This window comes from Rhodococcus sp. NPDC058505 (assembly GCF_042720095.1).
Classification (GTDB): Bacteria; Actinomycetota; Actinomycetes; order Mycobacteriales; family Mycobacteriaceae; genus Rhodococcus_G.
In genome coordinates this window covers 1-55990 of sequence record NZ_JBHXNB010000022.1, presented here as the reverse complement: position 1 = coordinate 55990, position 55990 = coordinate 1, and the positions used below count along the sequence as shown (strand labels likewise).

General features: G+C 71.0%; 58 protein-coding genes (1 of these 58 cut by a window edge). 19 read left to right on the top strand and 39 right to left on the bottom strand.

Translation table 11 applies throughout. The annotated features are described in order from the left end of the window. The 13 genes from murC to ACFWPA_RS16020 form a co-directional block, all read right to left on the bottom strand. Positions 1–1255 carry the 5' portion of a UDP-N-acetylmuramate--L-alanine ligase gene (gene murC / locus ACFWPA_RS16080; RefSeq protein ID WP_378507959.1) on the bottom strand. Its footprint begins 188 nt before the window's first position, so 1255 of the gene's 1443 nt are visible here — the first part of the coding sequence; its start codon is at positions 1253–1255; its stop codon lies off the left edge, out of view. Between the two features lie 50 nt (positions 1256–1305). After that, a complete protein-coding gene (murG, locus tag ACFWPA_RS16075; protein ID WP_378507960.1) occupies positions 1306–2460 on the bottom strand; it encodes an undecaprenyldiphospho-muramoylpentapeptide beta-N-acetylglucosaminyltransferase in 1155 nt (384 codons plus the stop codon). Between the two features lie 2 nt (positions 2461–2462). Beyond that, positions 2463–4133 (bottom strand): putative lipid II flippase FtsW, encoded by a 1671-nt coding sequence (gene ftsW / locus ACFWPA_RS16070; RefSeq protein WP_378507893.1) that lies wholly within the window; start codon positions 4131–4133, stop codon positions 2463–2465. Next, the gene (gene murD / locus ACFWPA_RS16065; protein ID WP_378507894.1) at positions 4120–5571 is read right to left on the bottom strand and encodes a UDP-N-acetylmuramoyl-L-alanine--D-glutamate ligase; all 1452 of its coding nucleotides are present in this window, start codon (positions 5569–5571) and stop codon (positions 4120–4122) included. Before murD ends, ftsW begins: the two co-directional genes overlap by 14 nt. A gap of 2 nt (positions 5572–5573) precedes the next feature. After that, a complete protein-coding gene (gene mraY, locus ACFWPA_RS16060; protein ID WP_378507895.1) occupies positions 5574–6653 on the bottom strand; it encodes a phospho-N-acetylmuramoyl-pentapeptide-transferase in 1080 nt (359 codons plus the stop codon). Next, positions 6650–8161 carry a UDP-N-acetylmuramoyl-tripeptide--D-alanyl-D-alanine ligase gene (gene murF / locus ACFWPA_RS16055; protein ID WP_378507896.1) on the bottom strand — a complete coding sequence of 504 codons (1512 nt, stop codon included), beginning with the start codon at positions 8159–8161 and terminating at the stop codon, positions 6650–6652. The genes mraY and murF overlap by 4 nt, the downstream gene beginning before the upstream one ends. After that, positions 8158–9762: a UDP-N-acetylmuramoyl-L-alanyl-D-glutamate--2,6-diaminopimelate ligase gene (locus ACFWPA_RS16050; RefSeq protein WP_378507961.1), complete on the bottom strand. Its 1605-nt coding sequence runs from the start codon at positions 9760–9762 to the stop codon at positions 8158–8160. The genes murF and ACFWPA_RS16050 overlap by 4 nt, the downstream gene beginning before the upstream one ends. Before the next feature lie 131 nt (positions 9763–9893). After that, complete coding sequence (locus ACFWPA_RS16045) at positions 9894–11681, bottom strand: peptidoglycan D,D-transpeptidase FtsI family protein (protein ID WP_378507962.1); 1788 nt, start codon at positions 11679–11681, stop codon at positions 9894–9896. Between the two features lie 125 nt (positions 11682–11806). Continuing rightward, entirely contained in the window at positions 11807–12544 is a 738-nt protein-coding gene (locus tag ACFWPA_RS16040) for a hypothetical protein (RefSeq protein ID WP_378507897.1), read from the bottom strand. 50 nt (positions 12545–12594) lie between these two features. Next, positions 12595–13623, bottom strand: a complete 1029-nt coding sequence (gene rsmH / locus ACFWPA_RS16035) for a 16S rRNA (cytosine(1402)-N(4))-methyltransferase RsmH (protein WP_378507898.1) — start codon at positions 13621–13623, stop codon at positions 12595–12597. A 193-nt stretch (positions 13624–13816) separates the two neighbouring features. Beyond that, positions 13817–14248, bottom strand: coding sequence for a division/cell wall cluster transcriptional repressor MraZ (gene mraZ, locus ACFWPA_RS16030; RefSeq protein ID WP_378507899.1), 432 nt, complete (start codon positions 14246–14248; stop codon positions 13817–13819). A 485-nt stretch (positions 14249–14733) separates the two neighbouring features. Next, complete coding sequence (locus ACFWPA_RS16025; protein ID WP_378507900.1) at positions 14734–15150, bottom strand: DUF3040 domain-containing protein; 417 nt, start codon at positions 15148–15150, stop codon at positions 14734–14736. A gap of 187 nt (positions 15151–15337) precedes the next feature. Continuing rightward, positions 15338–15739, bottom strand: coding sequence for an SAV_6107 family HEPN domain-containing protein (locus ACFWPA_RS16020; RefSeq protein WP_378507901.1), 402 nt, complete (start codon positions 15737–15739; stop codon positions 15338–15340). Positions 15740–15899: 160 nt separating this feature from the next. Here ACFWPA_RS16020 and ACFWPA_RS16015 point away from each other — a divergent pair, with 160 nt between their 5' ends. The 3 genes from ACFWPA_RS16015 (at position 15900) to ACFWPA_RS16005 (ending at position 18889) form a co-directional block, all read left to right on the top strand. After that, a complete protein-coding gene (locus ACFWPA_RS16015) occupies positions 15900–16490 on the top strand; it encodes a GNAT family N-acetyltransferase (RefSeq protein WP_378507902.1) in 591 nt (196 codons plus the stop codon). A 31-nt stretch (positions 16491–16521) separates the two neighbouring features. Further along, a complete protein-coding gene (locus tag ACFWPA_RS16010) occupies positions 16522–18099 on the top strand; it encodes a phytoene desaturase family protein (RefSeq protein ID WP_378507903.1) in 1578 nt (525 codons plus the stop codon). A 70-nt stretch (positions 18100–18169) separates the two neighbouring features. Further along, complete coding sequence (locus ACFWPA_RS16005; RefSeq protein ID WP_378507904.1) at positions 18170–18889, top strand: LppM family (lipo)protein; 720 nt, start codon at positions 18170–18172, stop codon at positions 18887–18889. A gap of 17 nt (positions 18890–18906) precedes the next feature. Here the strand turns inward: ACFWPA_RS16005 and ACFWPA_RS16000 are convergent, their stop codons facing one another. Both ACFWPA_RS16000 and ACFWPA_RS15995 read right to left on the bottom strand, forming a co-directional pair. Next, a complete protein-coding gene (locus tag ACFWPA_RS16000) occupies positions 18907–19326 on the bottom strand; it encodes a hypothetical protein (RefSeq protein WP_378507905.1) in 420 nt (139 codons plus the stop codon). An 11-nt stretch (positions 19327–19337) separates the two neighbouring features. Then, the gene (locus ACFWPA_RS15995) at positions 19338–19877 is read right to left on the bottom strand and encodes a hypothetical protein (protein ID WP_378507906.1); all 540 of its coding nucleotides are present in this window, start codon (positions 19875–19877) and stop codon (positions 19338–19340) included. A 150-nt stretch (positions 19878–20027) separates the two neighbouring features. Here ACFWPA_RS15995 and pip point away from each other — a divergent pair, with 150 nt between their 5' ends. Further along, complete coding sequence (pip, locus tag ACFWPA_RS15990; protein ID WP_378507963.1) at positions 20028–21023, top strand: prolyl aminopeptidase; 996 nt, start codon at positions 20028–20030, stop codon at positions 21021–21023. Here the strand turns inward: pip and ACFWPA_RS15985 are convergent. After that, positions 21016–21867, bottom strand: a complete 852-nt coding sequence (locus ACFWPA_RS15985; RefSeq protein ID WP_378507907.1) for an alpha/beta fold hydrolase — start codon at positions 21865–21867, stop codon at positions 21016–21018. The genes pip and ACFWPA_RS15985 overlap by 8 nt on opposite strands. Before the next feature lie 192 nt (positions 21868–22059). Continuing rightward, complete coding sequence (gene msrA, locus ACFWPA_RS15980) at positions 22060–22572, bottom strand: peptide-methionine (S)-S-oxide reductase MsrA (protein WP_378570934.1); 513 nt, start codon at positions 22570–22572, stop codon at positions 22060–22062. Between the two features lie 176 nt (positions 22573–22748). On the opposite strand from msrA, the gene ACFWPA_RS15975 reads away from it, so the two are divergent. Together ACFWPA_RS15975 and ACFWPA_RS15970 are read left to right on the top strand one after the other, a co-directional pair. Further along, positions 22749–23168, top strand: a complete 420-nt coding sequence (locus ACFWPA_RS15975) for a hypothetical protein (RefSeq protein ID WP_378507909.1) — start codon at positions 22749–22751, stop codon at positions 23166–23168. Positions 23169–23623: 455 nt separating this feature from the next. Continuing rightward, the gene (locus ACFWPA_RS15970) at positions 23624–24235 is read left to right on the top strand and encodes a TetR/AcrR family transcriptional regulator (RefSeq protein WP_378507910.1); all 612 of its coding nucleotides are present in this window, start codon (positions 23624–23626) and stop codon (positions 24233–24235) included. Positions 24236–24293: 58 nt separating this feature from the next. Here the strand turns inward: ACFWPA_RS15970 and ACFWPA_RS15965 are convergent, their stop codons facing one another. Beyond that, positions 24294–24575 (bottom strand): winged helix-turn-helix transcriptional regulator, encoded by a 282-nt coding sequence (locus tag ACFWPA_RS15965; RefSeq protein ID WP_378570932.1) that lies wholly within the window; start codon positions 24573–24575, stop codon positions 24294–24296. Positions 24576–24702: 127 nt separating this feature from the next. Between ACFWPA_RS15965 and ACFWPA_RS15960 the strand changes: the two genes are divergently transcribed. After that, positions 24703–25464 (top strand): SDR family oxidoreductase, encoded by a 762-nt coding sequence (locus ACFWPA_RS15960; RefSeq protein ID WP_378507912.1) that lies wholly within the window; start codon positions 24703–24705, stop codon positions 25462–25464. 66 nt (positions 25465–25530) lie between these two features. Here ACFWPA_RS15960 and ACFWPA_RS15955 read toward each other — a convergent pair whose 3' ends face one another. The 4 genes from ACFWPA_RS15955 to ACFWPA_RS15940 all read right to left on the bottom strand — a co-directional run bounded on the left by ACFWPA_RS15955 (position 25531) and on the right by ACFWPA_RS15940 (position 27480). Continuing rightward, complete coding sequence (locus tag ACFWPA_RS15955; RefSeq protein WP_378507913.1) at positions 25531–25848, bottom strand: hypothetical protein; 318 nt, start codon at positions 25846–25848, stop codon at positions 25531–25533. A gap of 50 nt (positions 25849–25898) precedes the next feature. Further along, the gene (locus ACFWPA_RS15950; protein WP_378570930.1) at positions 25899–26474 is read right to left on the bottom strand and encodes a DUF2716 domain-containing protein; all 576 of its coding nucleotides are present in this window, start codon (positions 26472–26474) and stop codon (positions 25899–25901) included. 87 nt (positions 26475–26561) lie between these two features. Beyond that, on the bottom strand, positions 26562–26786 hold the full coding sequence (locus tag ACFWPA_RS15945) for a cold-shock protein (RefSeq protein ID WP_378570928.1): 225 nt from the start codon (positions 26784–26786) through the stop codon (positions 26562–26564). 82 nt (positions 26787–26868) lie between these two features. After that, the gene (locus ACFWPA_RS15940; RefSeq protein WP_378570926.1) at positions 26869–27480 is read right to left on the bottom strand and encodes a TetR family transcriptional regulator; all 612 of its coding nucleotides are present in this window, start codon (positions 27478–27480) and stop codon (positions 26869–26871) included. A gap of 116 nt (positions 27481–27596) precedes the next feature. Here ACFWPA_RS15940 and ACFWPA_RS15935 point away from each other — a divergent pair, with 116 nt between their 5' ends. Both ACFWPA_RS15935 and ACFWPA_RS15930 read left to right on the top strand, forming a co-directional pair. After that, positions 27597–28478, top strand: a complete 882-nt coding sequence (locus ACFWPA_RS15935; protein WP_378507917.1) for an alpha/beta fold hydrolase — start codon at positions 27597–27599, stop codon at positions 28476–28478. A 147-nt stretch (positions 28479–28625) separates the two neighbouring features. Beyond that, the gene (locus tag ACFWPA_RS15930; RefSeq protein WP_378507918.1) at positions 28626–30071 is read left to right on the top strand and encodes a carotenoid oxygenase family protein; all 1446 of its coding nucleotides are present in this window, start codon (positions 28626–28628) and stop codon (positions 30069–30071) included. A gap of 35 nt (positions 30072–30106) precedes the next feature. Here ACFWPA_RS15930 and ACFWPA_RS15925 read toward each other — a convergent pair whose 3' ends face one another. The 3 genes from ACFWPA_RS15925 to ACFWPA_RS15915 all read right to left on the bottom strand — a co-directional run bounded on the left by ACFWPA_RS15925 (position 30107) and on the right by ACFWPA_RS15915 (position 32606). After that, positions 30107–30517 (bottom strand): hypothetical protein, encoded by a 411-nt coding sequence (locus ACFWPA_RS15925; protein ID WP_378507919.1) that lies wholly within the window; start codon positions 30515–30517, stop codon positions 30107–30109. 27 nt (positions 30518–30544) lie between these two features. Next, complete coding sequence (locus ACFWPA_RS15920; RefSeq protein WP_378507920.1) at positions 30545–31948, bottom strand: FAD-binding protein; 1404 nt, start codon at positions 31946–31948, stop codon at positions 30545–30547. Between the two features lie 79 nt (positions 31949–32027). Continuing rightward, positions 32028–32606, bottom strand: coding sequence for a TetR/AcrR family transcriptional regulator (locus ACFWPA_RS15915; RefSeq protein WP_378507921.1), 579 nt, complete (start codon positions 32604–32606; stop codon positions 32028–32030). A gap of 98 nt (positions 32607–32704) precedes the next feature. On the opposite strand from ACFWPA_RS15915, the gene zapE reads away from it, so the two are divergent. After that, positions 32705–33736, top strand: a complete 1032-nt coding sequence (gene zapE, locus ACFWPA_RS15910) for a cell division protein ZapE (protein WP_378507922.1) — start codon at positions 32705–32707, stop codon at positions 33734–33736. An 80-nt stretch (positions 33737–33816) separates the two neighbouring features. Here zapE and ACFWPA_RS15905 read toward each other — a convergent pair whose 3' ends face one another. Continuing rightward, positions 33817–34650: an alpha/beta fold hydrolase gene (locus ACFWPA_RS15905; RefSeq protein WP_378507923.1), complete on the bottom strand. Its 834-nt coding sequence runs from the start codon at positions 34648–34650 to the stop codon at positions 33817–33819. Between the two features lie 53 nt (positions 34651–34703). Between ACFWPA_RS15905 and ACFWPA_RS15900 the strand changes: the two genes are divergently transcribed. Next, positions 34704–35174 (top strand): MarR family winged helix-turn-helix transcriptional regulator, encoded by a 471-nt coding sequence (locus ACFWPA_RS15900; protein WP_378507924.1) that lies wholly within the window; start codon positions 34704–34706, stop codon positions 35172–35174. A gap of 12 nt (positions 35175–35186) precedes the next feature. Here the strand turns inward: ACFWPA_RS15900 and ACFWPA_RS15895 are convergent, their stop codons facing one another. Continuing rightward, complete coding sequence (locus ACFWPA_RS15895; RefSeq protein ID WP_378507925.1) at positions 35187–36164, bottom strand: methylenetetrahydrofolate reductase; 978 nt, start codon at positions 36162–36164, stop codon at positions 35187–35189. Between the two features lie 59 nt (positions 36165–36223). Here ACFWPA_RS15895 and ACFWPA_RS15890 point away from each other — a divergent pair, with 59 nt between their 5' ends. From ACFWPA_RS15890 to ACFWPA_RS15875, 4 genes are all read left to right on the top strand, one after another. Then, positions 36224–37312 (top strand): polyprenyl synthetase family protein, encoded by a 1089-nt coding sequence (locus ACFWPA_RS15890; RefSeq protein ID WP_378507926.1) that lies wholly within the window; start codon positions 36224–36226, stop codon positions 37310–37312. After that, positions 37312–38874 carry a phytoene desaturase family protein gene (gene crtI / locus ACFWPA_RS15885; protein WP_378570924.1) on the top strand — a complete coding sequence of 521 codons (1563 nt, stop codon included), beginning with the start codon at positions 37312–37314 and terminating at the stop codon, positions 38872–38874. The genes ACFWPA_RS15890 and crtI overlap by 1 nt, the downstream gene beginning before the upstream one ends. A gap of 142 nt (positions 38875–39016) precedes the next feature. Beyond that, positions 39017–40570, top strand: coding sequence for an alpha-(1->6)-mannopyranosyltransferase A (locus tag ACFWPA_RS15880; RefSeq protein ID WP_378507928.1), 1554 nt, complete (start codon positions 39017–39019; stop codon positions 40568–40570). An 11-nt stretch (positions 40571–40581) separates the two neighbouring features. Further along, complete coding sequence (locus ACFWPA_RS15875) at positions 40582–41490, top strand: phytoene/squalene synthase family protein (protein WP_378570941.1); 909 nt, start codon at positions 40582–40584, stop codon at positions 41488–41490. An 18-nt stretch (positions 41491–41508) separates the two neighbouring features. Here ACFWPA_RS15875 and ACFWPA_RS15870 read toward each other — a convergent pair whose 3' ends face one another. Both ACFWPA_RS15870 and ACFWPA_RS15865 read right to left on the bottom strand, forming a co-directional pair. Then, positions 41509–42396, bottom strand: a complete 888-nt coding sequence (locus tag ACFWPA_RS15870; RefSeq protein ID WP_378570919.1) for an SDR family oxidoreductase — start codon at positions 42394–42396, stop codon at positions 41509–41511. A 53-nt stretch (positions 42397–42449) separates the two neighbouring features. Then, positions 42450–42815 (bottom strand): Rv2175c family DNA-binding protein, encoded by a 366-nt coding sequence (locus tag ACFWPA_RS15865; protein WP_378570917.1) that lies wholly within the window; start codon positions 42813–42815, stop codon positions 42450–42452. A gap of 123 nt (positions 42816–42938) precedes the next feature. Here ACFWPA_RS15865 and pknB point away from each other — a divergent pair, with 123 nt between their 5' ends. After that, positions 42939–44951 carry a Stk1 family PASTA domain-containing Ser/Thr kinase gene (gene pknB / locus ACFWPA_RS15860; protein ID WP_378570915.1) on the top strand — a complete coding sequence of 671 codons (2013 nt, stop codon included), beginning with the start codon at positions 42939–42941 and terminating at the stop codon, positions 44949–44951. Between the two features lie 66 nt (positions 44952–45017). After that, positions 45018–45419, top strand: coding sequence for a hypothetical protein (locus ACFWPA_RS15855; protein ID WP_378570913.1), 402 nt, complete (start codon positions 45018–45020; stop codon positions 45417–45419). An 18-nt stretch (positions 45420–45437) separates the two neighbouring features. Here ACFWPA_RS15855 and ACFWPA_RS15850 read toward each other — a convergent pair whose 3' ends face one another. The 4 genes from ACFWPA_RS15850 to ACFWPA_RS15835 all read right to left on the bottom strand — a co-directional run bounded on the left by ACFWPA_RS15850 (position 45438) and on the right by ACFWPA_RS15835 (position 48290). Next, positions 45438–45800, bottom strand: a complete 363-nt coding sequence (locus tag ACFWPA_RS15850) for a VOC family protein (protein WP_378570911.1) — start codon at positions 45798–45800, stop codon at positions 45438–45440. After that, a complete protein-coding gene (locus tag ACFWPA_RS15845) occupies positions 45797–46195 on the bottom strand; it encodes a VOC family protein (protein WP_378570909.1) in 399 nt (132 codons plus the stop codon). The genes ACFWPA_RS15850 and ACFWPA_RS15845 overlap by 4 nt, the downstream gene beginning before the upstream one ends. A 139-nt stretch (positions 46196–46334) precedes the next feature. After that, entirely contained in the window at positions 46335–47720 is a 1386-nt protein-coding gene (locus ACFWPA_RS15840; RefSeq protein WP_378507934.1) for a class II 3-deoxy-7-phosphoheptulonate synthase, read from the bottom strand. Between the two features lie 81 nt (positions 47721–47801). Beyond that, complete coding sequence (locus ACFWPA_RS15835; RefSeq protein ID WP_378570907.1) at positions 47802–48290, bottom strand: polyadenylate-specific 3'-exoribonuclease AS; 489 nt, start codon at positions 48288–48290, stop codon at positions 47802–47804. 63 nt (positions 48291–48353) lie between these two features. Here ACFWPA_RS15835 and ACFWPA_RS15830 point away from each other — a divergent pair, with 63 nt between their 5' ends. Continuing rightward, complete coding sequence (locus ACFWPA_RS15830) at positions 48354–49658, top strand: glycosyltransferase 87 family protein (protein WP_378570905.1); 1305 nt, start codon at positions 48354–48356, stop codon at positions 49656–49658. Between the two features lie 15 nt (positions 49659–49673). Here ACFWPA_RS15830 and ACFWPA_RS15825 read toward each other — a convergent pair whose 3' ends face one another. The 6 genes from ACFWPA_RS15825 to ACFWPA_RS15800 form a co-directional block, all read right to left on the bottom strand. Continuing rightward, positions 49674–50375 carry a lysophospholipid acyltransferase family protein gene (locus tag ACFWPA_RS15825; RefSeq protein ID WP_378507937.1) on the bottom strand — a complete coding sequence of 234 codons (702 nt, stop codon included), beginning with the start codon at positions 50373–50375 and terminating at the stop codon, positions 49674–49676. A gap of 96 nt (positions 50376–50471) precedes the next feature. Then, positions 50472–51446 (bottom strand): ROK family protein, encoded by a 975-nt coding sequence (locus ACFWPA_RS15820; protein WP_378570903.1) that lies wholly within the window; start codon positions 51444–51446, stop codon positions 50472–50474. Continuing rightward, positions 51443–51823 (bottom strand): hypothetical protein, encoded by a 381-nt coding sequence (locus ACFWPA_RS15815; protein ID WP_378570901.1) that lies wholly within the window; start codon positions 51821–51823, stop codon positions 51443–51445. The genes ACFWPA_RS15820 and ACFWPA_RS15815 overlap by 4 nt, the downstream gene beginning before the upstream one ends. Next, complete coding sequence (locus ACFWPA_RS15810; RefSeq protein ID WP_378570899.1) at positions 51820–53064, bottom strand: ArsA family ATPase; 1245 nt, start codon at positions 53062–53064, stop codon at positions 51820–51822. Before ACFWPA_RS15810 ends, ACFWPA_RS15815 begins: the two co-directional genes overlap by 4 nt. Before the next feature lie 29 nt (positions 53065–53093). After that, the gene (locus ACFWPA_RS15805) at positions 53094–53531 is read right to left on the bottom strand and encodes an SRPBCC family protein (protein WP_378507941.1); all 438 of its coding nucleotides are present in this window, start codon (positions 53529–53531) and stop codon (positions 53094–53096) included. 34 nt (positions 53532–53565) lie between these two features. Beyond that, positions 53566–53958, bottom strand: a complete 393-nt coding sequence (locus ACFWPA_RS15800) for a polyketide cyclase / dehydrase and lipid transport (protein ID WP_378507942.1) — start codon at positions 53956–53958, stop codon at positions 53566–53568. Between the two features lie 116 nt (positions 53959–54074). Between ACFWPA_RS15800 and ACFWPA_RS15795 the strand changes: the two genes are divergently transcribed. Further along, complete coding sequence (locus ACFWPA_RS15795; protein ID WP_378570896.1) at positions 54075–55880, top strand: AMP-dependent synthetase/ligase; 1806 nt, start codon at positions 54075–54077, stop codon at positions 55878–55880. Positions 55881–55990 lie beyond the last annotated feature (110 nt).

The following is a 55990-nucleotide window of genomic DNA, read 5'->3' as shown; positions in this document are numbered from 1 at the left end:
GCACCGGCCGGGTCACCGCCTGCGCGACCAGCGCGCCGCTGACCCCGGGCAGCGGCTTCTCCCGCGCCCCGTACACGTCGAGCACGACCACCTCGTCGGCGAGGTCGAGGGCCTCGCCGAACTCCGTCGCGAACGCCGCGGTCCGCGAGTACAGGTGCGGCTGGAACACGACGTGGACCCGGCCACCCGACCCGCGCACCAGTTCGCGGGCCGCGCCGAGCACCGCCCGTACCTCGGTCGGGTGATGCGCGTAGTCGTCGAACACCCGGACACCGTTCTCCCGGCCGGTGTACTGGAAACGCCGGTGCACGCCGCCGAAGCCGCCGATGCCCTCGACGATCTCGTCGACGTCGGCCCCCGCCTCCCTCGCCGCGAGCAGCGCGCCGAGCGCGTTCAACGCCATGTGCCGCCCCGGAACGGACAGCCGCAGTTCCCGCGGCGCCGATTCCCCGGACAGCTGGATCCGGGCGACGCCGCCGACGTCCCGCGGCTCCCAGGTCAGCAGCCGCGCATCGACCGGGACCGTGCCCGCCGGGTCATCAGCGCCGTATCCGACGACCCGGATCGGCAGGCCGCGTGCGGCGACCCGCTCGGCGAGTGCCGCGGACCCGGGATCGTCCAGGCACGCCACCAGCACGCCGCCCGGCAGGATCCGGTCCGCGAAGTCGTCGAACACCTGGACGTACGCCTCGGCGGTGCCGAAGAAGTCGAGGTGATCGGCCTCCACGTTGGTCACGATCACCACGTTGGGGTCGTACTGCAGCAGCGACCCGTCGCTCTCGTCGGCCTCCGCGACGAACACGTCCCCGGAGCCGTGGTGCGCATTGGTGCCCGCCTCGTTCAGTTCGCCGCCCACCGCGAACGACGGGTCGGCACCGCAGTGCTGGAGGGCGACGACGAGCATCGACGTCGTCGACGTCTTGCCGTGGGTCCCGGCGACCAGCAGGGTCCGGTGGTCCGCCATCAGCGACGCCAGCACCTCGGGCCGCATGATCACCGGGATGTCCCGTTCCGCGGCGGCGACCAGTTCCGGGTTGTCCTTCGGGATCGCGGCATGGGTGGAGACCACGACGGTCGGGCCGCCGGGCAGCAGGTCGAGGGCGCTGGCGTCGTGCCCGATCCGCACCTCCGCCCCGCGGGCCCGCAGCGCAAGCACCGTCCGGCTCTCCTTGGCGTCCGACCCGGACACCTGACCGCCGCGGGCCAGCAGGATTCGGGCAATGCCGGACATGCCCGCGCCGCCGATCCCGACCATGTGCACCCGCTCGAGATGCGGGGGCAGAGCCACCGATCCACCGTTCGCGTTCACCGCTGACCACCCTTCGCGACGTCGAGAACCACCCGTGCGACCGTGTCCGCGGCGTCGCGGTGCCCGGCACCGGCGGCCGCCGCCCCCATAGCGGCGAGCCGGTCCCGGTCGCGCAGCAACGGCACGACCGTGTCGGCGACGAACGCGGGGGTCAGGTCGGCGTCGGCGACCAGCAGCCCGCCGCCCGCCGCGACAACCGGCCGCGCGTTGAGTTCCTGTTCCCCGTTGCCGTGCGGCAGCGGCACGTACACCGCGGGCAGTCCCACCGCGGAGATCTCGGCGACGGTCATCGCGCCGGAGCGGCACACGGTCGCGTCGGCGGCGGCGAGCGCGAGGTCCATCCGCGTCAGGTAGGGCACCGCGACGTACGGGGCGGCCGGGTTGTGCTGCGCGACGTCGAGGGTGTTCTTCGGTCCGTGCGCATGCAGCACCGAGATGCCCGCCGCGGCGAGCGCCTCGGCGGCCCCGGACACCGCGTCGTTGAGCGAACGCGCACCCTGCGATCCGCCGGTCACGAGCAGGACGGGCCCGTCGGCGGGCAACCCGAAGTGGGCGCGGGCCTGCGCCCGCAGCCCGGCCCGGTCGAGGCCGGTGATCGAGGAGCGGACCGGGATGCCGACGACCTGCGCGTCGCGGCCGATCCCGCTGTCCGGCACGGCGGCGAGGACCCGGGCCGCGACCCGGGCACCGATCTTGTTGGCGATGCCCGCGCTGGCGTTGGCCTCGTGCACGACGACCGGGATGGCGCGGCGCCTGCGGGTGAGTCCACCGCGGCGGGGCCGCGCAAACCCTCTGCCCGCGGCCAGGTAGGCGGGCAGCGCGACGTAGCCGCCGAAGCCGACGATCACGTCCGCGTTCACGGCGTCGAGCACCTCGCGGGTGCGGCGGACGGAGGCCCGGACCCGGCCGGGCAGCCGCAGCAGGTCCATCGTGGGCTTGCGCGGCAGCGGCACCGGCGGGATCAGTTCGAGGGGATATCCGCGGTCCGGGACCAGGGTGGTCTCGAGGCCGCGTTCGGTGCCGAGTGCGGTGACCGTCACCGTTGGGTCGAGTCGGCGCAGCGCGTCGGCGACCGCGAGGGCGGGCTCGATGTGCCCGGCGGTGCCACCCCCCGCGACGACGACGGACAGGCCGGACGATCTACCGCTCACACTCACCTACGAAATCCTCGTTCACCAAAGCCACGGTCATGACGGTCGTCGCGGCGCCCGGAGGACCGGTCCCGCCGCGGGTCCGATGCTAGTGCCTGCCGACGCCGCGGGTCCTGGCCCGGTCCCCGCATGCCCCGGCCTGCCTGCGGCTCCCCGCCGCGCTGCTGGTCCCGGCGGCGCTGGTCGTCCCGCCGGCGCTGGTCCTCGTGACGGCGCCGTTCCCGCTGCTGCGCGGCGCGGCGCTGCGCCTCCCGCTGCGCGGCCCGCTTCCGGTCCGCCTTCTCGGCGGCGGCGCGCTGCGCTGCCGCCACCTTCCCCGGCGAATACTGCTCCGGCTTCGGCAGCCGCAGCAGCCTGCCGAACCGGCCGTCGTTGCCTGCGTGCAGGGCCGCCACCGCCTCCGGCTCGTGTCGGGCCGCGTTCGCGACGATGCCGAACATCAGCAGCGTGATCGCCGTCGAGGTGCCGCCCGCCGACACCAGCGGAAGCTGCTGGCCGGTGACCGGCAGCAGGCCGATCACGTAGCCGATGTTGATCATCGCCTGCGCCAGGATCCACGTCGTCGCGGCCGCGGTGAGCAGCCGCAGGAACGGGTCGACCGACCGCATCGCGATCCGCAGCCCGGTGTACACGAACAGGGCGAACAGCCCGATCACCGCGGCGCACCCGATGAATCCGAGTTCCTCGCCGATGATCGCGAAGATGAAGTCGTTGTGCGCGTTCGGCAGGTAGTTCCACTTGGCGCGGGACTGGCCGAGTCCGCGGCCGAATAGTCCGCCGTCGGCGAGGGAGAACTTCGCCTGCCTGCTCTGATAGTTGGCGCCCTGCGGGTCGTCGCCGGGGTTGAGGAAGCCGAAGATGCGGGCGGCGCGATAGTCGGCGGAGAATGCCAGGATCACCGCGCCGACGCCGACTCCGAACACCACCCCGGCGAACAGCTTGAGCGGCAGGCCCGCGAACCACAGCAGGGCGCCGACCACGATCACGAACGTGACCGTCGTCGAGTAGTTCGGCTGCAGGATCACCAGCAGCGACGCCAGCAGCGCACCCGGCACCAGCGGGATCAGCAGTTCCTTCACCGGGGCACCGGGCCGGCGGGTGGCCAGCACGTGCGCGCCCCAGATCACCAGCGCGACCTTCGCCAGCTCGGACGGCTGGAACGACAACGTCCCCAGCGTGAACCAGCGGCGGGCACCACCCGACAACGTGCCAATGCCCGGGATGAGGACCAGGAACAGCATCACCAGCGACACCACGAAACCGGGCAGCGCGAGCGCCCGCAACAGGTGCACCGGAATCCGCAGCGCGACATAGAACAGCAGCGCGCCGAGCAGCGCGAAAATCAGCTGGGTGGTGAACATGCTGTACGCGGATCCGGTGTCGGCGTACGCCTCGACGCTCGACGCGGACAGCACCATCACCAGGCCGAGGACGGTGAGCAGGGTCGCGATCGTGACGACCAGGTGGAACGACGCGAGCGGCCGGGACAGCCAGGCCCCGAACCGGGCACGGACCGCCGTCACCGACTGCGCCGACCGCTCCATCGCGGTCCGGGGCCGGTCGGAACGGTGCCCGTCGGAACGTTGCCGGTCGGGACGCGCACGGTCGGACTGTGCCCGGTCGGGGGCGCGGCGGCCGCCGCGCGCGGGGCGGGCGCTCTCAGCCGTCGACATGGTCCCGGGTGCCGTCCGGGGCGTCGCCGAGCGACCGCACCGCCGCAGCGAAGCTCCGGCCGCGGTGCCCGTAGTCGGTGAACATGTCCAGCGATGCCGCGGCGGGCGCGAGCAGCACCGTGTCACCGGGCGTCGCCGCATCGGCGGCGACCCGGACCGCGCGGGCCATCACCGCATCGGGCGTGTCGGTGGCACTCACCCGTTCATCGTGCCCCGGTTCGATCCGCCGGATGGGGACCTGCGGCGCGTGTCGGGCGAGTGCGTCCGCGATATCGCCGGCATCACGGCCGAACAGGACCGCGGCGACCAGTCGATCCGCGACCTCGGCGACCAGGTCGTCGACGCGGGCACCCTTGAGCAGCCCGCCCGCGATCCACACCACCCGCGGATGCGCGAGCAGCGAGGTCCGGGCGGCGTGCGGGTTGGTGGCCTTCGAGTCGTCGATGTAGGTGACGCCGTCAACGTCCGCGACCCGCGCGGCGCGGTGCGGCCCCACCTGGTACGAGCGCAGCCCGTCCCGGACCGCGGCGGCCTCGACGCCGATCGACCGGGCCAGCGCCGCCGCGGCGAGCGCGTCCATCAGCCCGGCCGGGCCGGGCGGGGTGACGTCGTCGATGTCGGCGAGGAACTCGCCGGACCCGAACGCGCGGTCAACGAGGCGGCCGCCGTCGACGCCGAGCTCGTCGGGTCCGGGGACGCCGAGCCGGAACCCGACGGTGCGGGCGGCCGGGGCTCCCCCGGCCAGGGACGCCGCGACCGGATCGTCGAGTCCGACGACCGCGACGTCACCGGTCAGGGCCTGCGCCTTCGCGTCGATGTAGCCCCGCATCCCCCCGTGCCAGTCGAGGTGGTCCTCGGCGATGTTGAGGACGGCGCCTGCGGCGGGGTGCACGGACGGCGCCCAGAACAGCTGGAAACTCGACAGTTCCACCGCCAGCGCGTCGTGCCGCGGCCGCGCGCGCAGCGCGTCGGTGACGGGCAGCCCGATGTTGCCGCAGGCGACGGCCGCGATGCCCGCGGCCCGCAGGATCGACTCGAGCATCGAGGTGGTGGTGGTCTTGCCGTTGGTTCCGGTCACCACCAGCCACCGGCGGGGCGGACCGTAGATCTCGGCCCGGTCGATCCGCCACGCGAATTCGACGTCGCCCCAGATCGGGACCCCGGCGCCAGCCGCGGCGGCGAGCACCGGGGAATCGGCGCGCCAGCCGGGGCTGGTGATCACCTGCGCGAAGTCGGCGGCCGCGGCGACGGCCTCGTCGGGTGTGACGGTCGCGACCGCGTGTTCGGCCGCGGCTGCCGCGAGCGCGTCCGCGTTGCCGTCGGTGAGGGTGACCTCGGCGCCGAGATCGCGCAGGGGGGCGATCAGCGCGCGCCCGGAGATGCCCGCGCCGGTGACGAGGACCGGTGCGTCGCGCAGCCGCGACAACTCCACCTTCACCGTCAGTCCCCGACCACCGCGAGGTACTCGCTGTAGAACAGTGCGAGCCCGACCGCAGACGCGATCGCCGCGAGCAGCCAGAACCGGATGATCACGGTGGTCTCGGCCCAGCCACCGAGCTCGAAGTGGTGGTGGAACGGCGCCATCCGGAACACCCGGCGCCTGCTGGACCGGAACACCGCGACCTGGATCACCACCGACGCGGCCTCCGCGACGAACAGCGCGCCGACGACGACCATCAGCAGCTCGGTGCGGGTGACGATGGACAGGCCGGCGAGCAGGCCGCCGAGGGCGAGCGACCCGGTGTCGCCCATGAAGATCTTCGCCGGCGCCGCGTTCCACCACAGGAAGCCGATGCAGGCACCGGCGGCGGCCGCGCAGATCAGCGCCAGATCGAGGGGGTCGCGGACGTCGTAGCAGCCCTTGCCGGGGTTGGTGGCGCAGGCGTTGCGGTACTGCCAGAACGTGATCACCGTGTAGGCGCCGAGCACCATCGTCATCGACCCGGCGGCGAGGCCGTCCAGGCCGTCGGTCAGGTTCACCGCGTTCGACCAGGCGCTGACCAGCAGGTACACGAACAGGATGAACACGATCGAGCCCATCGACACGGTCGCGATGTCCCGCACGTAGGACAGCTGCGTGCTGCCCGGGGTGAGGCCGTCGTCGTTGCGGAACTGCAGCGCGAGGATCGCGAACAGCACGGCCGCGATCAGCTGACCGGCCAGCTTCGCGGTCTTGTTCAGGCCGAGGTTGCGTTGCTTGCGGATCTTGATGAAGTCGTCGAGGAAGCCGACGCCCGCGAGGACCGTGGTCAGCCCGAGCACCAGCAGCGCGGACGCGGTCGGCCCCTCGGCGTTGTACCCGATCCCGATCAGGTGCGACCCCCAGTAGCCGGCCCACAGGCCGATGATGATCGCGACGCCGCCCATCGTCGGGGTGCCGCGCTTGGCCTGGTGGCTGGCCGGCCCCTCGACCCGGATCTCCTGCCCGAAGCCCTGCCGGGAGAACATCTTGATCAGCACCGGGGTCAGCAGGATCGACACCGCCAACGCGATGCCGCCCGCGAAGAGAATCTGTCTCACCGGTCGTGCTCCTCGCTCGTCTCGTGAACATCAACCGCCGGATCGGCCAGCAGTGCCTCGGCGACCGTCCACAGCCCCACCGACTGGGACGCCTTCACCAGCACGATGTCGCCGGGCCGCACCTCGCGGCGCAGGATCTCGATCGCCGCGTCGGCGTCGGGCACCAGGGTCGACTCGTCGCCCCACGAACCCTCCATCACGGCGCCCTGGTGCAGGCCGTGCGACGGTCGCCCGTCACCGACGACGATCAGCTTCGTCACGTCGAGGCGGACCAGGAACCGGCCGATCGCGTCGTGCTCGACGACGGTGTCGGCGCCGAGTTCGGCCATCTCGCCGAGCACCGCCCAGGTGCGGCGGCGCTCGGCACCGGCCCGGCTCATCGACGCGAGGGCCTTGAGCGCGGCCCGCATCGAGTCGGGGTTGGCGTTGTAGGAGTCGTTGACGATGGTGACGCCGTCGGCGCGGGTGCGCACGTCCATCCGCTTCGCCGACACGGCGCGGGCGGCGCCGAGCGCGGCCGCGACCTGCTCGATGCCCGCCCCGCACTCGAGGGCGACGGCGGCGGCGGCGAGCGCGTTGCCGACCTGGTGCTCGCCGTGCACGCCGAGCGCGATGCGGACGCTGCCCTGCGGGGCGATCAGCGTGAACTCGGCGCGCGCCTGATCGTCGAGGCGGATGTCGACGGCCCGCACGTCGGCGGACGCCGACTGCCCGACCGTGACGACCCGGGCGCGGGTCCGGGTGGCCATCGCCGCGACCAGCGGGTCGTCGGCGTTGAGGACCGCGACACCGCCGTCGGCGGCGGCGGGCAGCGCCTCGACCAGTTCCCCCTTCGCGACCGCGATCGCCTGCTGGGAGCCGAACTCGCCGAGGTGCGCGGTCCCGACGTTGAGGACGACACCGATCCGCGGCGGCACCGTCGCCGCCAGGTGCGCGATGTGCCCGACGCCGCGGGCGGACAGCTCCAGCACCAGGAACCGGGTGTCGGCGTCCACGCGCAGCGCCGTCCACGGATGCCCGAGTTCGTTGTTGAACGAGCCGGGCGGCGCGACCACCGATCCGAGCGGGGCCAGGACCGCGGCGAGCAAATCCTTGGTGGACGTCTTGCCGGACGAGCCGGTGACCCCGACGACGGTCAGGTCGGGCAGCTCGGCGGTGACGGCGCCGGCGAGCGCGCCGAGCGCGCCGAGGACCGCGGCACCGGAGCCGTCGGTGTCGTGCTCGAGGGCCATCGCGTTGCTGCCCGACGGACCGAGCGGCTCGACGACAATCGCGGGCACCCCGACCGGGCGGGCGGCGAGGACCGCGGCCGCACCGGCGTCGATCGCCGCAGCCGCGTGGTCGTGGCCGTCGGCGCGGGCGCCGGGCAGCGCGAGGAACAGTCCGCCCGCGGTGACCTTCCGTGAGTCGAACTCGACGGTGCCGGTGACGACGGCGTCCGGGTCGGGGACGTCGTGCAGGGTGCCGCCGACGATCTCGGCGATGCGCCGCAGGGACAGCGCGATCATCGGCTGGCCCCCGTCACGCGGTCGATGGCATTCGCGAGGACCTCGCGGTCGTCGAATGGGTACTTCACCCCACCAATCTCCTGTCCGATCTCGTGTCCCTTGCCCGCGACGAGCACGACGTCACCGGCGCCCGCCCAGTCGACGGCGGCGGCGATCGCCGCGGCCCGGTCGCCGATCTCCCTGACCTCGCCGCGCCGGTCCGCGGGGACCGCCCGGGCGCCGTCGAGCAGTGCCGCCCGGATCGCGGCCGGGTCCTCGCTGCGGGGGTTGTCGTCGGTGATCACCGCCAGGTCGGCGCCAGCGGCGGCGGCCTCGCCCATCAGCCGACGCTTGCCGTGGTCGCGGTCGCCGCCCGCGCCGACGACGACGGCGAGCCTGCCGTCGCTCTGCCCGCGGAGGGTGGCGATGACGGCCTCAAGTGCGGCGGGCTTGTGCGCGTAGTCGACGACCGCGAGGAACGGCTGGCCACGGTCGATGCGCTGCACCCGGCCCGGCACGTCGACGGCGGCGAGGCCGCGGATCGCGTCCTCCGGTTCGACGCCGCATTCGTGCAGGATCGCGAGCGCGAGCAGCGCGTTCGCGACGTTGTAGCGGCCGGGCAGCCGCAGCGTCGCGGTCATCGCGCGGCCGTCCGGCGTGCTGACGGTGAACCGCTGGCCGCCGTCGGCGCCGGTGCTGATGTCCGAGGCGGTCCATCCGGCGGTGCCGTCGCCGCGGGTGCCGACGGTGACCGTGCCGGGTCCGGCGACCGCGGCCATCCGGTTGCCCCACTCGTCGTCGACGCACACCACCGCGCGGGCGGCGTGCACGGTCGACGCCGGGTCGAACAGGCGGGCCTTCGCGCCGAAGTAGTCGTCGAGGTCGCGGTGGAAGTCGAGGTGGTCCTGCGACAGGTTGGTGAAGGCGCCGACCGCGAACGCGGTGCCGTCGACCCGCCCGAGCGCGAGGGCGTGGCTCGACACCTCCATCACCACGGTGTCGATGCCGCGTTCGAGCATCACCGCGAACAGCGCCTGCAGTTGCGGCGCCTCCGGTGTGGTCAGGGCGCTGGGCACCCGGCGGCCGTCGATCCGGGTCTCGATGGTTCCGACCAGGCCCGGGCGGCGTCCGGCCGCGGTCAGGCCTGCCTCGACGAGGTACGAGGTGGTGGTCTTCCCGGAGGTGCCGGTGATGCCGACGATCCGCAGCCGCTGCGACGGGGTGCCGTAGACGGCGGCCGAGACGGCGCCGAGCACCGCGCGCGGGTCCGGATGCACCAGCACCGGCAGCGGGATGCCGGCCCGCGCGATCCGATCGAGGCCCGCCGGGTCGGTGAGGACGGCGACGGCCCCCCGCTCGGCAGCGGCGGCGGCGAAATCGGCGCCGTGCGCGTGGGTTCCCGGGAGCGCCGCGAACAGGTCACCGGGCCGAATCTCCTGCGCCCGCAGGTCGATGCCGGTGACGACGACCGGGTCGGCGGCCGCGTCGTTCCGGTGCAGCCGGGCCCCGACGAGGTCCGCGAGCGTCGTCACCGCGGTGCGCGGGGGGTGCCCGGGGCGTGATCCCGGTGCCGCAGCCGTCGACCCTGCCTCGGCGCTGTCGTTGCTCCCGTGCACGGGCAGGTGACTCCTCTCGAGCGTTCGGTGGGCGATCGGTACGGTCGTGTCGGCCGTGAACCGACGTGTCACGTTACCGGCGTGGCCGGGGAAACACAGATTCGACCGGGTATCCGGCGGCGGTGGGACGGGGTCGGTCAGTCGGCCTGCAGCACCAACCGTCGGCCGGGGTCCGCGGACAGCGGGATCTTGTCGCGCTGCAGCATCCAGGCGGCAATGTTGTGGAACAGCGGCGCGGCGGACTGGCCGCCGGACCCGTCGGCGCTGCGGACCGGAGCGTCGAGCATGATCCCGATCACGAACCGCGGATTGTCGGCGGGGGCGATCCCGGCGAACGTGATCCAGTAGTTCGAGTTCGAGTAGCACTGGCAGTTCGGGTCGACCTGCTGCGCGGTGCCCGTCTTCCCGCTGACCTGGTATCCCTCGACGGCGGCCCCGACGCCGGTGCCCTGCTGGTAGCCCATCGGGTCCCGCTGGGTGACCGAACGGAACATGTCGCGGACCGTGGTCGCGGTCTGCTCGCTGACCACCTCGATGCCCTCCGGATGCTCGAGGGGGGTGCGGTTGCCGTCCGCGTCGATGGTGGCGCGGACGATCCGCGGCGGGATCCGCACGCCGTCGTTGGCGATCGCCTGGTAGATCCCCGTCATCTGCAGCAGCGTCATCGACAGGCCCTGACCGATCGGCAGGTTCGCGAACGTGCCGCCCGACCACTGGTCGCGGCTGGGGACGCTGCCCGCGCTCTCCCCGGGCAGCCCGACCTCGGTGCGCTGCCCGAGCCCAAACTTGGTCAACATCTCCGCGAATCGGTCCTCCCCGACCCGCTGCGCGAGCATCAGCGTTCCGACGTTGGAGGACTTCCCGAACACCCCGGTGGTGGTGTACGGGACGACGCCGTGATCCCACGCGTCCTTCACCGACACCCCGGACATCTGGATCGTGCCCGGCACCTGGAGCACCTCGTCGGGGGTGGTCAGGCCGTCCTCGATCGCGGCGGCGGCGGTGATGATCTTGTTCACCGATCCGGGTTCGAAGGGGGTACTGACCGACGGGTTGCCCATCTCCCGGTCGATGTTGTTGCCGACGCCGATCGACGGGTCGAATGTGTTGTCGTTGGCCATCGCGAGGACCTCGCCGGTGTGCGAGTCCTGGACCACCACCGACGCGTTCTTCGCGCCGGACAGGTCCTTCGCGAGCTGCGCCTGCTGCTGCACGTAGAACTGCAGGTCCGCGTCGATGGTCAACTCGACCCCGGAGCCGTCGACGGCGGGCTGCTTGTCGCGCCAGCTGCCGGGGATCACCGCGCCGTCCGATCCGCGGTCGTAGGTCTGCGACCCGTCCGTCCCGGCGAGGGTGGAGTCCATCGAGTCCTCGAGCCCGAGGAGGCCGTGCCCGTTCCAGCCGGTGGCGCCGACGAGGTTCGCGGCGAGCGCACCGCCCGGGTACTCCCGGATGTCCTGCCGCTCCAGGCCGACCTCCGGGAACTCGTCGGCGATCTTCGCGGCCACGTCCGGGTCGACCCCGCGCGCGAGGTATTCGAAGGTCTTGTTGCTCTTGAGCTTGGCGAGCACGTCCCTCTCCGGTGCTGCGTCACCGAGCCGGTCGTGGATGCCCTTCGCGATGGCGGCGAGCCGGTCGTTGACCTTCGGCTCCTCCCCCTTCTTCTTCGCGGCCTCCTCGAGTTCCTTGCGGACCTTCGGCGGCTGAAAGGTCAGTGCCTTCGCCTCCATCGTGAACGCGATCGGCTTGCCGTTGCGGTCGGTGATCGCGCCCCGGGTTGCGGGGTCGATGAGGGTGGTCGAGCGCTGATCGGCCGCCTCCGCGGACAGCCGCGGCGCCTGAATGCCCTGGATCCACAGCAGCTGCAGCACGGCGAGACCAAGCACCCCGAACATCACGACCCGGCCGATGCGGTGCCGGAACAGGTAGTTCGCCCGGTCCCCGGTTGCTGGCCGACGCGGACGGCCCGCCGGTCGGCGGGCGGCGCCGCCCGAACGGCGAACCCCGCCGCCAGAAGCTGCGCGACGGGGTTGGGAGGGGCGACCTCCGCTCACTGCGGACCGCCCTGGTTACCTGCCTGTTCTCCTCGCTCCATGGGGACCAATTGTTCCTGCTCCGCCACCGGTTGCCGAGGATTGACCGGCTGCGGCGTGGCGGCAGGTGCCGGGGCAACGGCGACGCCCGGTCCTGCCGGCGCGGCGGCGGGCTCCGGCGTGGTCGCCCGGGATCCGACCGGGGGAAGGTTCGCGGCGGCGACACCGCTTCCGCGGAGCGGGGTGGTCGCAGCGGCGGGCGCGGGCGGCGGCGTCACCGGGGTGCCGGTCGCCGGCTTCGGTTCGCCGACGACGGTGACGGTGCCGTCCGCGGCCACGACCAGTCGGGCCACCTCCTTGGCCGGGATCATGCCCTGCTGGGCGGCCTTCCTGGCCAGCTCGGGAGCCGAGTTCGCAACGCGGACATCCCGTTCCAGGGCCGCCTTCCGCTCAACCAGTTCCTGATTGTGCGCCTTCGCCGCGCTGAGCTTGTACGAGTCCTCGGCCGCCCTTGTCGTCAGCAGCAGCGTGATCGCCAGCCCGACCGACAGCAAACCGATGACCAGGGCCACGAACGGGATCCGCGCGGTCAGCGACCCCCGGGTCGTGCGGACGACCGGTGCGGTGATCTCGGCCCGCTGGCTGCGCTTGGCGTACGCCCGTTGCGCGGCGGTCGACCGGCTTCCTCCGGTGGGGCGGGTCGGGGTGCGGTCACCGGTGGTGGCCGGCGCGCGCCCGCCCGCGCGGGGACGCATGGTGTCGGTCCTGCCCCGCTCTCGCACGGCAGTCGATCGCACGGGAACTGTCATGCCGTCGCCCTCCTCGAAATCCGTTCGACGCAGCGCACACGCACCGGCGCCGAACGCGGGTTCTCCTCGATCTCCTGCTCGCTCGCGCGTTCGGCGCCGCGGGTATGCGACTCGAACTCCGGTCCCATGCCCGGCAATTCAACGGGCAGCCCCTCCGGGCTCCGGGACTTGGTGCGCGGGGTGAGTTCCTGCTTGACCAGCCGGTCCTCGAGGGACTGGTAGGACATGAACAGCACCCGACCGCCGACGGTGAGCGCATCCAGCGCGGCCGGGATCGCGGCCCGCAGCGAGTCGAGTTCGCCGTTGACCTCCACCCGCAGGGCCTGGAACGTGCGCTTGCCCGGGTGTCCGCCGGTGCGCCGGGTCGCGGCGGGAATCGACGCGTAGAGCACCTCGACGAGCTGGGCGCTGGTGGTGAATGGTTCGGTCTTCCTGCGCCGCACCACTTCCGACGCGATCCGCCCGGCGAACCGCTCCTCGCCGTAGGTGCTGAGCACCCGGGCCAGTTCACCGTGGCTGTACGTGTTGAGGATGTCGGCTGCCGTCTGGCCCCGCGTCGGATCCATCCGCATGTCCAGCGGCGCGTCCACCGAGTACGCGAAGCCACGGTCGGCCTCGTCGAGCTGCATCGAGGACACCCCGAGATCGAACAGGATCGCGGCAACCGACTCGACCTGGTCGTATCCGGCGGTCTCGAGGGCGTCGGCGATGCCGTCGTACCTGGTGTGCACCAACGTGACTCGATCACCGAACGGGGCAAGGCGACCGCCCGCGATCTCCAGGGCTGCCGGGTCGCGGTCGAGGCCGATCAGGTGCAGCCCGGGGTAGGTCCGGAGGAAGTGCTCGGAGTGCCCACCGAGCCCGAGGGTCGCGTCGATCATCACCGCGCCGCTGCCGTCGGCGCTCTCGCGGGTGATCGCGGGGCCGAGGAGTTCTACTGCGCGAGTGAGCATCACGGGGACGTGGCCGAACTCCTGCCCTGAGGTGTGGCCGGGATCGGCCGCGGGGTTCGCTTCGTCGTCCACGCGTTCTCCCTTGCGGTCCTGTTCGGTGTTCTCTGCTCGTCGGTCGTGGCTGCGATCGGGGTCCGATCGAGTGTCGAGGTGGGGGCGGGTGCCGCGAGGTCTCTGTCCGATCCACCGGACCTGGCGCTGGGGAAGTGCGTCAGGGTCGGCGTCGGGCAGAGGCCTCGCGGCATCCGCCGATGACGAATGGCGGCTACAGGATGTCGCTCAGGGACTCGGATCTGGCTTGGGAGTACGTTTCTTCGTTGTCCTCGGAGTAGGTGCGCCACGCCTGGGCGTCCCAGATCTCCAGGAAGTCGACGGAGCCGACGACCACGCAGTCCTTTGTCAGGCCCGCGTAGCGCCGGTGGTCACCGGACAGGGTGATGCGCCCCTGCGCGTCGGGGTGCTGTTCGTCGGCCCCCGCCGCGAGCGCGCGGACGAAGGCCCGGGCCTCCGGGTTGCTCCGTGACGCAGCTGCGGCCCGTCGGGCGAGCGCCGTGAACTCCTCTCGCGGATACACCGCGAGGCTGTGGTCCTGCCCTTTCGTGACCATCAGACCTCCCGCCAGCGCATCGCGATACTTCGCGGGCAACGTCAGCCGCCCCTTGTCGTCGAGCTTCGGCGTGTAGGTACCGAGAAACATCTCGACACCTCCCCTGCGTCTCACGGGAATCCCCGGTTCCGCAGAACCGGATGTTCCGAAAAACGAACGGCCTCACTCTGTGATTCACCGTGGCGAACCAGTGCGCACCACGTTACCCCACTTTCCCCCACTTTCAAGCTGCGCGGTCGGCGCGCCTTGCCACCGCGATGGTGTCAATGCAGGTCATGACCGTGGCGGAGCGTGGGGGAAGCTTCGTGTGTCCTCCACCACGACCGGGAATGCGACGGCATCGCGGTCGCCGCAACGGTGAAATCCCCAGGACGGGCGCCGATTCCAACCTCGGACGGGCACCGCCACGCGCCCCGGGCGAACGCGGTGGGGCCGAGTGGGGATCGCCCTGCCGGGCGGTGGGGCGCCACCCCGGGCACCGGACGACAACCGCACCGATAAAAACACGGGCACCGACGACAAAGGCGCGACACCACCTGGTGTCGCGCCTTAGGCGTTGCGGGCGGGCGGGAGGACTACTCCTGCTCGAACCGCTTCTTGAATCGATCTTCCATGCGGGACGAGAATCCGCCGCCGCTCCGGCGACCGCCCGAAGGCTTACCGGTCGCCGATGTGGGCCCGGACTTCTCCCCCGACCCAGCCTTCACTCCCGGACCCGATCCCCGAAGGAACAGGACTCCGGCTCCAAACATCACTAGGAAGCCGAGCAGACTGACGATCAGAAACACATTGCCCACGATGGTTGCGAGCGGGATGCCCGCAACCAGGAGAACGAGTCCGAGGACAAAGAGCGCCCCCGCCTGCATCCGACTCTTGCTCGAGGCCGCATGCATACGGCCTCCCCTCACAGAGGAGGCGAACTTAGGGTCTTCGGCGTAGAGAGCGCTCTCGATCTGATCGAGCATCCGCTGCTCGTGCTCGGAGAGTGGCACGGCTACCTCCCCCGGCACATCATGGTGGCGGTCGAATCGTGGGTCGACTCGACCGGTTGCCGACGGTCGCGGCTACCTGCCGTCAATGATACGAGTACACGTGACCGCGTACCACCTACTCCGAGGACGAGTTGTCCGAGTTTCCCCCCGGGCCCGCAGATGCCCTGGTGGACAGCCGCGCCCGGACTCACGCCGACGCGCGGGCGAGACTCCCGTCACCCCGGCCGGCGAGCGCCCCTACCGCCGCGAGCCGGTCCTCGACCGCCGTCAGGAACCGGGACACCTCGGAGTGGAAGCGATCGGCCTCCGCGGCGGTGACGGTGCGCGAGATGCCCGCCTCGATCGCCGCCCGGGTCTCCGAGTGCGCCGCGAAGTAGTCCGCCCAGCCCGCCAGTTCCGGGTCGGCCCGACTGAGCAACACCCAGGCGCTCCGGGACCGGCATCGTGGCGTGCGCCCGGCAAGGGCGGCACCGGCACCCCGCAGCGCGGCCAGGTACGCCGCCCGGAATCGGTCCGACGGGTCGCGGGATCGGCCCGCCTCCGCCAACAACGCGTCCGCCCGGTCGAGCAGGCTCACCCGAACAGCCATCCCGAACACCTCCCCAGTGTCACCGGATCACTCCCACAACCGCCTGTCGTGCAGTCCGGTGGAGCGCGCTTCCCTCGCGCTCCACCGGATTGCCGATATCGAACATTCGTTCGACCTTCACAATATAACCGCCCCCACCGACACGGAGTCAAGAGAGAGGGTGAGTCCGGTCGTCACCACCCCCGCACCCCGCCTGGTCGAGCTGTCCGCCGCCGATCTGCGCGCCCGCTTGCCCCAGGCCCTGTCCATCTACGTCGAGGCCATGGGCTACCCGAGGGGCACCGACGTCCACCGGGCACCGATGTGGGCCGAGCACACCGCACGGGCCGGGTGGTGCGGGATCGCCGCGTTCGCGCCGGACCCCTCCGGGGCCGAGGCGATGGTGGGCATCGCCTACGGCTACCGCGGCGCCCCCCACCAGTGGTGGCAGCAGCAGGTCCGGGAGGGGATGCGGCGGTCCGGCACCGACCCCGGCACGATCGAGTCCGTCCTCGGCGACTACTTCGAACTGACCGAGCTGCACGTCTCCCCCCGCGCGCAGGGGCACGGCACCGGCGCCGCCCTGCTCGACCGGCTGCTCAGCGGCCGCCCCGAGGCGCGGGTGCTGCTGTCGACGCCCGAGGTGCCGGACGAGGACAACCGCGCCTGGCGCCTGTACCGCCGGATCGGCTTCACCGATGTCGTGCGGCACTTCCGGTTTACCGGGGACAGCAGGCCGTTCGCCGTCCTCGGCCGCCCGCTCCCGCTCTGACCTGTCGGCGCCCATCGCTAACCTGGGCGGCGTGATCGACGCGGTGGTGGTGGGTTCCGGACACAATGCGCTCGTTTCGGCGTGCTACCTCGCCAGGGCCGGGTGGTCCGTGGAGGTGCTCGAACGGGACACCGAACTCGGCGGCGCCGTCTCGACGGTCGAACGGTTCCCGGGGCACCGGGTGGACCGCGGCTCGTCGGCGCACATCATGATCCGGCACACCGGCATCATCGAGGAACTCGACCTCGCCGCGCACGGGCTGCGCTACCTGGACTGCGACCCGTGGGCGTTCGCGCCCGCCCCGCAAGGAGACCCGCGGCCCGGCATCGTGTTTCACCGCGACCTAGACGCCACCTGCGACTCGATCGCGGCCGCGTGCTCGCCGCGGGATGCCGACGCGTATCGCCGGTTCGTCGGGGTGTGGGGTCCGCGGACCGCCGCGGTGATGCGGGCGTTCGGCGCCCCGCCGACCGGCGGCAGGCTGGCCCGCGCGTTCGGGGGCGTCGACCGGGGCCCCGGCCCGGCCACCCTGTCCCGGGAGTTCCTCGCGTCCGGGGACGCCCTGCTCGACGACTGGTTCGACGATGAGCGGCTCCGGGCCGCGCTGGCCTGGTTCGGCGCCCAGTCGGGGCCGCCGATGTCCGAGCCGGGCACCGCGCCGATGGTCGGGTTCGCTGCCCTCATGCACACCCTGCCGCCGGGCCGCGCGATCGGCGGCAGCGGCGCGCTGACCGCGGCGCTGGCGTCCCGGCTGGCGTCCGACGGCGCGACGATCCGGCTCGGGGACGCGGTCGCGGAACTGCGCCGGGACGGCGACGGCTGGCTGACCCGCACCGAGCAGGGGCACGTGGTGCGCTCGAGGACGGTGATCGCGGGCTGCCACATCCTGACGACCCTGGACCTGCTCGAGGCCGGCGGATTCGACGCCACCCGGATCGCGGACTGGCGGCGACGGATCCGCGTCGGCCCGGGGATCGGCATGGTCGTGCGGCTCGGCACCGACGCGCTGCCGCAGTATCCGAGCGCCCCCGCGGACACGACCGTGACGTCGGGCCTGCAGCTGCTGGTGTCGGACCGTGCGCAGCTGCGGCTGGCGCACGGCGCGGCGCTCGCCGGGGAGTTGCCGCCGACCCCGGCGGTCCTCGCGATGACGTTCAGCGGCCTCGACCCGAGCCTGTGCCCGCCCGGTGAGCACCAGGCGACGCTGTGGTCGCAGTGGCATCCGTACCGGCTCAGCGGCGGCAGGCGGTGGTCCGACCTCGCCGAGTCCGAGGGCACCCGGATCGTCGGCGAGATCGACCGGCTGGCGCCGGGCTTCGCGTCCACGATCCGGCACACCCTGGTACAGACCCCGGCCGACCTGGAGTCGGAACTGGGCCTGATCGGAGGCAATGTGATGCATGTGGAGATGTCGCTCGACCAGATGTTCCTGTGGCGTCCGCTGCCCGAACTGTCCGGCCACCGGGTGCCGGGCGCGACCGGGATGTACCTGACCGGGGCGTCCACCCATCCCGGCGGCGGGGTATCCGGGTCCAGCGGGCGCAGCGCCGCGCGGGTGGCGTTGTCCGACGGCCGATTCGGCCGGTTGCGCCGGCTCCTGCCCAGGTGACGTCCGACCCGAGCCGCACCGACGGCGTGCCGCCGCTCGCGCGTCCGGGCCGGGCTGGCACCATGTCCAGGTGCTGACGACCCGAACCCGTGATCGACGCCCCCGCACCCGCCTGGCGGCGGTGACCGCACTGCTGCTGCTGGCCGTCCCCCTGCTCACCGGCTGCCTCCGCGTGCAGGTGTCGATGGGGGTGTCCGCCGACGACCGGGTGTCCGGGCAGCTCGTCGCGGCCACCGTCCCCACCAGTGATCAGGACAAGGGCCCCGAGCTCACCACGCCGGATTCGCTGATCGGCAAGGTCCGGGTCCAGGAGTACAAGCAGGACGGCTTCGTCGGCTCCCAGGTGTTCTTCACCGACCTGACGTTCGGCGAGGTCCAGCAGCTCGGGTCGATGTCCAGCCAGGTCGGGTCGTCGGTGCAGCTGAACTTCCAGCGCGCGGGCGACGTGGTGGTGCTCGACGGCAAGGCCGACCTCAAGGCGGTGCCGGAGAGCAGCGACGTGCAGATCAGTGTCGCGTTCCCGGCCCGCGTCGCCACCACCAACGGCACCAGGGACGGCGATTCGGTCGTCACCTGGAAGCTCGCCCCCGGCGAGGTCAACACCCTCCGCGCCGAGGTCCGCTACCAGGACCCCAGCACCCGCGGTTTCGCGGGCTGGGCGGGCATCGTCGGCGGCGTCACCCTCGGTGTCGCGCTGATCGTCGGTGTGATGGCCTACCGGATGCGCGACACCTCGCCGCGCTACCTGCGCGGGGACGGCGCCAACAAGGCGAAGATCCAGGGGGACTGACCGTCCCGGCGGGTCTGCTACGGGACGTGGACGGTCGCGACGCCCGGGGTGTATGGGCCCGCGCCGCTCGTGGCGACGAGGACGACCCGCCCTGGACCGGTCGGCAGGACCGCCTCCGGGTATCCGTCGGCTCCGGTCGACATCGGGGCGGACCCGGCGGCTCCGCTCGACAGGTTCAGCCACTGCACATCGCCGGGGCGCAGGCACTTCCACCAGCCCTCATCTGGGCCGGTGATCCGCACCGTCCCCGGCTGTTCACCGACGACGGCCACACAGCGGATCGTGGGCACATCGAGGCTGCCGTACGGGTTCCCGAACGGTGCCGGGTTGATCTGGAACGGAACGGTGACCGCGGTGGCGGCTGCGGTCACCGGCGTCAGCACCGAACAGGCCCCGATGGCGGCGCAGGCGACGAATCGGCGGACGACCTCGATCATCGGGACCTCCCTCAGGGGACCTGAAGGGTGCCAGCACCCGGGTTGACCAGGATCTTGTACCCCCACGGACCGTACGGGACAACGGTGGCGACGTCGGCGAGCGCGGCGACCGTGCCGCTCCCGGTGGACGCGGTCGCGGGGGCATAGCGGCACCAGTCCCCCGGTTCCGGGTCGCGGGTGTAGTCCCGCTCCACGAGCCGGAGGGTCGTGGAGCCCGCGGCGCCGGTGGTGAGGTTCCGCCAATGCACCGTCATGTCGTAGCAGTAGGACCAGTCCGCCGCAGGCTCCGCCGCGAAGGTCACGACGCCCGATCCGCCAGGCGTCGCGGTCGGTATCACCGTCGTCGGCGGCGGCAGGGTGAAGCACGGGAACATGCTGCCCACGCATCCGGTGAGGAAGCGGATCGGCACCTGGAACACCGTGGTCGCCGGTGCTGCTTCCGGCGGCGGGCCCGCTGTCGCTGCGGCGGACGAGCCCAGCGGGATCGCGAGCACGGCCGCGGACGCCGCGGCGCGGGCGAGGAACGAACGATGAACTGCTACACGGCGCATGGCGTGAGCCTCCCGCGGTGGACCGGACCCCGACCCTGGTGCAGTGCCAGCGTACTCGCGCGGTCACTCCCCGGCCGGATTGATGGCGTTGACCGAACGGGACGCCGCGGGGAACTCGGTCGGTGCGCATGCCATGACAGACTCGGCCGAATGGACCTGTTCCCAGCAATCGAACCGTCCGACTCGGGGCACCTCGCGGTGACTGACGGCAACTCGGTGTACTGGGAGACCATCGGCATCTCGACGGGTCTTCCCCTCCTCTATCTCCACGGAGGTCCGGGATCCGGGTGCACCGTGGGAATGCGCAGGTTCTTCGACCCGACCGCGTTTCGTGCGGTGTTGTTCGACCAGCGTGGCTGCGGGCGCAGCACACCCCGTGCCGACGATCCGGCCACCGACCTCTCCACGAACACGACCGGTCATCTCATCGCCGACATCGAGCGTCTTCGAGAACACCTCGGAATCGAAAGATGGGTCGTCGCCGGTGCGTCCTGGGGCGTCTGCCTCGGGTTGGCCTACGGGCAAGCGCATCCCGATCGGGTGATCGGGATGGCGTTCGGTGCGATCACCTCGGGTAGACGCATGGAAGTCGAGTGGATCACCCGCGACATGCGGCGCATCTTTCCACGGGAGTGGCAGCGGTTTATCGAGCCGGTCCCGGAGGGCGAGCGAGGAGGCAACCTCGCCGCGGCCTACGCGCGCCTGCTCGCCCATCCCGACGCCGCTGTTCGCGAGCACGCAGCGCTACGCTGGTGCGCGTGGGAGGACACCCACATCTCGCTCGCTCCCGGATGGACGCCATCCCGCAGGTACCAGGACCCCGCCTTCCGGATGGTGTTCGCGCGCCTGGTCACCCACTATTGGGGCAACGATCACTTCCTGCGCGAGAACCAACTGATCGACGGCATGACGCGGCTCGCCGGGATCCCCGCGGTCCTCGTGCACGGCCGATACGACGTGTCCGGCCCGCTCGACACCGCATGGGAGCTTTCCCGCCGATGGGACGGCAGCCGGCTCGTCGTCGTCGACGATGCCGGCCACGGCGGGGGGAGTTTCATCAGCGAGTTCGTCGAAGCGATCAACTCTTTCGCGAGGACGAACCCCACCGCCTCGGGCCGGCCGGCAGTTCGATGTCAGCTCACCTGAGCAGGAACTCGAGGGCGACCCGCTCGAATCCCTCCTTGGCTTCGATCATCACCCAGTGCCCACAGTTCGGGAAGACGTGCAACTCGGCGTTCGGGATCAGCCGCATCGGGATCATCGGCATATCCGGCGGGCACTGCCGGTCATCGCGCCCCCACGTCAGCAGCGTCGGGCACGCCACCTTGCCCATCATCGACCAGTAGGGCGGTAGGCCGGAACTGGCCATCGCCTGCTGCTGCGCCTCGAAAGCCTTGGAGCCGTACATCGCGGCCAACGTCGCGTGCGATGCCGGATCGTTGGCCGTCTCCCAGCGTTCCTCGATCCGCTCCTCGGTGACCACGGACCGGTCGTACACCATGCACTCGAGCCAGCGGACCAACTTCTCGCGACTCGGTCCGTCGGCGAAGTCCTGCAGCAGACGAGTTCCCTCACTCGGGTTCTGGCTGAAGATGTTCGGCCCCACCCCGCCAATGGTGACGAGCTTGCTCACCCGCTCGGGGTGCTTCATGGCCACGTTGACGCCGACGACTCCGCCCATCGAATTGCCGATCATCGCGGCGGAGTCGATGCCGAGTGCGTCCATGAAGCGGATCACCGACGACCCCGCGGTCAGCACCGGATGGCCAGCAACGGGATCGCTCACGCCGAATCCGGGGAATTCGAGGACATAGCAGTGGAAGTGCTCGGCGAACACCTCCAGGTTTCCCCGGTAGTTCCGCCACCCGCTGACCCCGATGCCGGAGCCGTGCAGCAACAGCAACGGCGGCCCCTCGCCCGCTTCGTGGTAGCGCAGCACCCCCTTGTCGGTGGTGATCTCCCTCTTGGTCCCCTCGTATGTCACGTCCATCCCACGACACTAGAACACGTTGCAGTTTGCCGGTCGCGTGTAGGAGAGGACTTGGGCGCTCCCGGACCCCTGGTACACCACCTACACCCAGCGCGGCCGGCCCTGCCCACGACACGAGCACGCAGGGCTCAGCTGGCACTGACCGGGATGAGCGACGTCAGGGCACTTCGCATTTCGGTACCTGAGTCGCGGCTACGCGCTGGCTCGGCCGTCCGGAAGCTTCCAGTGCGGTCTCGGAAAGTGGCAGGTGTACCCGTCCGGGTAGTGCTGCAGATAGTTCTGGTGCTCGTCCTCCGCTTCCCAGAATGTGCTGGCCGGGGTCACCTCGGTCACCACCTTGCCGGGCCATCGACGTGAGTCGTCCACCTCGACAATCGTGCCCAGGGCGATGCGCTTTTGATCGTCGTCGAGATAGAAGATCGCCGAACGGTATGCGGTCCCGATGTCGTTGCCTTGACGGTTCTCCGTCGTGGGATCGTGGATCTGAAAGAAGAACTCGAGCAGAACTCGATAATCGGTTCGCGCGGGATCGTAGGTGATCTCCACCGCCTCAGCGTGACCTGGATGATTGCGATAGGTGGGACGGTCGTTATGCCCTCCGGTGTAGCCGACTCGCGTTGACACCACGCCCGACTGCTTGCGGATCAAGTCCTCCATGCCCCAGAAGCATCCGCCAGCCAGAATTGCCTTCCGCGCGTCGGCCATCCCTACTCCTCCCCGATCAATGCCAGACAGGTCCACGACCCCGCCCCTCGCTTCCTCGACAGGCTTCGCTGCTGGCCTGGCATTCGTAGATACCCGCTCGCACAAACCTATCCGAGCCCTGTCCCGTACACCGCCCCTCGCCGATCAACGGCACTCGCCTGCGCTAGGTTCCCCCGATGAAGACCCTGACAATCGCCTCGTTCGTCACGGTTCTCTGCACCGTCTCGATATGGCTGTGCACCGCGCTGGCCATAGCGCTCGAGGGTCAAGTCGATCTCGACGAGCGGTTCGTGGTGATGGTCGTATATCCGACGATCCTCGGGCTGCTGGCTTCGTTGGTGGGAGCAGCGGCCGGTGTGGCAATTCTCGTCCGGCGCGCCAGCCACGGCTGGCCAGGCACTGCGATGGCGGTGGGGCAGCTACTCACCTGGGCCCTGGCTATCGGAATCATCGTGTGGGCGATGGTGTTTCCCTCCACCGGATGGGAGCTCATTGCGCTGCCCCTCGCGTTGATGCTGGGGCAGGTCGTGGTCGCGATCGGCCTGCTCGAGCCGGTGGCTCGCCGACTGAGGGGCGCCGCGCGCCGTGCGGCCTAGGCTGCATGCTCGGCGCGACTGACACCTCTTCTGGATGACGAATGGGGACTGCCCCACCTCAGTTCACTCGCGGGGCAGAGTGAGGCAGTCCCGACAGACCGATCGCGGCGAAGAGGACGGCGGCGGTGCGACGGACGGGAAGCTTGCCGAGCCGTGCCTACTGCGCGTCAGACATATCCGCTCGCGCCCCCGTCGCCCATTGAACTGGGCACGCGACTCCGAATGTCTCATGGCGGCCGCGTTTGGCGATGCCTATCCCGCCGCTGGGACGATCGAGCAGGCGCCTGGCGATCCCGGCTCTACTGGTCCGTCACCAGGCGATAGACCACGTATCCGACGAACCATGTGGTGAGGAGGACGCAGAGAACGAGGAGGACGTCGATCGCGATCACCAGCATGCAGACTCCTTGGTTAGTGGGTACTCACTAACCAAGAGCGTAAGCTACCGTCGGGACATGCCCGACAACGCAGTACCTACCGCGCGCGACCGGATCCTGGATGCAGCCGCCAGCACCATGCGGGACCGAGGGCTTGCCCGGGCAACAACCAAGGAGATCGCGGCGGTCGCCGGTTACTCAGAGGCGATGATTTACAAGCTCTTCGACGACAAAGTCGACCTATTTCTGAGCGTGCTGCGTGAGCGGGTTCCCGCCGTCGACATCCTCACCCGCACCGATCGCACCCCCGGCGACGCCAACACCCTCGAGGGCAGGTTGGTAGCGACGATCGAGCAGATCACGGCGTTCTATCGGCAGACGTTCGCGATCGGCGCGTCCCTGTTCTCCGACGCCAAACTCCTCGACCGCCACCGAACCGCCGTCATGGCACAAGGGGCAGGCCCGGCGCTTCTCCCGGCCTCCGTGGCCCGATTCCTTCAGAACGAGCAACGCACCGGCACCATCGTTGCTGGCGCCCCGATCAACGGGGCCGCATCGTCCATCGCCGGCGCCTGCTATCTACGGGCCTTCCTCGAGCAGTTCTACGGTCCCGAGCACCCGCAGGAACCGATGGCAGAGTTCACCGCCTCAGTCGTCGCGACAGTGTTGCCTTCCTTGATCGCTGCCTAACACCACTTCTGAGACAGGGCCTTGTCAGGATCCGGGTGAGCGATCGTCGAACGGAACCTCAGTCCAGGGCTGAGCAGGTGACCAGGTGGGCCGACCAACGCTCGGACCAGCCCCAGACCTGCTGCAGGGCGGCACCGAGCTCGATACCCGCGCTGCTCAACTCATAGGTCTTGTCGACCCGCTTCTCGACTATCCCGGCATTCTGCAGCTGTTGCAGTCGCTCCGAAAGCGTGCTGGACGAGCAGTTTCCCATTCGTCTGCGCAGTTCCAGGAAGCCCAACGGCCCGGGCTCGAGCTCCCAGAGTGCCCGCAAGATCCAGCGCTGCCCAAGAAGTTCCATCGCCGCGAGTATCGGTTGTGCGGAGGGCTCACTCAACTGTCGGGACCGCTCCGGTTCTCTTGTGCTTCTCATTTCGAACCATCATAGTGGTTCGAAATCAGAAGCGTTTGGAGCGCGAGGGGGCGTCATGAACGAGGTCGTGGACCCAACCGGTCGGCGGATCGCACTGGTCACGGGAGCATCGCGAGGGATCGGCGCCGAGACCGCACGGGCACTCGCGACCGCCGGCGACCACGTGATCATCAACTATCGAGAGAAGTTCAAGCGCGCGCAGGCGCTAGCCGACGACATTGCCCACACTGGAGGGACGGCGTCGGTCGCCGGCGGCGACCTGTCCAACGAAGCCGCAGCGAATCGGCTGATCGCCGAGGTGGCGGAAGAGTTCGGACGCCTGGACGTGCTGGTCCTGAACGCGTCCGGCGGGCTCGAACTCAATGCGGGGCCGGACTATCCGATGAGGATCAATCGTGATGCGCAGGTCAGGCTCGTTCAGTTGGCGTTGCCGCTCATGCCGTCCGGGTCTCGGATCGTCTTCGTGACCAGTCATCAGGCGCACTTTCATGGCCGCAAACCCGTGCCGGCTGAGTACGAACCGATCGCCGAGAGCAAGCGAGCGGGGGAAGACGCGTTGCGGAGCATGATCCCGATGCTCTCCGACCGCGGAGTTGAGCTCATCGTCGTGTCGGGCGACATGATCGACGGGACGATCATCGTGCGGCTACTCGAACGCCGGAACAGTGACGCAGTCGAGGCACGCCGGCATCACGGACCACTGCCCACGGTCGAGGAGTTCGCCCGCGCAGTCGCAGATGCCACACTCAGCAGCGACGCCACGGGACATACGGTCTACGTCGGCGGACTCGACTACCTCTCGACGCCAGCCATCTGACCGCTTCCTCAGCTCACCCTCGGCTGTCCGCGTCGGGGTCGGCGTTCGGGGCTACACGATGGATGCTCACTCGGCACGACTGCTGGCTCCGCCACCGCCGCGCCGTCGCTGCTGGCCCGGCTTGATGTGCAGCCGAACATCCTCGTACACCACGGTGTAGGGCAGGTCCTCGTCGGTGTCCGGATCGCCGGAATCCGAGGGGTCCGGCAGTTCCGCCATCTGCTCGACGACGATCTGGGCTCGCGCCGCACCCGGATCGAACATCTCCTGAAACGGCCCGACGAACGACCCCCCGAGGCCGCGGTCCTTCGCACGAATCGCGGCCCACCCGAGCAGCACTATCGGGCCGATCGTGACGAGCAACAGCAACGCGTCCCCACCCATGCCCGCGAGCGTACCGACGAATACCGCCGTTCCCACTGGAGGCAGAGCTGCTACCGCGAGCCCGAAGGTGTAGACCGGTTGCGCGCCGCGAGATCCGGCGGCCTGCCGTCGACTCGTTTGACGGGCAGCCACGTCGCGAGGGTGCGCGCAAGCGATCCCAGGAGGCGCTCGCCGTACACGCACAGGGTCTGCTCCCAGGGGTGCCCGACCGTCCCCTCGCTGAGGTCGTCGCGCAGGAAGATGTAGTAGTCACCGTCCGGGTAGACGGGAACCCGCCACTCCGTATCGCGGGTCGCGGCGTGGACCGCCGCGTCGAGCCGGTAGCAGGTGTGCTGCCAGTCCAACACCACGAACGTCGGATCCTCGGCGAACTCGGTGACGAAGCAGCGCAGCGCCTCCGCGTTCACCGCGTCGAATCGGCTCGACCAGGCGCCCGCGATCTCCGCCGGTGCCGTGAGGTCGAACGTGATGGAGGGTGTCGGTTCGGCGATCGCCGGCCAGGACGATGCGGTGACGCCCGGCCGGAACCCGAACCGGTCGGTGAACCGATCCCAGTAGCGATCTTGGTCCCGCAACTCGGTCCAGCCGGGCGGCAGCGGGCTTCCGTAGTCGAGCGTGCGCCTCATCAGTGGGGGAACCTCCTTCGGCTGCCCCTCAACCCGGCCTCGCCGAGGACGATCCTCGCGACCGTCATTGCCCGCAGCCCACGATCGTCACGGCTCCAGCTGCCTCACCCGGGTCGCCTGGAACGAGTACCCGTCCTGCTCCGCCCGCTCCCAGTCGAGATCGACTGTCGCGCCGACGGTCAACGCGCGGAATCCGGTCCCGTCGATGTTGCTGTAGTGGGCCCAGCATCCGCCGGGGGTGGCCGGGGAGTCCAGCACGCCCCATCCCCGCTCGGCGTGCCACTCCCGCACCGTTCCCCTCGTCAGTTCCACGACCATGACGATCTCACGCCCTCGGCACACAATGACGGCCCGAAACGCCGGAAGCCGGAACGAATCCCGCTCGGTCGGGCGTCTATGCGCCGGCGGCGCTCCCCAGTACTCGATCGAGGAGATGGTCGACGAGGTCGACCGCCGATTGCGGGGTGCCGTACCCCTGCAGCATGCCCTGGGCGAGTCCGCCGGTTGCCATCAGCACGAGTTCGGCATCGAGCTCGGGGTTCCCCTGAGTCGGCGCTCCGGCGGGCCGGGCTCGCCGGAGTTGGTCGGCGACGATCGTGGTCAATGCGCGTGGCGCGGCGAAGGTCTCCTCGGCCGTGATGCCCGCGCCGGTGATCGCCGCCCACCCGAAGGCGCCGAGCACGTACACCTCCTCGCGGCGCCGGTCGTCGAGGGGAAGCAGTTCGGTGAGGACGGCGCGGATCGCCTCGCGCGGGGTGGCGTCCGCGCCGAGCGCCGTCCAGCTCTGCATGAAGCGGGCGCCGGCATCCTCCATCACCGAGCGGTGGGTGGCCAGAAGGAAGTCACTCTTGGTGCCGAAGTAGTACTGGACCAGCCGGACCGAGATCCCCGCCTCCGCGGCGACGGTGTGAAAGGTGACGGACTCCAGTCCGCCGCGGACCATGACGCGCCGCACGGCGTCGGTGATCTGGCGTCGCCGCGCTTCATGGTCGGCCAATCGTGGCACCGGACTGTCCGCCTTCCCCGCCGTCGACCTGACGATGGCTCCACGTACCACGGTTATGGTACGAACAAACCATAACCGTGGTACGTTCATATCAACAAAGCCAGCAAGGAGGGAACGTGCCGAAGATCGGGCGATTCACCAACGAGAACGCGAAGAACGAGTTCCTGCGCGCCTACGACACCGCGGCCGCGAAGTGGCCGGTGCCGTCGACGACCGTCGATGTTGAGACATCGTTCGGGACGACGCGGGTGCGCAGGTCGGGCAGCGGCGAGGGGACGCCGATCGTGTTGCTGCCCGGTATCGGCGGTAACGGGCTGGCGTGGTTTCGGTTCATCGAGGACCTGGCCCGCGACCACGTCGTGTACACCCCGGACGTGATCGGGTGGGCGGGCCGGTGCGTGCAGACCGCGCCGCTGCGCGACGCGCGGGACGTGGCGACGTGGATGGCGGAGGTGGTCGACGGGCTCGGCGCGGATCGCGTCCACCTCGCGGGCAACTCGCTTGGCGCCTGGCTGGCCGGGGCGGTCGCGGTGTATCGCTCCGACCGTCTCGCGAGCCTGACCATGCTCGAACCGAGCGCCGCGACCTTCGCCAAGCCGAGTTGGGGTCTGCTACTGAAGTTCCTGGCGGCGGGAATGCGACCGACCCCCGAGCGGATGCGCAAGCTCAACAAGTGGCTGATGCCCGGCTTCGAGATGTCCGACGACGAGTTCGCCGTCGCGATGGCGGCCGTGAAGTACCGGATGGCGATGCCGTGGGACCGCACGTTCACCGACGATCAACTGGCCGCCATCGCGGTGCCGACGCTGGTGCTCTTCGGCGCCGACACGGTCGTCGCCGATCCCGAAGCGGGCGCCGCCCGCGCCAACGCCACCATTCCGTCGGTCGAGACCGAGATCTACCCGGGCGTCGGGCACGACCTGATGTGGGCGAACCCGGATCAGGTCATTCCGCGCTTCCTGGCCTTCACCGACAGTCACGACCCGATCCGATCCTGAATCACCGGTGGTTGTGGTGCCGCCCGGTGCCACCCCTGCCCGCGGCGGCGGTCCGGCGAGCATCGGGCCGCGGCACACGGTCGAGGTGATGCATCACTCCAGGCGCCTCTGCGACAATCTCGGTCCAAGTGGGCAGGGGAGGACGACATGGGAAACTTCATCGCGGATCGGTACGCCCCGGTTCGACAGGAACTGGTCGAATACAATCTCGACGTTCGAGGCGTGATCCCCGACTGGCTTGACGGACGGTACCTACGGAATGGGCCGAATCCTGTCGCCGACGTTTCACCCGACGAGTACAACTGGTTCACCGGCGACGGGATGGTCCACGGCATTCGGTTGAGTAATGGTGACGCACTCTGGTACCGCAATCGCTGGGTCGACTCGGAAGTGACTTCGCGACTGTTGAAGCGGACGGCCCCGGACGAGCACGGGAGGTCGCCGCTCCACGGCCCTTCTGCGAACACAAACGTAATCGGGTTCGCGGGCCGGACGTTGGCACTTGTCGAAGGAGGAACTGCCTGCGCAGAATTGTCGAGCGACCTCGAGACAATCGACGTCTGCGACTTCGACGGAACCGTGCGCGGGGGCTACACCGGACACCCGGTGCTCGATCCGGACACCGGAGAGTTGCACGCCGTTTCCTACCACTTCGGGCGCGGAAACACCGTGCAGTACACCGTGATCGGTCCAGATGGCCGCCTTCGATGCAAGATGGCGGTCCCGGTCCAGGGCAGCCCCATGATGCACGCATTCTCGCTGACTCGGGACTACGTTGTGCTGTACGACCTACCCGTCACGTTCGATCCGCGGTCGGCTGCCCAGGTTGGTGTGCCCCGCCCGCTGCGTCCGCTTGCCCAGCTGGCGCTGAGTGCGATCGTCGGCAACGTGCGTGTTCCCCCGGTGATGATGAACCGGATGCCGCGAATACCCGCTGGGCGCTTCCCCTATCGATGGAACCGAAACTATCCCGCACGAGTCGGTCTGCTGCCGCGATCGTCGCAGGATCCGACGACGGTCACCTGGGTAGAACTCGACCAGCCCTGCTACGTGTTCCACCCGATGAACGCCCACAATGACGATCGTGGGCTGGCAATCGACCTGGTAGTTCACGACAGAGTCTTCGACGCCGACCCCCTAGGCCCAACCGAGGGGCTGCCGCGGCTGGAACGGTGGCAGATCGATCAACGGACCGGGTCTCTCCGGCGTGACCGCCTCGCAGAGGAACACATGGAGTTCCCACGAATCGACGACCGGTGCGCCGCGAGCGCCTTCCAGCACGGCTGGGCCGTGGGCGGCACGGATGATGTGTCCGGGGAACACCGACTGTTCCGAACGAACACCGCTGCCGGGATCGCCGTACAGCGCGACTTCGGTAGCCATTCTGCGGTTGGTGAATTCAGTTTCGTCCCGTCCTCGCCCTCGGCGCCGGAGGGCGACGGCATCGTGATGGGTCTCGTGACCGACCTGGCCGAGAACGTCACTGACTTGCGGATTCTCGATGCCCAGAGCCTTGAGGATGTGGCAACTGTGCGTCTACCTCAACGCATTCCGGCCGGCTTCCACGGCAACTGGATCCAGGAACCGCACTGAGGAATCCATGCCTCGTGGTCCGACAACGCAGGGAACTACCACCGGCGTCGAGCATTGACCAGCCGGGGACCGACGGCCGCGAATGCGGCCGTCCCCCCGGCGAGCGCAATACCGACCAGCGCGGCCTTCCGAGGCAGTCCGCGGCGCGCGGCGTCGGCAACCACGACAGCGTCGATCAGATCCATCGCGATCCCGGCACGCAGGTTCGCCCGACGCACCGTGGCATCCGGATGCAACGCGGCTGCACCCAACACGATGTCGCGCACACCAAATGCCTTGATCCACACGCCCCGATCACTGCCGGGGTAGGACATGCCCAACGCGGTGTAGACCTGCCTCGACGCGATTGCGGTGGTGACGCCCCACACGATTCGTCCGACGCCGATGACGTGGGACACCACCCGCTCGGCCGAATCGTCCTGCTGATGTATCCCCGGTGCCGTCATGGCCGCCAGCTTGCCACAATGGATCGGCTACCCGGAGACCAGCCGGAGCCTGCGCGCGAGGTCGGAGACGAACACCCGGCCGGGGTCGATGCGGTCCCTGATCGCCCGCCATTCGTCGAGTCGCGGATACATGCGGGCGATGCGGTCGGGAGTGCTGCGGGAGTCCTTGGCGAAGTAGAGCCTGCCGCCGAGGTCGAGGACCCGATCGTCGAGTTCGTCGCACAACCTGCCCAGTCCGTCGCGGGTCGGGAAGTCGAGACTGAGCATGTAGCCCGGCCGCGGCCAGGACAGCGGGGCCGGGTTGCCGTCACCCATACGCTTGAACACGTTGAGGAACGAGCGATGTCCGGACTCGGCGATCATTCGGATGATGTCGGCGAACTGGGCCTCTGCACCGAACGGCACCGAGAACTGGTACTGCAGAAAACCGCCCGGGCCGTATGCCCGGTTCCACTCCCCGAGCAGATCCAGTGGATGGTAGAACTGCGTCAGGTTCTGGATCGCGCCCCGGCCATGGCGGGGGTACATCCGATACGCGGCCTCCGCCGCGATGCGCGTGGTGACCCTGTTGACCATCCCGCTCGGAAAGAGGTCCGGGACGGTGAACAGCTGTGGGGCGTTGAATCGCAACGGGTCCCGGCGAAGCTTCGGCGGGAGCTGGTCCAGGGTCGCGAGCGAGCCGCGGGTGAAGCCGGCGCGCCCCAACTTCGGGCCGGTGGAGATCGTGTCGGGCACCGACATCGAGTAGTCGTATCCCTCGTCGGAGCCGCCGGTCAGCAGTTCCATCGTTTCGTCGAGGTTCGCGGTGCGGTCGTGGTCGGCGATGAAGTACGCGGTCTCGGTGTGCTTCATCCGCACTCGCGCGCGAACGACGATGCCGGTCAGGCCCATTCCGCCGATCGTGGCCCAGAACAGGTCGCGGTCATCCCCCGAGGGGGTGAGGGTGCGGATCGTTCCGTCGGCGGTGAGCAGGTCGAGTTCGTCGACATGGTTGCCGAAGCTGCCGTGCGAGTGGTGGTTCTTGCCGTGGATGTCGGCACCGATCGCACCGCCGATCGTGACCTGCCTGGTCCCGGGCAGCACAGGAACCCAGAGTCCGTGGGGCAGAACGGCACGCATCAGGGTGTCGAGGCTGACTCCGGCGTCGACGTCGACGATGCCCGAGTCCGGGTCGATGCGGTGAATGCGGTCGAGGGCGGTCATGTCCACCACGAGTCCGCCCGCGTTCTGCGCGGGGTCACCGTAGCTGCGACCGAGACCGCGGGCGATGACACCGCGCGGACCCACGGTACGCACTGCACGGGCGATCACATCGAGGTCCGGGGTGGCGAGCACATCTGCCGGTGTCGCCGCACAGCGACCCCACCCGCTCAGGGAACGGCGTACGGAGTTGTGCTCGGTCGTCACAGTCACTCGGTCCACACTAGTCACCGCACTGGATCGAGCGGCCGGATCGGACACCTGGTGCGAGGGGCGGAGATTCGATTGGCCGGGCCCGCGTTGGCGATCGTCACCGGCTCGCGACGAGCGTGTCCAGCCACAGCCGGATCGTCGCGCGGCGGTCATCGACGCAGGGGGCGAGGGCACGGGCCCCGAAGGTGCAGTCGAATACCAGTCCCTCGAGCAGGCTGATCAGGTCGCGCGCTGCGACCGCCGGATCGCGTGCCCCGAGGGCGCCCATGAGTGCCGTCGCCGCGGGAAGCGAGAACAGGCACGACGCCAGCCCCGCGCGGAGCTCCTCGTCACCCGCGGCGTCGACGGCGAGCGCGTACCGGGCCAGCACGTCCCTGCGACGGTCGACCAGCAGCGTCTCGAGGTGGTCCGCGATGACCCGCCCCGCCTCCTCGGTTGTCCGCGGCGGATCCGACGAGGCGGCATCGGCGAAGTGCTCGCGGGATCGGGTCGCCAGGCGCGTGATCGCGGCCGACACCAGGGCGCGCCGGGTCCGGTAGTAGTACGAGGTCGAGCCGCGAGCGAGCCCGAGGCGCGCGTCGATTCCCTGGTGGGTGAGCGCGTGGTTGCCGCCGTCGGCGGCGAGGTCGAGCGCGGCCTCGCAGATGAGATCTCGGCGGGAGCGACGGTGAGCCATGTCTCCATCCTCTCAATACTCTACGTTGCTAGAGTTTCGGCATGCGTTGGACCCGCAAATCTCCCCAGTCGCGCCGTTCACTCCGGGTGGATGAATCCGTGTTTGTGTCGACCGCAGCAGAATTGGGCTTCGCGCTCGATGACGCGCAGCGACGTGCCGCGGCCGCCCTCGCCGCCGACGACCGGAACCTGTACCTGTGGGGCCCCGTCGGTCGGGGCAAGAGCTGGTTGATGGCGGCGTACTTCGCCGCGCTGCCGACCGATCGGAAGATGCGGATTCACTTCCACGAGTTCTTCCGCGACCTGCACCTGGCCATTCGCAGGCACCGCAACGACCTGGACGCGGCCCTGGCGGATCTGCTCGGCGAGGTGGAGGTGGTGTGCTTCGACGAGTTCCACGTCCACGACCCCGCCGACGGCAGGTTCCTCGGCCGCCTGCTTCCCGCGCTCCTCCGCCGGGAGATCCGGATCGTTGTAACCTCGAACTACCCGCCCCGGGAGTTGCTGCCCAATCCCCTCTTCCATGACGACTTCGTTCCCACCATTGAGGTGCTCGAGCGCAACCTGACGATCATCGCCGTCGACGGACCCGTCGACTACCGGATCACCGCCGGCCACGACGTGGGGTTTGCCGCCGGGTGGTGGCTCCACCCCGGCACCCCCGAGCAGGTCGAACACCTCGGGCTGCACGCGCCGGGACCGGATGAGCACACGACCCTCACGCCGGCCGGGCACCCGATGCGGGTCCGCCGCGCGGCGGACGGCTGGTTGTGGATCGACTTCGCCGAACTGTGCGAGAAAGCCACCGCCCCCTCCGATTACCTCGCGCTGACCCGGGACTGGCGCCGGTGGGTGATTGGCGGCGTGCCGGACCTGCGCTCGGCGGGACGGGAGCCGACACAGCGGTTCGCCAATGTCGTCGACGTGCTGTACGACCGCGACGTCACCGCCGCGTTCCTCGCCACGACGCCCCTACGGGCCCTCACTGGCGGCGCACAACTGCCCGCCGACATCGAACGAATCACCAGCCGGCTCGGGCAGCTTCGCCGCGTCGAGCTCGACGCGGCAGAACCGGAGCCGGTCGACGGATGTCGGCAGGCGCGGGCAACCACAATTTCGAGGCGACCGTAAGAATCGGCCGGCGGCCGGACACTACGGGATATGGCAGAGGAATAGCCGGAAGCACCGGCAGCGGACCCGACACATGCGGCCTACCCGGTGCGCCACCGGGCCAGCAACCCACTCAACGCCGCGACCGTCTCGTCGGGCCGGGTCAGCAGCCCGGCATGACCCGCGTTCGCTACCGTCACGATCTCGGTGTTCGCGCCCAAATGTCGTGCAGTAGCGGTCGACTCGTGGGCGGGGAAGAGCGGATCGTGGTCGAAGTAGACCAGCGCCGCCCGCACCTCGGCTGGCCACGGTGCGCCGACCGTTCCACCGGCGTCCTTCCAGTCCAACGCCACCTGCGCCTGACCCACCTCGCCATGCGGCGGCGCCCACTGATCCCCCTGATGAGCCAGGAGCTTCCACCACTGGGCGACCTTCTCGGAGTCGGCCAGCTCGGCCCCGCCGAGCGCCGTCAGCAACGTCATCAGGCGACTGAAGGGCCGGGGAACTTCCCCGGCACGTTCGGCGAAGGCGTTCTCGGCGTCGATGACGGCATTGCGGATAGTGCCGTCGGCCCCGCCTGCACTGGCCATCAGCACCGCACCATCGATCCTGGCCGGTGCGCGGCGGGCCATTCGTTCCGCGGTGAAGCCGCCGAGCGAGTAGCCGATGACGGTGGCCCGCGCAATCTCCAGGTGGTCGAGCAGCTGCAGCGCGTCGTCGGCCATCGCGTCCAGCGACCAGGGCAGCGGGGGGCATCCCGACGGCTGCACTCCGCGCGCGGCGAACCAGATCACCCGGTGCCCGACCGCGACAAGAGCGTCGATCAGGCCGCTGAACTCCCAGGCGATCATCGGCTCCCCGGAACCACCGAGCAGCAGTACCGGAGAACCGATTCCGCGTTCCTCGTAGAACAGGTCGTGAGTGGGTAGCGACATACTAGGCACCCAGAAACCGTATACTTACTAATGGAAATTATCTAGGAAACGACATGAACCGCACTGACGTACTCGACCTCTTGACCATCCTGGGCATGCGCATGACGGCCGCAGCCGACCAGGGCAGCGCCATGCTCGGCGTCACCGCCACCGAAGCGCGGGCAATCACCTGTCTGCGGGAACACGGACCGCTCCGGCCGAGCGTGGTCGCCGATCACCTCGAGTCGTCACCCAGGCGCATGACCCAGGTCGCCGAGACACTTGAGGAGAAGCGGCTCATCACTCGCGAACCCGACCCCGACGACGGCCGAGCCAAGCGGTTGACCCTGACCACCGAGGGTGCCGCCATCGGCGAGAAAATCGCCACGCTCCGCGAAGCCTGGGCTCACCAGCTTTTCGGGCAGCTCCCCGACCGTGAGGTCGCCGACGTCGGCGACATCCTCACCCACCTCCTCCGCGCACTCCCCCGCACACCACACGGCCCGGCCGATGCACGGGACGCCGGTGTAGGTCGCGGCGGCTGAGCCGCCGCCCGGCTACGCGGCGTGGCTCGCGAGCCCCAGGTTGGTGAGCACCTCACGGGTGGCCCGCGCGAAGTTCAGGGTGATGAAGTGCAGGCACGGGGCGCCCTCGGAGATCAGCCGCTCGGCGAGCTCCGTCGCCACCTCGATACCGACCTCCCGCACCGCGGCCCGGTTCTCCTCCGGCCCATCGCCAGCGGCCCTCGTCAGCCGCTCCTCCAGTGCCGCAGGCAGTTTCGACCCGGACAACTCAAGGCTGCGACGCGCCGACCGCAGCGACGTGATCGGCATGATCTCCGGGATGATCGGCTTCGCCGCCTGCTCGGCGTCGAACTTCGCGACCCGATCCCGCAGCCGCAGGTAGTCGTCGACCTCGAAGAACATCTGGGTGATCGAGTACTCGGCGCCCGACCGCAGCTTCTGCACCAGGTACCGGGTGTCGTGGTCGAGGTCCGGGGCGCGGTAGTGCCCCTCCGGGAACGACGCAACACCGACGTGGAAGTCGCCCATGTCGCGCACCAACCGGACCAGGTCCTCGGCGTACTCGACGCCGTCGGGGTGCTTGACCCACTCACCGAGCGGGTCCCCCGGCGGGTCCCCGCGCAGGACCAGGATGTTGCTGATGCCGCGGTCCGCGTACGCGCCGCACATGGTGCGCAGCTCGTCGACGCTGTGCCCGACCGCGGTCAGGTGCGCCACCGGGAGCAGCGTGGTCTCCTCCGCCAGTTCGCCGGTGACGCGGACGGTGCGGTCGCGAGTGGAGCCGCCCGCACCGTAGGTCATCGACACGAACGCCGGGCCCATCCGCTCGAACTCGCGGACCGCCCGCCACAGCCGCGCCTCCGCGTCGGCGTCGCGCGGCGGGGAGAACTCGACGGAGAACGGGATTCGGCCGCCCGCGGCGCCGATGCGGTCGACGATCGACGGGGTGTGTGTCACCCATCCCTCGCTGGCCCGCCCCCTGACGGCATCAAAAGTCACGGCTCCAATCATAGGGGCGGGAGCTCAGCGCCCCGCCGGTGCCTTCACCTGTGACCGATAGGGTGGCGGTCATGAGCACCCCTCCCGACTCGACCACCTCACTCCCGGCGGCCGTCGAGTCGGTGCTGCGCACCTTCTTCGCCTCCCGGCGCACCGTCACCGACGGTGTCGGCGGCACCTACTCCGACGCCGCGGCCGCGCTCGAGGCGTTCGTGCTGCGCGGCGGCAAGCGGGTGCGCCCGGCGTTCGCGTGGACCGGCTGGCTCGGCGCGGGCGGCGACCCCGACGGACCGGAGGCGGACGCGGTGCTGCGGGTCTGCTCGGCCCTGGAACTGGTGCAGGCGTGCGCGCTGGTGCACGACGACATCATCGACTCGTCCGCGACCCGCCGCGGCTTCCCCACCCTGCACGTGGAGTTCGCGAACCGGCACCGGGCGGGCGGCTGGGCGGGCGACCCCGCGAAGTACGGGGAGTCCGTCGCGATCCTGCTCGGCGACCTGGCGCTGGCCTGGGCGGACGACCTGATCCGCGAGTCCGGCGTCGACGCCGCCGCGCAGGCCCGGATCGCGACGGTGTGGTCGGCGATGCGCACCGAGGTGCTCGGCGGCCAGTACCTCGACGTGACCACCGAGGTGACCGGCGACGAGTCGGTGGCGGCGGCGCTGCGGATCAACCGGTACAAGACCGCCGCCTACACCATCGAACGTCCCCTGCACCTCGGTGCCGCGCTCGCCGGGGCCGACGACGCGCTGGTCGCCGCGTACCGCGAGTTCGGCACCGACATCGGGATCGCGTTCCAGTTGCAGGACGACCTGCTCGGGGTGTTCGGCGACCCCGAGGTCACCGGCAAGCCGTCCGGCGACGACCTGCGGGAGGGCAAGCGGACGGTGCTGTTCGCGGAGGCGCTGGTGCGGGCGGACGCATCCGACCCCGGCACCGCAGACTTCCTGCGGCGCGGCATCGGCGCCGACCTCAACGACGACCAGGTGCACCGGATGCGTCAGGTGATCACCGACCTCGGGGCCGTCGCGGCCGTGCAGGCCAGGATCGACGACCTGACCGCGACCGGGCTGCGTGCGCTGGACGCGTCGTCGGCGACGGCCGACGGCAAGACCCGCCTGCGGGAGATGGCGGTCGCGGTGGGCCGCCGCAGCGCCTGATGGTGCGCGCGGTGCCCGGGCCGACGGACCGGGTGGTGGTGATCGGCGCCGGGCTGTCCGGGTTGGCGGCCGCGCTGCACCTGCGCGGCGCCGGCCGCCAGGTGACCGTCCTGGAACGGGACACCACGGTCGGCGGCCGGGTCGGCGTCCATGCCGGACCGGGATACCAGATCGACAACGGCGCGACGGTGCTCACGATGCCGGAACTGGTGGACGACGCCCTCGCGGCGGTCGGCGCGCGGGCCGAGACGCTCACCCCGCCGCTGCGCCTGCGCCGACTGGACCCGTCGTATCACGCCCGGTTCGCGGACGGCACCGCGCTCCGCGTGTTCGCCGACCCGGACGCGATGGCCGCCGAGATCACCCGCGTCGCGGGCCCGGAGGAGGCCGTCCGGTACCGCAGGCTGCGGGAGTGGCTGGCGACGATCTTCACCGCCGACTTCGACAGCTTCATGGACGCCAACTTCGACTCCCCGCTCGACCTGGTCCGCACCGGCGCCGCGCGCCGCGACCTGTGGACGCTGCTGCGCAACGGCGGATTCGGCAGGCTCGGCCCCGCGGTCGCGCACCACGTCAACGACCCGCGGCTGCAGCGGATCTTCACGTTCCAGGCGCTGTACGCCGGGGTCGCGCCTGCGCGGGCGCTCGGGGTGTACGGCGCGATCGCGCACATGGACACCTCGATGGGGGTGTGGTTCCCGGACGGTGGGATGCACCGGGTCGCGGAGACGATGGCGGCGGCGCTCACCGCGGCGGGCGGGACGGTGCGCCTCGGCGTCGAGGTCACCGGCATCGACCACGACGGCGGCCGCGCCACGGCGGTGCGGACCGCGGACGGCGCCGTGATCGACGCCGACGTCGTCGTGGTCACCGCCGACCTCGGATCCGGTGAGGCGCTGCTGCCGCGGCGCCGCCTCCCCCGCCGCCCGGTGCGGCACTCGCCGTCGGCGGTCGTCGCGCACGGCACCATCCCGACGTCGGTGACGCGGGCCTGGGCCGACAGCGGCCACCACACCATCGACTTCGGCGCCGCCTGGGACCGCACCTTCACCGAGATCACCGCGCGCCGCGGGCGGGGCAGGCTGATGAGCGATCCGTCGCTGCTGCTGACCCGGCCCGCGTGCACCGACCCGGGGCTGCGGCTGGTCCGCGACGGTATCGACCACGAGCCGCTGTCGGTGCTGGCGCCGTGCCCGAACCTGCGCAGCGCGCCGCTGGACTGGCCCGCGCTCGGCGACCCGTACGTCCGGGAGCTGCTCACGGTGCTGGAGCGGCGCGGCTACCGCGGCATCGTCGACCACTTCCGGGTCGACGTCGTCGACACACCGCACACCTGGGCGGCCCGCGGAATGGCGGACGGGTCGCCGTTCGGTCCCGCGCACCTGTTCGTGCAGACCGGGCCGTTCCGGCGCGGCAACCTCGATACCGGCGCCGAGAACGTGGTCCTCGCCGGGTCCGGGACCACCCCGGGGGTGGGGGTGCCGACGGTGCTGCTGTCCGGCAGGCTCGCCGCCGAACGGGTCCTCGGCCGGGCGCCCGTCCGGGCGGCGAACGGCAGGTGAACAGCATCACCGCGGGCTCGTTGCCCGGGTCCGCGGCCGGAACCACTAAACTGGGTCGCCGACACCGGTCCACCGCGCCGCCGCGGTGACCCGACCGGGCCACCGCAGCGTCATCACACGATCAGGGGAGGACCCGCAACCGATGCCGTCCCCCACCCCCGTGCCCGGCGCGCGTCCGCGGTCGGTCGCCGCGTTCCTGCGCAGCGACGCCGGTCATGCCACCGTCCTCGGCGTCCTCGGCGCGATCATGATCCTGTTCGGCGGTTTCGGTTCCGGCGCCGTCCGCCGCAGCGACCCGTTGCTCGAGGCGATGTACCTGTCGTGGCTGCGGTTTGGGCACGGCTTCATCCTGTCCACGATCATCGTGTGGATCGGCGTGCTGCTGATGGTCGCGGCGTGGGTGCGGATCGGCAGGAACGTGCGCGCCGGGCTCGTCGAGGTCGGCGAGCTGCGCTGGGTGATCGCCGCGCAGACCGCGCCGCTGCTGCTGTCGGTGCCGCTGTTCAGTCGCGACGCCTACTCCTACCTCGCGCAGGGCGCGCTGCTGCGCGACGGGTTCGACCCGTACGCCGTCGGCCCGGTCGCCAACCCCGGCCTGCTGCTCGACAACGTCAGCAACGTGTGGACCACGACCACCGCGCCATACGGTCCGGTCTCGCTGCTGCTCGGGCAGGGCATCACCGCGATCAGCGGCGACAACGTGATCGCCGGGACGATGCTGCTGCGGCTGACGATGCTGCCCGGCCTCGCGCTGATGATGTGGGCGTTGCCGCGGCTGGCCCGCCAGCTCGGCGGCGACCCGGCGACCGCGCTGTGGCTGGCCGTCCTGAACCCGCTGGTGCTGATCCACCTGGTCGGCGGCGTCCACAACGAGCTGCTGATGGTCGGGTTGATGGTCGCGGGCATCACCCTCGCGCTGGACCGCAAGCATCTCGCGGGCATCGCGGTGATCGCGCTCGGCGTCGCGGTGAAGGCGATGGCCGGGATCGCGCTGCCGTTCGTGGTGTGGATCTGGATGATCCACGAACGCGAACGCGCCGAGGCCGAGGGCAGGCCCGCCCCGGCACCGCTCGCGTCGTTCGCCCGCACCGCCGGCGCCGGGTTCGGGGTCTTCGTCGCGGTGTTCGCGGTGTGCTCCGCGGTCGCCGGGGTGGGTCTGGGCTGGCTGACCGCGCTGCAGGGGTCGGCGAAGATCATCAACTGGCTGTCGGTGCCGACGATCGTCGCGCACGTCATCACGGTCACCACGTCCTGGTTCACCGGGCTGCGGCTCGGCCCGGTGCTCGAGGTCACCCGCGCGGTCTCCGCGCTGGTGATGGTCGTCGCGCTGGTCGCCGTGTGGTGGCGGTTCCGCAGAACGCCGCGACAGGCGGTGCTCGGCATCCTCGTCGCGCTGGTCGTGATCGTGCTGCTCTCCCCCGCCGCGCTGCCCTGGTACTACTCGTGGCCGCTGGCGATCGCCGCCGGTTTCGCGATGTCGACGACGACGCTGATGGTGCTCGTCGGCCTGTCCACCTGGCTGATGCTGATGTTCAATCCGGACGGGTCGATCGGCCTGTACTCGCTGCCGCACGTGCTGCTCGCGACGTTCGCCGCGGTCGTCGCGGCGCGGTCGCTGGTCACCGTGGACCCGCTGCGGCTGCGGTCCGGGCGTGCGCCCGCCGCGGCGCCGCTGGCCACCGCGGCCCACGACTGACCGTGACCACCGTGTCCGTCCCGCCGCGCGACGGCGACCTCGCCGCGGCCTACCGCCACTGCCGACGGCTCAGCGCGGAACACGGCAGGAGCTACCACCTCGCGACCCGCCTGCTGCCGCGCCGGGACCGGCCTGCGGTGCACGCGCTGTACGGCTTCGCGCGCACCGTCGACGACATCGTCGACGTCGACGCGCTGGCGGGACGTCCACCCGCCGACTGCCTGGCCGAGATCGACGCCGTCGAGGCGGAACTCACCCGTGCGCTGGCCGGATCGCCGGCGGGTGCGCGGCCGGTGGTGCTCGCCGTCGCCGACACCATCCGCCGGTACCGGATCGACCCGGCCCACTTCGCGGTGTTCCTCGCGTCGATGCGGATGGACGTGCCCGGCGCTCCGGGGTTCCGTGCCAGCTACCGGACGCTGACCGAGCTGCGCGGCTACATGCGCGGGTCCGCCGCCGCGATCGGTCTGCAGATGCTGCCGATCCTCGGCACCGTCACCGACCGCGCCGACGCCGAACCGGCCGCGGCTGCCCTCGGCGAGGCGTTCCAGTTGACGAACTTCCTCCGCGACGTCGGCGAGGACCTCGACCGGGGGCGGCTGTACCTGCCGACCGATGAGCTCGCCGCGTTCGGCGTTGACGCGCCGCTGCTGCAGACCTGCCGCGCGTCGGGGCGATCGGACCCGCGGATCGCGCGCGCCCTCGCGCATCTGGTGGCCGTCAACCGGCACTGGTACCGGCTCGCCGAGCCCGGGCTGGCGATGCTCGCCCCGCGGGTGCGGCCGGGGCTGGTCGCCGCGTTCGAGTTGTACGCGGCGATCCTCGACGAGATCGAACGCGGCGGCTACCGGGTGCTGGACCGGCGGGCGCTGGTGCCGCGGCGGCGTCGGGCCGCGATCGTGGCCCGCGCGCTGCTCTGACCGGCGGCGCGCCCGCGGCTACCCGGCGGTGTGCCCGTCGCCGAGCGCGCGGGTGCGGGCACTGACCGACCTGCCCAGCGCGGCGACCTCGGCGTCCATCTCCGGCAGCAGGGTCGGGGTGAGCCTGCGCAGGTCGCGTTCGGCGAGCCGGGTCCGCACCAGCGGGCGCAGCCAGCGCAGCACGCCGACCCAGCCGGGGACGTCGATGTGGGTGGCGCGGCGGTCGATGCCCCGCTCGAACCGTGCCCCGCAGGCCTGCACCGATGTGGTCGACCCGAGCGGGCCGGGGAGGGCGTCGAGCATCCGCCGGAACGCGCCGAGGTCCGCCTTCGCGTCCCGCACCAGCGGGGTGTCGATCCACGCCATGTGCGCGGACCCGACATCGACGCCGCGGTGCGCGACCTCAAGCCGCAGCGTGTTCGCGAAGTACTCCACGCCCGCCTTCGACGCGTGATACGCGGCCAGCCCCGGCGCCGAGGTGTAGGCGGCGAGCGACGACACCACCAGGACGTATCCCCGGCGCTCGATGATCGACGGCAGGGCGGCGCGGACGGTGTGAAACACGCCGACGACGTTGACGTCGATGACCCGCCGGAACGCCGCCGGGTCCACCGCAAGGACGGATCCGTAGCTGGCGATCCCCGCGTTGGCGACCACGATGTCGATGCCGCCGAACGCGTCGACGCCCACCGCGACCGCGGCCTCCATCGACGGCAGGTCGGTGACGTCGGCGACCACGGCAACGACCCGGTCCCCGAGCTCGGCGGCGAGGTCGTGCAGCGGCGCCTCGTCGAGGTCGGCGAGGATCAGGCGGGCGCCGCGGCGGTGCAGCCGCCGGGCCAGCTCCGCACCGACCCCGCGCGCGCCACCGGTGATCAACACGACCTTGCCCGCCGGACCAGTCATGGTCCCAGGCTACGTCGGCGGCGGCGCCGATCGGTCGTGAACGCGGGTCGGCGTCAGAACGCCATGGCCTGCGCGCGGCGCACCACCTCACGGGCCGCGTCGGTGTGCATGGCGGCGATCGGCGTCCCCGGCAGCGTCTCGTCCTCGGTGAACAGCCAGCGCAGGATCTCGGCGTCGGTGTAGCCGCCGTCGCGGAGCACGACCAGCAGCCCGGGCAGCATCCGAACAACACCGCCGTCCGCGAAGAAGGCCTCGGGCACGGAGACGATGCCGTCGCGGCGCACCGCGATGAGTTCGCCGTCGCGCAGCATCTGGTGCACCTTGGTGACGACGATGCCGAGCCACTTCGCCACATCGGGCAACTGCAGCAGCGAGACGGTGGGATCGAGGACGTCGTCGGTGTACGGAATGGCACTCACACCGGTAACGGTATCGGGTGCGGCCACCGGCCGCCGCCGCTGGCTACCATCGATGCCGACGATGGCGATCCGCCCGCTCCGGTGGCGGTCAATCGTGACGACGAGGAAACGAGGTATCCGCGGGTGGGTCCGGGTGATCAGCGGCTGATCGGCGAGCTGCTCGACCGACGCTATCGGGTGGACGCCCCGATCGCGCGCGGCGGCATGTCGATGGTGTATCGCGGCATGGACCTGCGCCTGGATCGGCCCGTCGCGATCAAGGTGATGGACCCGAAGTTCGCGCAGGATCCGCAGTTCCTGTCCCGGTTCGAGTTCGAGGCGCGGGCGGTGGCCCGGCTGAGCCACCCCGGCCTGGTCGCGGTGCACGACCAGGGCATCGACGGCGAGCACGCCTTCCTGGTGATGGACCTGGTCGCGGGCGGCACGCTCCGCGAACTGCTGCGCGAACGCGGCCCGATGCCCCCGCACGCCGCGACGGCCGTCGCCGGGCCGGTGCTCGACGCCCTCGCGGTGGCGCACCGTGCCGGGCTGGTGCACCGCGACGTCAAACCGGAGAACGTGCTGATCTCCGACGCCGGGGACGTGAAGATCGCCGACTTCGGTCTGGTCCGGGCGGTCGCGGGATCGAACGCGACGTCCTCGAGCGTGATCCTCGGCACCGCGGCGTACCTGTCGCCGGAGCAGGTGACGTCCGGCAACGCCGACGCCCGCAGCGACGTGTACGCGACCGGGGTGCTGCTGTTCGAGATGCTCACCGGGCGCACCCCGTTCACCGGGGACACCTCCCTGTCGATCGCCTACCAGCGGATCAACTCCGACGTCCCCGCGCCGAGTTCGGCGATCCCGGGGGTGCCCGCCGAGTTCGACCGCCTGGTGCTGCAGGCCACCGCCCGCGACCCCGACGACCGCTACGCGCACGCAGGCGAGATGGCGGCCGCGCTGCGCGGCGCGGCCCGCGCCCTCGGCCTGCCCGAGTACCGGGTGCCCGCACCCCGCCGCTCCGCCCAGCACCTCAGCGCGGCCAGGCAGGTCGCGGGCGCCGCAGCATCCGCGGCGCCGACGGAGGTCGCTGCCGCCGCGCCGACCACCGCGCTCACCGCCGCCGCGCCCGCGCATCCCGCCGTCGAGCACGGCGCACCGCAGCCGACCCGGGTCGTCACCGTCGAAACCCGTCGGGAGGCGACCGAACCGGAGACGGGCGGGGACCATCACGACCCGGCCCGCTACCAGTTCCCGGACTTTCCCGCCGAACGCGCCCGATCCCGGCGCACGATGCTGATCTGGGTGGCGGTGATCGCGCTGCTCACCGTCGCGGTCGGGGTCGGCGGCTGGTGGCTCGGCTCGGGGCGCTACACCTCCGTCCCGACCGTCACCGGGATGACCCGGGAGGCGGCGACCGCGGCGATCGAATCGGCCGGGCTGTCCACCGAAATCCGCGGCGAGTACTCCGACACCGCCCCCGTCGACACCCTGCTCGGCACCGACCCGGACGGCGGGGCCCGGATCGCGCGGGACGGCTCGGTCGCGGTGCTGGTGTCGCTCGGCAGGCCCGCGGTCCCCGCCCTGGCCGTCGGCGCCGACGTCGCCGGTGTGGAGGACGAATTGCGGGCGCGGACGTTCGACCCGGTCGATGGCGGCGAGGCGTTCAGCACGAAGGCACCGGTCGGTGCGGTCGCGGCGCTCGACCCCGGCCCGGGGACGGTGCTCCCCGTCGGATCGCAGGTGAAGGTGGTGCGCAGCAAGGGCTCGCCACCGGTGGAGATCCCGGACCTGCGGGGCCGGACGGTCGACCAGGCCCGCGCCGACCTCGACGCCCTCGGCATCGTGGTCGCCGACACCCGGACGGTGTTCGACGAGCAGGTCGACGCCGGCGACGTGGTCGGCACCGACCCGGCGGCAGGCACCAGCGTCGGCGCCGGATCCAGCGTGACGCTGACCGTGTCCACCGGGGTGAAGGTGCCGTCGATGCTTGGCCGTTCGGTCGGCTCGGCCAGGGACGAGCTGGTCCGGCTGGGGCTCGACGTGCAGGTGCGGCAGATGGCCGATTCGGACCGGTCCCTGGTGATCACCCAGTCCCCCGGCTCCGGAACCCGCGTCGAGCCGGGCAGCACGGTGACCCTCACCGCGCTGCCCTGACCCCGCACCGGTAACGCGCCCGCGAGCGCCCGCGACATCAAGGACACACCCAGCGGAGGAGTCCCGATGCCCGTGCGCCTGCGTTTGTTCACCGTCACCGCCGTCGTCGCCGCGGGTCTCGCCGCCACCCCCGGGGTGGCGAACGCCGCCGACGCCTGGCCGCCGATCCCCGACTACCCGTCGCCGTCGGTGCCGTTCGACACGAAGGACTTCCTCACCCCGGACAACCCCGAGTACTGGAACCCGTTCGTCGCGAAGAACCGGCTCACCTCCCCGTACGGGACGAGCACCCGCATCGTGTGCACCGCGTTCCACGGCGTGCTGACGGGCTGCTGGCAGGCCGACCGGGACGGGAACCCGCACGAACTGGTGCGGCTGCCGTTCAACGCGCCGAACATCTCGGGTTCGGCCCTGCCGGGCGGCGGACCCGGCCACTACGTGTACCCGCTGTGGGAGACCGGCAGCTGAGCCGTCGCCCGCCCCCGGTCAGGTCGCCGGGGTGTAGATCGCGAACCCGCCGCCCTGCGGGTCGGTGAGGACCGCGAACCGGCCGGTGCCGGGGATATCGGTGCCCGGCACATGCACGGCGCCGCCGAGTTCGACCGCCCGTGCCGCGGAGGCGTCAACGTCGTCGACCCCGAAGTACAGCGCCCAATGCGGCGGCACTGCCTCCGGGAAGTCCGCGCCCATCGCCATCATCCCGCCGAAGTCCGCGCCGTCCACCCCGAACTGGGTGTACCCGCCGCCTGCGTTCACGGTCCAGCCGAACACCTCGGAATAGAACCGCTGCGCGGCGGCGGTGTCGCGGGTGCGCAGTTCGATCCAGCACAGCGCGCCGGTCTCGTTCAACCGGGCCGCGCCCGGGAAGCGGCGCGGCTGCCACAGCGAGATGACCGCCCGGTCGGGTCGGCGAGCACCGCGAACCGGCCGAGGTCGAACACGTCCATCGGGCCTGCCAGCACCGCGGCCCCGGCCGCGGTGGCCGCCGCGACGGTGGCGTCGGCGTCCTCGACCGCGATCGACACCGTCCAGCCGACGGGCTGGCCCTGCTGTTGGAGCGGGCTGGCCGCCGCGACCGGGTCACCGCCGAGCAGCTGCATCGTGTAGCCGCCGGCCTCCGGATTCGGGTTCTGCTCCGCGGTCCAGCCGAACAGTGCGCCGTAGAAGGCGCCCGCCGCCGCCACGTCCGTGGTGCCCAGTTCGGCCCAGCAGGGCGCCCCGAGCTGCGGTTCGGTGATCTTCATGATGCGTGCCTCACTCTCGGTGTGGATTCATCGATCACCGCGACCCTAGCCGCGGGGTGCGACACGTTCGACCGGGGAACGCACCGCGGCCCGCACCGGACCAGGCCGGGGCGGGCCGCGAAAGCGGGCGGAGGCGGGATCAGCCGCGCAGCATCTCGGCGACCAGGAAGGCCAGCTCCAGGGACTGCTGGGTGTTCAGCCGCGGGTCGCAGGCGGTCTCGTAGCGGCCGGACAGGTCCACGTCGGAGATGTCCTGCGCGCCGCCGAGGCACTCGGTGACGTTCTCGCCGGTCAGCTCGACGTGGATGCCGCCCGGGTGGGTGCCGAGCGCGTTGTGCACCTCGAAGAAGCCCTGCACCTCGTCGACGACCCGGTCGAAGTGCCGGGTCTTGTAGCCGGTCGACGACTCGTGGGTGTTGCCGTGCATCGGGTCGCACTGCCAGATCACCTGATGGCCGGTGGCCTGGACCTTCTCGATGATCGCGGGCAGCAGCTCGCGGACCTTGCCGTTGCCCATCCGGGAGATCAGCGTCAACCGGCCCGGCTTGTTCGTCGGGTCGAGGCGCTCGACGTACTCGACGGCCATGTCCGGCGTCGTGGACGGGCCGATCTTCAGGCCGATCGGGTTCGCGAGCAGCTCCGCGAACGCGATGTGCGCGCCGTCGAGCTGGCGGGTGCGGTCGCCGATCCACAGGAAGTGCGCCGACAGGTCGTACAGCTTCGGGTGATCCCCGGTCTCGTCGAGACGCAGCATCGCCCGCTCGTAGTCGAGGACGAGGGCCTCGTGGCTGGCGAAGATCTTCGCGGACTGCAGGTTCGGGTCGACGACCCCGCAGGCATCCATGAACCGCAGGCCCCGATCGATCTCGGCGGCGAGCGCCTCGTACCGGGCACCGGCCGGGGACGAGGCGACGAACGCGCGGTTCCAGTCGTGCACCCGGTGCAGGTCCGCCTCGCCAGCGGCGGTGATCGCGCGAACCAGGTTCATCGCGGCGCTGGCGTTGGCGTACGCGCGGACCAGCCGGGACGGATCGTGCACGCGGACGGCCTCGTCGGCGACCAGCGAGTTGACCATGTCACCGCGGTAGGACAGCAGGCCGAGGGAGTCGGTGTCCGAGGACCGCGGCTTCGCGTACTGGCCCGCGATCCGGCCGACCTTCACCACCGGCAGCGACGCACCGTAGGTGAGTACCACGGCCATCTGCAGCAGGGTGCGGATGTTGCCCTTGATGTGCGGTTCGGTGTTGTCGGCGAAGGTTTCCGCGCAGTCGCCGCCCTGCAGCAGGAACGCCTCGCCGCGGGCGACGGACGCCAGCTGCGCCTGCAGGTCCTCGACCTCGCTGGCCACCGTGATCGGCGGGACGCTCTCGAGGACGGTGCGCATCGCGGCCGCCTGGTCGGCGGGCCACGACGGCTGCTGCGCGGCGGGCTTGCTCAGCGCCTCGTCCAGCCTCTGTCGGAGCGCCACCGGCAGCGGCGGGAGTTCGGGCAAGCGGTCGATCGGCACGTCGACGGTCCAGTTCACCGATCCAGGATATTCGGTCCGCGGGTGGGCGGTCACGGCCGGGTGTGATCGACGCCCTACCGTGACCGCTGCCCGGCCCGGTCAGCGCCGCGTCGCGAGGCGGATCGCCTCGAACTTCGCCAGGTTATGCCGGGCATCGGCAAGGGCATCGTGGGCGTCGGTCGGTGCGGCCGGGATCACGGGCCGCCCGGCGTCCTCCCAGTACTGCTTGAGTTCCCTGGTGAACCGCGGCAGCGACGGCGGCAGCGCGGTCATGTCGCCCCAGAGCTGGCAGAACGCGACGTGATCGTAGGCGGCGACCCACGCCCACAGCTCGGGAACCACTCCGGGCCGCGGGATCAGGAACTTGAGCAGGTCCGCACGCAGCCGCTCTCGGCTCTTCCACACCGGCGACGTCTGCGGCGGCAGCTTGGGAAGGACGTTGCTGCGCACCCACTTCCCCGCCCGCGACGAATCAAACTCGGTCGACACGGCATAGAACTCCCGGCCGTCCTCGGCCGCCACACCGATCGAGACCAGGTCGATTGTGCGACCATCCTCGATGAACTCGCAGTCGTAGAAGTAGCGCACGACGGGCAACCCTATGCGCCCGGCACACTGGTGACACGACCGCCCCCGACCCGAAGGACTGACGTGCTGCCGACCCCCGAGCGACCGCCGACCCGGACCTGGTTTCCCGATGCGGGTACCCCGGCAGGGCTGACGCTGCGGATCGGCATCCTCCTCGCTGCGGCAGCGGGCATCGCGTACAACCTGGTCGGGCTGCCGGGACTGCGTGAGCTCGGCGCCTACTACCGGATCGACCTGGACGTGTACCGGCTCGGCGGCGCCGCGTTCGCGAACGGCGCCGCCCTGTACGGCGCGATGCCCCCGACCGCACTCGGATCGACGCTGCCGTTCACCTATCCCCCGCTCGCGGCCATCGTGTTCGGACCGCTGTCGACGATCAGCCTCGAGGCGGCGAGCGCCGTGCTCACCGCACTGTCCTTGGCCGCGCTCGCGGGGACCGTCGCGCTCACCCTGCACACGCTCGGGGTGATCGACCGCCGGGTCGCGGTGTGGACGGCCCCGGCGATCTTCGCCGGTGCCCTGCTGCTGGAACCGGTGTACTCCACCCTCGACTACGGGCAGGTCAACCTCCTGCTGATGGCGGCGGTGGCGGCGGACTGCCTGCTGCCGCGCACGCCGTGGCCCCGCGGCCTGCTGGTCGGCCTCGTCGCGGCGGTTAAGCTGACTCCCGCGGTCTTCGTGCTGTACTTCCTGCTGCGCAAGGACATTCGGGCCACCGTGATGACCGGTGTCGGGTTCCTCGCCGGGACCGCGCTCGGCTTCGTGCTGTGCTTCTCCGACGCCAGGCAGTACTGGACCGAGACGCTGCTCGATTCGAACCGCATCGGCAGGCCCGCGTACCCGGCCAACCAGTCCCTGACCGGCATGCTGGCCCGCCTCGGGCTGGAGGGGTCCGCGCGGTCCGTGGTGTGGCTGGTGTGCTGCGCGGCGCTGTTCGTGGTCGCGGTGGTCGCGATCCGTCGGGCGCTGTCGGCGGGGCACCCGGTGCTCGCGCTGTCGGCGACCGCGCTGCTCGGCCTGCTCGCGTCACCGGTGTCGTGGTCGCATCACTGGGTGTGGGTGGTGCCGCTGCTGATGGCGTGTGGTCACCTGGCGCTCGGCCGCCGCCCGCTGACGCCGGGGCAGCGGGCGATGTGGACCGGGTGGACGCTCGGCGGGGTCGCGCTGATGGTCATCGCGCCGCACTGGCGGCTCACGCCGGGCCGCACCAGTGGGCTCGGGTGGTCGCTGGTGGACCAGCTGCTCGCGTCGTCGTACGTGTGGTGGGCGGTGGCGACCCTGGTGCTGCTCGCGCTCGTCCGGCTTCCGCGGGTCGCGGCCGCCGCGGTGGTCGATCGGCCCGCCGCCGCGCCGGTCCCGGTCGCCTGACGGTGCCGTCGGGCGTCACCCGGTCCGGTCGCCGCCGGGCCGGGCCTGCGCCGACCGCAGGCCCGCGGCGTAGACGTCGACGTACTCCTGCCCGGAGAGCTTCATCAGCTTGTACATCACCTCGTCGGTGACGGCGCGCTCGACGAACCGGTTGCCCGCCATCCCGTGGAAGCGGGTGAAGTCGATCGGCTCGCCGATCCGGATCACGATCTTCGTCGGCCGCGGCCACCGCGATCCGATCGGGTTGAGGGTGTCGGTCCCGATCATCGCGACCGGGATCACCGGCACCCCCGCGGCGAGGGCAAGGCGGGCCATCCCGGTCTTGCCCTTGTACAGCCGCCCGTCCGGGGACCGGGTGCCCTCCGGGTAGATGCCAAGCAGTCGGCCGTCACCGAGCACCCGCAGGCCCGCCGCGAGAGCATCGGCCGCCGCGTCGGCGCCGGTGCGGTCGATCGGCACCTGGCCGGCGGCGGTGAAGAACCACCTCTGGAATCGGCCCTTGAGCCCGGTCCCGGTGAAGTATTCGCTCTTGGCGAGAAAGGTGATCCGCCGCGGCGCCCGCAACGGCAGATAGAACGAATCCATCACCGCCTGGTGGTTGCTCGCCAGGATCGCCGGACCCGTCTGCGGAAGATGCTCCGCCCCTTCAATTCTGGGGCGGCCAAGCGCGATGAGGATCGGCCCGAGAAGGACGTATTTGAACAGCCAGTACCACACGACGCCTCCCGAGCCTGTTGTCCCGCGAACTGTACCGACGAGCCGTGCGACCGGCCACACCGGACGCCCGCGGGTGCCGCCGCGGCCCGCTGGCCGCTACCGGCGGGCGGCGCGCGCCAGGGCGGCCGCACCGATCATCGCGGCCGCCTCACCGAGCTGGGTGGTGCGGATCCGCGCCAGCGGCCGGTGCCCGGCACCGGTCAGCGTCCGCGCATAGTGCTCGCGGGCGTCGTCGAGGAACAGTCCGGCCGAGCTCGCGACGCCGCCGGCGATCACGATCAGCTCGGGGTCGAAGACGTCGGCGACGGTGGCCAGGCCGACGCCGAGCCACCGCGCGAACTCGGCGATCGCCAGCATCGCCACCCGGTCCCCGTCCCGCGCGGCGCCCGCGATGCGCCGCCCGGTCAGCGCCCCCGGGTCGCGGGCCACCTCCGCGGCGAGCACCGTCGACCCCGACGGGTCCGCGGCGAGTAGTTCGATCGCGGTGTCCACCAGGGCCGTTCCGCTGCAGTACCGCTCCAGGCAGCCGCGTTTGCCGCACGAGCACGGCCTGCCGTCCGGCACCACCTGCAGGTGCCCCAGCTCCGGCGCCACCCCGTAGCTGCCGCGGTAGAGGCGGCCATCGATCAGCAGCGCGGCACCGATGCCGGTACCGATCGCCACCGTGACCACGGTGCCAGCGCCGGTCGCCGCGCCGAACCGGCGTTCGGCCCACGCCGCCGCGTTGGCGTCGTGTTCGAGCACGACCGGCAGGCCGACGCGCTCGCTCAGCTCGCGGGCGACCGGAGTATCCAGCCACGGCAGATGCGGTGCGAACCGCAGATTCGTCCGGTCCTCCGACACGAACCCGGCAACGGCGAGACCGATCGCGTCGACGTCGTTGCGGGACATCAGCTCTCGCACGGTCCGGTCGAGGGCGTCCTGCAGCGCGGACACCGATCGGGAGGTCGGGGCCTGCGCGGTGTCGAGGACCTGCCCCGCCGCGTCGACCACCGCGGCGCGAATGCTGGTGCCGCCCACGTCGATCCCGATGGTCGGGCCGGTGCCCGGCTGCGGTGTGTGCTCGCTCATGCCTCCGGATTGTCCCGGGTCTGCACCCGAATCGGCACGAATGCGCGCCGATTCGGTGTCGGGTCGGCGGCCGGCCCCTCCTCGGACGGCTCCGGACGGTGCTCGTCGAGGAGCGTCCGCACCAGCGTGAGCAGCGCGGCGACCTGCGCGGCAACCAGTGTCAGCAGCTCGTGCGATTCGCCGCGCAGCAGCGCGACGAGCGCGCACACCGGGCACCAGCCGCACCCGGCGCCCGGGTCCGCCGGTGCGTCGGGGTCCGGCTCCGCGACGGCGGCCGCGACCTCAAGCGCGCGTTCGAGTAGCGGTTCGAAGCGGTCCATGGCCGCGGTCGCCAACGCCCGCAACTCGGCCATCACGGCCGCGTGATCGTCGGTCACTGCGGCCACACCTCGGGGTCGGGGCGGAATCGCACCACGAGCCGATCGTCCTCGACGTCGGCGCCGACCGCCTCGCAGCGGCGCAGCACCGACGCGAGCGGCATCCGTCGACGCACCCCGGCCGCGCCGATCAGCAGGTCGTCGCCCATCCGGCCGAGGGTGATTGACGCCGGGTCGACGAGCGGAAGCGGCACCCGCAACGCGTACACCGAGTCCACCCCCACCCCCGATTCGTGTTCGACACTCGATCCATGTTCGGCCCGGGACCCGCCCCGCGACGTCGCGGCACCGACGGCGGCCTTGGCGAGGTCGTCGGCGAGGGCGCCGAGAGCGTCCCACCCTACCGGGTCGTCGCCGCGGTCGGACACGACGTGGACCGGTATGTCCGCGAGCGCGGCCCGCAGGCCCGTGAGGGCGGCGGCCTGGGCCGCCCCCCTGCGCGCCAACCACTCGGCGGCCACCGAGCCCGGGATCCGGTTCCCTGCGGAGTCATCCTGCGGGACAACACCGTTCACCACGACGTCGTCGAGTTCGAGGCCGAGCAGCGCCAGCGCCGTCACGGTTCGCCGCGCCTCCGCCACCGCCACCGCCCGCGGTTCGACCACCAGCCGCACCCCGGCCCGGTCCGGGTCGCCGAGCAGCGCCCGGATCGGTGCCGTCGCATCGACGAGCCGGTCCGCAAGCAACGCCGCCAGCAGCTGCCATTGCTGGGCCCCCGCCCCGATCGTGGCGCGCGCGTGCCGTGGCCAGATCCGCTCGACGCCGTCCGCGACGAGATCGGCGGCGGTCAACAGCCGCACGGTGTCCGCGGTGGCCGGGCAGTCGACCACCACCTCGTCCCAGTCGCCGCTCCCCGCCAGCGTCGTGACCTCAGCGAGCCCGACGAATTCCTGCGCGCCGGGCAGCGCGGTCAGCTCCTCCGGCTCGGGCAGCGTCAACCCATGGTCGTGGTCGGGCCCGGACGGCACCAGCGCCGCCGCGACCGCGAGCCGCTGCTCCAGCACGGCGAGGGTGTCCAGTTCGAGGATCTCGACGGCGCCGCCCGCCCCGACACCGGGAACGTCGCGGATCGCGTCCTGCGCGGTTCCCGGCCTGCGCGGGACACCCAGCACCTCGGACAGCGAATGAGCCTGGTCGAGCGACACGACGAGCACCCGAGAACCCGTGCGTGCCAAGGCGAGCGCGGTCGCCGCCGCCACCGTGGACTTGCCAACCCCGCCCTTCCCGACGACGAACCGCACCCGCGGGTGCGCGTCGTCCTCCCGCGGCGTCAGCCCTCCACTCTCTTCTTCAGTTCGGTGAGCGCGGTGTCCGTGATCGCCCGCTCCGCCTTGCGCTTGAACAGTCCGATCATCGGAATCGTCAGGTCCACCGTCAGCCGATACGTCACCAGGGTGGAACCGTCGGCCTGCGGTTCGAGCGTGTACGACCCGGACTGCGCCCGCTGGATCTCGCCCTCCACGAGTTCCCACGACACCGATCGACCGTCCGCGGCCCACGCGAACTCGAGCACGTAGGTGTCCTTGACCATGCCCGCATCGAGCTCGAAGCGAACCCGGCGGGCACGCCCTGCCGGACCGGCCTCGACGACCTCGACGGACTTCGCGGCCGCCACCCACTCCGGGTAGGCGCGGTGATCCGCGATCACGTCCATCACCTGCTCCGCTGTCGCGGCGATCGTGATCGACCTCTCGGTCTTCTCGGCCATGGCGGAACGTTCCTTTCCTACGGCTGTTCCGGGGTCACCGGGCCAGCGGGGACTCTCCCGCGGCGCGTCCCGCCTCGAGCTCCCGCTTCGCCTCGAAGGTGACCACCTTGCCCGCGAGCCTGCGCGCGTGGTTCATGCCGGCAAGGTCCAGTGCCGCAACGTTCTCGGGCGGCACCCCGGCCGGCTCGGCGTGCAGGAAGTAGTGCACGATCGTGCCGTCCAGTTCGGCCTCGAGCCAGAGCTCCATGGTGCCGGTCAGCGCACCGGCAACGGTCCACCGGATCCCCTTCTCCGCGCGGTCCTCCTGCACCTGCAGACGCAGATCCGGCCACCAGCGACCCCATTTCGCCTGCGCCGACAGGCAGGCCGCGACCCGTTCGGGTGCCGCCGCGATGAAGGTCTGGTCCGCGACCTGAATGCTGCTCACCCGGACAGCTTCACATATCGGCCGCCACGGACGTGGCGCAGGTCGCATCCCGCAAGGTTTAGAGTGGACCCCGAGTAATACCTACTCGTCAGTATTCGCAGGTTCGGAGGCCTCACGTGCGTGAATTCAGTGTCCCGCTCAACTTCGCCGTTCCGGCGGACGGATCCGCGGTCGACGCGGTGTTCGCCCACGCCGCCACGACACCGAACCTGGTGGTGTTCAAGAAGCTGACGGGCGGCACCTGGACCGACGTGACCGCGAGCGAGGTCGCGGAGCAGGTCACCGCGGTCGCGAAGGGCCTTGTCGCGTCCGGTGTTCGGGCGGGCGACCGGGTCGCGCTGATGTCCTCGACCCGCTACGAGTGGCCGATCCTGGACTTCGCGATCTGGGCGGCGGGCGCGGTGACCGTGCCGATCTACGAGACCTCGTCCGCGGACCAGGTTCGGTGGATCCTCGAGGATTCCGCCGCGGTCGGGCTGATCGTCGAGACCGCCGAGCACGCCGAGACCGTCGCCGGGGTCACCGACGAATTCCCGACGCTGCGCGCGGTCCTGCGCATCGAGCCGGCCGACGGCGACGCTGGCGCCGTCGCCGCCCTCGTCGAACGCGGCGCCGAGATCGCCGACGACGAGGTTCGAGCGCGGACCGCCGCGTTGCAGGCAGCCGACCCGGCGACGCTGATCTACACCTCCGGCACCACCGGCCGCCCGAAGGGCTGCATGCTCACCCACTCGAACCTGATCGCCGAGTCGCAGGCGATCGCGACGTCCGGGTTCGGCGAGCTGCTGCAGCCGGGCAGGCGGAACCTGATGTTCCTGCCGCTGGCCCACGTCCTTGCGCGGGCGGTCAGCCTTGCCGCGTTCAACGCGGGCGCGACCGTCGGCCACACCTCGGACACCAAGAACATCGTCGCCACCTTCGGCGAGTTCAAGCCGGACTTCATCCTGTCGGTGCCGCGGGTGTTCGAGAAGGTCTTCAACACCGCTCAGCAGAAGGCGCACAACGAGGGCAAGGGCAAGATCTTCGACCTGGCCGCCGAGGTGGCCGTGCGGTGGAGCCAGGCGCAGGACACCGGCGGCGCCGGGTTCGTGCTGAATCTCAAGCACACCGTCTTCGACAAGCTGGTGTACAGCAAGCTCAAGGCGGCCCTCGGCGGCCAGTGCCAGCTCGCCATCTCCGGTGGGGCACCGCTCGGCGCCCGCCTCGGCCACTTCTTCCGCGGCCTCGGCGTCACGATCTACGAGGGCTACGGGCTGACCGAGAGCACCGCCGCGATCACCGTCAACACCCCCGGCCACCAGAAGATCGGCACCGTCGGCAAGCCGCTCGCGGGCAACGCCGTCCGGATCGCCGAGGACGGCGAGATCCTGCTGCAGGGCCCGGTGGTGTTCACCGAGTACTGGAAGAACGAGGCCGCGACGAGGGAGGCCATCGTCGACGGCTGGTTCCACACCGGCGATCTCGGCTCCCTCGACACCGAGGGCTACCTGTCCATCACGGGCCGGAAGAAGGAGATCATCGTCACCGCGGGCGGCAAGAACGTCGCCCCCGCCGGACTCGAGGATCACCTGCGGGCGCACCCCCTGATCAGCCAGGCGCTGGTGGTCGGCGACCAGAAGCCGTTCATCGGCGCGCTGATCACGATCGACCCGGAGGCGTGGCCGGGCTGGGTCGAACGCAACGGCAAGCCCGCCGGATCCAGCATCGAGGACCTGCTCGCCGACCCCGACCTGGTCGCCGAGGTGGACGCCGCGATCGCCGAGGCCAACACGCTCGTCTCGCATGCCGAGGCGATCAAGAAGTACCGGATCCTGCCGCTCGACTTCACCGAGGAGACCGGCGAGCTCACCCCGACGCTCAAGCTCAAGCGCAACATCATCCACCAGAACCGCGGCACCGAGATCGAGGCCATCTACGGCTGATCGGCTCCGCCGCCGTGGGGGGGGGGTTTTTCGGGGGGGGGGGGTAAGAAAAAAGCCGCCCGCCCCGGCGGAAACGCCGCCGCGGGCGCCCGGCGCCCCGGCACGCCCCC

Coding starts and splice junctions, on each gene's coding strand:
- ftsW (WP_378507893.1), bottom strand. CDS start 4,133: ATGTCGACGGCTGAGAGCGCCCGCCCCGCGCGCGGCGGCCGCCGCGCC.
- murF (WP_378507896.1), bottom strand. CDS start 8,161: ATGATCGCGCTGTCCCTGCGGCGCATCGCCGAGATCGTCGGCGGCACC.
- ACFWPA_RS16040 (WP_378507897.1), bottom strand. CDS start 12,544: ATGCGTCCCCGCGCGGGCGGGCGCGCGCCGGCCACCACCGGTGACCGC.
- mraZ (WP_378507899.1), bottom strand. CDS start 14,248: ATGTTTCTCGGTACCTACACGCCGAAGCTCGACGACAAGGGGCGGCTG.
- ACFWPA_RS16020 (WP_378507901.1), bottom strand. CDS start 15,739: ATGGCTGTTCGGGTGAGCCTGCTCGACCGGGCGGACGCGTTGTTGGCG.
- ACFWPA_RS16000 (WP_378507905.1), bottom strand. CDS start 19,326: ATGATCGAGGTCGTCCGCCGATTCGTCGCCTGCGCCGCCATCGGGGCC.
- ACFWPA_RS15995 (WP_378507906.1), bottom strand. CDS start 19,877: ATGCGCCGTGTAGCAGTTCATCGTTCGTTCCTCGCCCGCGCCGCGGCG.
- pip (WP_378507963.1), top strand. CDS start 20,028: ATGGACCTGTTCCCAGCAATCGAACCGTCCGACTCGGGGCACCTCGCG.
- ACFWPA_RS15985 (WP_378507907.1), bottom strand. CDS start 21,867: ATGGACGTGACATACGAGGGGACCAAGAGGGAGATCACCACCGACAAG.
- msrA (WP_378570934.1), bottom strand. CDS start 22,572: ATGGCCGACGCGCGGAAGGCAATTCTGGCTGGCGGATGCTTCTGGGGC.
- ACFWPA_RS15975 (WP_378507909.1), top strand. CDS start 22,749: ATGAAGACCCTGACAATCGCCTCGTTCGTCACGGTTCTCTGCACCGTC.
- ACFWPA_RS15970 (WP_378507910.1), top strand. CDS start 23,624: ATGCCCGACAACGCAGTACCTACCGCGCGCGACCGGATCCTGGATGCA.
- ACFWPA_RS15965 (WP_378570932.1), bottom strand. CDS start 24,575: ATGGAACTTCTTGGGCAGCGCTGGATCTTGCGGGCACTCTGGGAGCTC.
- ACFWPA_RS15960 (WP_378507912.1), top strand. CDS start 24,703: ATGAACGAGGTCGTGGACCCAACCGGTCGGCGGATCGCACTGGTCACG.
- ACFWPA_RS15955 (WP_378507913.1), bottom strand. CDS start 25,848: ATGGGTGGGGACGCGTTGCTGTTGCTCGTCACGATCGGCCCGATAGTG.
- ACFWPA_RS15950 (WP_378570930.1), bottom strand. CDS start 26,474: ATGAGGCGCACGCTCGACTACGGAAGCCCGCTGCCGCCCGGCTGGACC.
- ACFWPA_RS15930 (WP_378507918.1), top strand. CDS start 28,626: ATGGGAAACTTCATCGCGGATCGGTACGCCCCGGTTCGACAGGAACTG.
- ACFWPA_RS15925 (WP_378507919.1), bottom strand. CDS start 30,517: ATGACGGCACCGGGGATACATCAGCAGGACGATTCGGCCGAGCGGGTG.
- ACFWPA_RS15915 (WP_378507921.1), bottom strand. CDS start 32,606: ATGGCTCACCGTCGCTCCCGCCGAGATCTCATCTGCGAGGCCGCGCTC.
- ACFWPA_RS15905 (WP_378507923.1), bottom strand. CDS start 34,650: ATGTCGCTACCCACTCACGACCTGTTCTACGAGGAACGCGGAATCGGT.
- ACFWPA_RS15900 (WP_378507924.1), top strand. CDS start 34,704: ATGAACCGCACTGACGTACTCGACCTCTTGACCATCCTGGGCATGCGC.
- ACFWPA_RS15895 (WP_378507925.1), bottom strand. CDS start 36,164: ATGATTGGAGCCGTGACTTTTGATGCCGTCAGGGGGCGGGCCAGCGAG.
- ACFWPA_RS15890 (WP_378507926.1), top strand. CDS start 36,224: ATGAGCACCCCTCCCGACTCGACCACCTCACTCCCGGCGGCCGTCGAG.
- crtI (WP_378570924.1), top strand. CDS start 37,312: ATGGTGCGCGCGGTGCCCGGGCCGACGGACCGGGTGGTGGTGATCGGC.
- ACFWPA_RS15880 (WP_378507928.1), top strand. CDS start 39,017: ATGCCGTCCCCCACCCCCGTGCCCGGCGCGCGTCCGCGGTCGGTCGCC.
- ACFWPA_RS15870 (WP_378570919.1), bottom strand. CDS start 42,396: ATGACTGGTCCGGCGGGCAAGGTCGTGTTGATCACCGGTGGCGCGCGC.
- ACFWPA_RS15855 (WP_378570913.1), top strand. CDS start 45,018: ATGCCCGTGCGCCTGCGTTTGTTCACCGTCACCGCCGTCGTCGCCGCG.
- ACFWPA_RS15845 (WP_378570909.1), bottom strand. CDS start 46,195: ATGAAGATCACCGAACCGCAGCTCGGGGCGCCCTGCTGGGCCGAACTG.
- ACFWPA_RS15820 (WP_378570903.1), bottom strand. CDS start 51,446: ATGAGCGAGCACACACCGCAGCCGGGCACCGGCCCGACCATCGGGATC.
- ACFWPA_RS15805 (WP_378507941.1), bottom strand. CDS start 53,531: ATGGCCGAGAAGACCGAGAGGTCGATCACGATCGCCGCGACAGCGGAG.